At 72.0% G+C, this 43303-nt stretch carries 40 protein-coding genes (1 of these 40 cut by a window edge); 21 read left to right on the top strand and 19 right to left on the bottom strand.

The genetic code is table 11. The features are described 5' to 3' along the window. A partial coding sequence (glgB, locus tag ACN6LM_RS05995; protein WP_445064202.1) for a 1,4-alpha-glucan branching enzyme occupies positions 1–2499 on the top strand: 2499 nt, incomplete at its 5' end. 52 nt (positions 2500–2551) lie between these two features. On the opposite strand, the gene trxA is transcribed toward glgB, so the two are convergent. From trxA to ACN6LM_RS05980, 3 genes are read right to left on the bottom strand one after another with little or no spacing between them, the layout of a single operon-like run. Next, positions 2552–2884, bottom strand: coding sequence for a thioredoxin (gene trxA / locus ACN6LM_RS05990; protein ID WP_445064201.1), 333 nt, complete (start codon positions 2882–2884; stop codon positions 2552–2554). 3 nt (positions 2885–2887) lie between these two features. Then, positions 2888–3292, bottom strand: a complete 405-nt coding sequence (locus ACN6LM_RS05985) for a MerR family transcriptional regulator (RefSeq protein WP_445064199.1) — start codon at positions 3290–3292, stop codon at positions 2888–2890. 57 nt (positions 3293–3349) lie between these two features. After that, positions 3350–4726, bottom strand: coding sequence for a cation:dicarboxylate symporter family transporter (locus tag ACN6LM_RS05980; protein ID WP_445064207.1), 1377 nt, complete (start codon positions 4724–4726; stop codon positions 3350–3352). A gap of 135 nt (positions 4727–4861) precedes the next feature. Between ACN6LM_RS05980 and ACN6LM_RS05975 the strand changes: the two genes are divergently transcribed. The 3 genes from ACN6LM_RS05975 to ACN6LM_RS05965 all read left to right on the top strand — a co-directional run bounded on the left by ACN6LM_RS05975 (position 4862) and on the right by ACN6LM_RS05965 (position 7956). Further along, positions 4862–6481, top strand: a complete 1620-nt coding sequence (locus tag ACN6LM_RS05975) for a sensor histidine kinase (protein WP_445064198.1) — start codon at positions 4862–4864, stop codon at positions 6479–6481. Beyond that, positions 6478–7152 carry a response regulator gene (locus tag ACN6LM_RS05970; RefSeq protein ID WP_445064197.1) on the top strand — a complete coding sequence of 225 codons (675 nt, stop codon included), beginning with the start codon at positions 6478–6480 and terminating at the stop codon, positions 7150–7152. Before ACN6LM_RS05975 ends, ACN6LM_RS05970 begins: the two co-directional genes overlap by 4 nt. Positions 7153–7326: 174 nt before the next feature. Continuing rightward, positions 7327–7956, top strand: a complete 630-nt coding sequence (locus ACN6LM_RS05965; protein WP_445064206.1) for a helix-turn-helix domain-containing protein — start codon at positions 7327–7329, stop codon at positions 7954–7956. 49 nt (positions 7957–8005) lie between these two features. Here ACN6LM_RS05965 and ACN6LM_RS05960 read toward each other — a convergent pair whose 3' ends face one another. Then, positions 8006–9031: an ATP-dependent 6-phosphofructokinase gene (locus tag ACN6LM_RS05960; RefSeq protein ID WP_265541004.1), complete on the bottom strand. Its 1026-nt coding sequence runs from the start codon at positions 9029–9031 to the stop codon at positions 8006–8008. A gap of 265 nt (positions 9032–9296) precedes the next feature. Here ACN6LM_RS05960 and pta point away from each other — a divergent pair, with 265 nt between their 5' ends. The 3 genes from pta (at position 9297) to pyk (ending at position 14121) form a co-directional block, all read left to right on the top strand. After that, the gene (pta, locus tag ACN6LM_RS05955) at positions 9297–11369 is read left to right on the top strand and encodes a phosphate acetyltransferase (protein WP_445064196.1); all 2073 of its coding nucleotides are present in this window, start codon (positions 9297–9299) and stop codon (positions 11367–11369) included. Positions 11370–11374: 5 nt separating this feature from the next. Then, positions 11375–12616, top strand: coding sequence for an acetate kinase (locus ACN6LM_RS05950; protein WP_445064195.1), 1242 nt, complete (start codon positions 11375–11377; stop codon positions 12614–12616). Positions 12617–12690: 74 nt separating this feature from the next. After that, positions 12691–14121 (top strand): pyruvate kinase, encoded by a 1431-nt coding sequence (pyk, locus tag ACN6LM_RS05945; protein ID WP_164398542.1) that lies wholly within the window; start codon positions 12691–12693, stop codon positions 14119–14121. Positions 14122–14176: 55 nt separating this feature from the next. Here the strand turns inward: pyk and ACN6LM_RS05940 are convergent, their stop codons facing one another. The 6 genes from ACN6LM_RS05940 to ACN6LM_RS05915 form a co-directional block, all read right to left on the bottom strand. Next, positions 14177–14941 carry a hypothetical protein gene (locus ACN6LM_RS05940; protein WP_445064194.1) on the bottom strand — a complete coding sequence of 255 codons (765 nt, stop codon included), beginning with the start codon at positions 14939–14941 and terminating at the stop codon, positions 14177–14179. Then, positions 14925–15881: a hypothetical protein gene (locus ACN6LM_RS05935; RefSeq protein WP_445064205.1), complete on the bottom strand. Its 957-nt coding sequence runs from the start codon at positions 15879–15881 to the stop codon at positions 14925–14927. The genes ACN6LM_RS05940 and ACN6LM_RS05935 overlap by 17 nt, the downstream gene beginning before the upstream one ends. Positions 15882–15972: 91 nt before the next feature. Then, entirely contained in the window at positions 15973–17286 is a 1314-nt protein-coding gene (locus tag ACN6LM_RS05930) for a hypothetical protein (RefSeq protein ID WP_445064193.1), read from the bottom strand. Beyond that, on the bottom strand, positions 17276–17839 hold the full coding sequence (locus ACN6LM_RS05925) for a DUF6114 domain-containing protein (RefSeq protein ID WP_445064192.1): 564 nt from the start codon (positions 17837–17839) through the stop codon (positions 17276–17278). The genes ACN6LM_RS05930 and ACN6LM_RS05925 overlap by 11 nt, the downstream gene beginning before the upstream one ends. A gap of 96 nt (positions 17840–17935) precedes the next feature. Then, positions 17936–18607 carry a DUF6230 family protein gene (locus ACN6LM_RS05920; protein ID WP_445064191.1) on the bottom strand — a complete coding sequence of 224 codons (672 nt, stop codon included), beginning with the start codon at positions 18605–18607 and terminating at the stop codon, positions 17936–17938. A gap of 627 nt (positions 18608–19234) precedes the next feature. Continuing rightward, complete coding sequence (locus ACN6LM_RS05915; RefSeq protein WP_445064190.1) at positions 19235–20206, bottom strand: tetratricopeptide repeat protein; 972 nt, start codon at positions 20204–20206, stop codon at positions 19235–19237. A gap of 319 nt (positions 20207–20525) precedes the next feature. Between ACN6LM_RS05915 and ACN6LM_RS05910 the strand changes: the two genes are divergently transcribed. Then, on the top strand, positions 20526–21185 hold the full coding sequence (locus ACN6LM_RS05910; RefSeq protein WP_164400279.1) for a TetR/AcrR family transcriptional regulator: 660 nt from the start codon (positions 20526–20528) through the stop codon (positions 21183–21185). Here the strand turns inward: ACN6LM_RS05910 and ACN6LM_RS05905 are convergent. From ACN6LM_RS05905 to ACN6LM_RS05890, 4 genes are all read right to left on the bottom strand, one after another. After that, entirely contained in the window at positions 21161–22861 is a 1701-nt protein-coding gene (locus ACN6LM_RS05905; RefSeq protein ID WP_445064189.1) for an acyl-CoA mutase large subunit family protein, read from the bottom strand. The genes ACN6LM_RS05910 and ACN6LM_RS05905 overlap by 25 nt on opposite strands. 82 nt (positions 22862–22943) lie before the next feature. Further along, positions 22944–23279, bottom strand: coding sequence for a DUF3817 domain-containing protein (locus ACN6LM_RS05900; protein ID WP_445064188.1), 336 nt, complete (start codon positions 23277–23279; stop codon positions 22944–22946). A 65-nt stretch (positions 23280–23344) separates the two neighbouring features. Further along, a complete protein-coding gene (locus tag ACN6LM_RS05895; protein ID WP_026171455.1) occupies positions 23345–23854 on the bottom strand; it encodes a MarR family winged helix-turn-helix transcriptional regulator in 510 nt (169 codons plus the stop codon). Between the two features lie 10 nt (positions 23855–23864). After that, positions 23865–25280 (bottom strand): MFS transporter, encoded by a 1416-nt coding sequence (locus tag ACN6LM_RS05890; protein ID WP_445064187.1) that lies wholly within the window; start codon positions 25278–25280, stop codon positions 23865–23867. A 73-nt stretch (positions 25281–25353) separates the two neighbouring features. Between ACN6LM_RS05890 and ACN6LM_RS05885 the strand changes: the two genes are divergently transcribed. After that, positions 25354–26337, top strand: coding sequence for a DUF5937 family protein (locus tag ACN6LM_RS05885; RefSeq protein WP_445064186.1), 984 nt, complete (start codon positions 25354–25356; stop codon positions 26335–26337). Positions 26338–26383: 46 nt separating this feature from the next. Here ACN6LM_RS05885 and ACN6LM_RS05880 read toward each other — a convergent pair whose 3' ends face one another. Both ACN6LM_RS05880 and ACN6LM_RS05875 read right to left on the bottom strand, forming a co-directional pair. Then, positions 26384–26677 carry an MTH1187 family thiamine-binding protein gene (locus tag ACN6LM_RS05880; RefSeq protein WP_143619700.1) on the bottom strand — a complete coding sequence of 98 codons (294 nt, stop codon included), beginning with the start codon at positions 26675–26677 and terminating at the stop codon, positions 26384–26386. Next, positions 26674–27024 carry a DUF3817 domain-containing protein gene (locus ACN6LM_RS05875; RefSeq protein ID WP_445064185.1) on the bottom strand — a complete coding sequence of 117 codons (351 nt, stop codon included), beginning with the start codon at positions 27022–27024 and terminating at the stop codon, positions 26674–26676. The genes ACN6LM_RS05880 and ACN6LM_RS05875 overlap by 4 nt, the downstream gene beginning before the upstream one ends. A 257-nt stretch (positions 27025–27281) precedes the next feature. On the opposite strand from ACN6LM_RS05875, the gene ACN6LM_RS05870 reads away from it, so the two are divergent. From ACN6LM_RS05870 to ACN6LM_RS05855, 4 genes are all read left to right on the top strand, one after another. Beyond that, positions 27282–27914 carry an AIM24 family protein gene (locus ACN6LM_RS05870; protein WP_445064204.1) on the top strand — a complete coding sequence of 211 codons (633 nt, stop codon included), beginning with the start codon at positions 27282–27284 and terminating at the stop codon, positions 27912–27914. Then, positions 27914–28564, top strand: coding sequence for an AIM24 family protein (locus tag ACN6LM_RS05865; RefSeq protein WP_445064184.1), 651 nt, complete (start codon positions 27914–27916; stop codon positions 28562–28564). The genes ACN6LM_RS05870 and ACN6LM_RS05865 overlap by 1 nt, the downstream gene beginning before the upstream one ends. Next, positions 28561–29325 carry an AIM24 family protein gene (locus ACN6LM_RS05860; protein WP_445064183.1) on the top strand — a complete coding sequence of 255 codons (765 nt, stop codon included), beginning with the start codon at positions 28561–28563 and terminating at the stop codon, positions 29323–29325. The genes ACN6LM_RS05865 and ACN6LM_RS05860 overlap by 4 nt, the downstream gene beginning before the upstream one ends. A 129-nt stretch (positions 29326–29454) precedes the next feature. Beyond that, positions 29455–29922, top strand: coding sequence for a MarR family winged helix-turn-helix transcriptional regulator (locus ACN6LM_RS05855; RefSeq protein ID WP_445064182.1), 468 nt, complete (start codon positions 29455–29457; stop codon positions 29920–29922). Between the two features lie 233 nt (positions 29923–30155). Here the strand turns inward: ACN6LM_RS05855 and meaB are convergent, their stop codons facing one another. Together meaB and ACN6LM_RS05845 are read right to left on the bottom strand one after the other, a co-directional pair. Next, positions 30156–31115 carry a methylmalonyl Co-A mutase-associated GTPase MeaB gene (meaB, locus tag ACN6LM_RS05850; protein ID WP_445064181.1) on the bottom strand — a complete coding sequence of 320 codons (960 nt, stop codon included), beginning with the start codon at positions 31113–31115 and terminating at the stop codon, positions 30156–30158. 40 nt (positions 31116–31155) lie between these two features. Then, the gene (locus tag ACN6LM_RS05845) at positions 31156–32358 is read right to left on the bottom strand and encodes an acetyl-CoA C-acetyltransferase (protein WP_445064180.1); all 1203 of its coding nucleotides are present in this window, start codon (positions 32356–32358) and stop codon (positions 31156–31158) included. Between the two features lie 134 nt (positions 32359–32492). On the opposite strand from ACN6LM_RS05845, the gene mce reads away from it, so the two are divergent. The 7 genes from mce to ACN6LM_RS05810 all read left to right on the top strand — a co-directional run bounded on the left by mce (position 32493) and on the right by ACN6LM_RS05810 (position 42081). Continuing rightward, positions 32493–32921, top strand: a complete 429-nt coding sequence (gene mce, locus ACN6LM_RS05840; protein ID WP_445064179.1) for a methylmalonyl-CoA epimerase — start codon at positions 32493–32495, stop codon at positions 32919–32921. 132 nt (positions 32922–33053) lie between these two features. After that, on the top strand, positions 33054–36851 hold the full coding sequence (gene scy, locus ACN6LM_RS05835) for a polarized growth protein Scy (protein WP_445064178.1): 3798 nt from the start codon (positions 33054–33056) through the stop codon (positions 36849–36851). A gap of 186 nt (positions 36852–37037) precedes the next feature. Next, the gene (locus ACN6LM_RS05830) at positions 37038–37976 is read left to right on the top strand and encodes a cellulose-binding protein (RefSeq protein WP_445064176.1); all 939 of its coding nucleotides are present in this window, start codon (positions 37038–37040) and stop codon (positions 37974–37976) included. Positions 37977–38052: 76 nt separating this feature from the next. Continuing rightward, a complete protein-coding gene (locus tag ACN6LM_RS05825) occupies positions 38053–39042 on the top strand; it encodes an ATP-binding cassette domain-containing protein (protein WP_445064175.1) in 990 nt (329 codons plus the stop codon). A gap of 2 nt (positions 39043–39044) precedes the next feature. Further along, the gene (locus ACN6LM_RS05820; protein WP_445064174.1) at positions 39045–39824 is read left to right on the top strand and encodes an ABC transporter permease subunit; all 780 of its coding nucleotides are present in this window, start codon (positions 39045–39047) and stop codon (positions 39822–39824) included. Positions 39825–39970: 146 nt separating this feature from the next. Beyond that, positions 39971–41218, top strand: a complete 1248-nt coding sequence (locus tag ACN6LM_RS05815) for an ABC transporter ATP-binding protein (protein ID WP_445064173.1) — start codon at positions 39971–39973, stop codon at positions 41216–41218. After that, a complete protein-coding gene (locus ACN6LM_RS05810; RefSeq protein WP_445064172.1) occupies positions 41215–42081 on the top strand; it encodes an ABC transporter permease in 867 nt (288 codons plus the stop codon). The genes ACN6LM_RS05815 and ACN6LM_RS05810 overlap by 4 nt, the downstream gene beginning before the upstream one ends. A 9-nt stretch (positions 42082–42090) precedes the next feature. Here ACN6LM_RS05810 and ACN6LM_RS05805 read toward each other — a convergent pair whose 3' ends face one another. Continuing rightward, positions 42091–42420, bottom strand: coding sequence for an ATP/GTP-binding protein (locus ACN6LM_RS05805; protein WP_445064171.1), 330 nt, complete (start codon positions 42418–42420; stop codon positions 42091–42093). Between the two features lie 199 nt (positions 42421–42619). On the opposite strand from ACN6LM_RS05805, the gene ACN6LM_RS05800 reads away from it, so the two are divergent. Further along, positions 42620–43303 carry the 5' portion of an LLM class flavin-dependent oxidoreductase gene (locus tag ACN6LM_RS05800; protein ID WP_445064170.1) on the top strand. It continues 357 nt past the right edge of the window, so 684 of the gene's 1041 nt are visible here — the first part of the coding sequence; it begins with the start codon at positions 42620–42622; its stop codon lies beyond the right edge, outside the window.

Genomic DNA, 43303 nt, shown 5'->3' with positions numbered 1-43303 from the left:
GGAATCGAGAACATCGAAGAGGTCGAGGGCTGCATCACGCGCCTCCGCACCGAGGTCATCGACCCGAGCAAGGTCGACGAAGCCGCGCTCAAGGCCGCCACCCGCAAGTCCGAGCCCGCCGTGCCCGTCACGCCCGCCGCGTCCGCCGCCGAGCTCCCGCTCGCCGAGGAGCCGATCGCCGCCACCCTCTCCTCGCCGCCGGCCGGACCGCCCGCGAAGAAGAGGGCCCCGAAGAAGACCCCCGCGACGGGGGCCGCCGCCCCGGCGAAGCGCGCGAAGAAGGCCGCCGCGCCGCCCAAGCCCCGCAGCGCCGGCAGCCAGGAGCTGCGCCCGGCCGCCCCGCTGCACGACGCCGACCGGGGCCGGCTGCTGGCCGGCGAGCACCACGCCCCGCACGACCTGCTGGGCGCCCACCAGGTGGGCGACGGGGTGGAGATCCGGGTGCTGCGCCCGTTCGCCCGGTCGGTCACCGTCCTCGCGAAGGGCCTGCGGGCGCCGCTGCACAGCGACGGGGACGGGCTGTTCTCCGGGGTGCTGCCGCTGCCTTCGGTGCCGGAGTACCGGCTGCTGGTGGCGTACGACGACAACGAGATCGAGGTCCACGACCCGTACCGCTTCCTGCCCGCGCTCGGGGAGCTGGATCTGCATCTGATCCGGGAGGGCCGGCACGAGGAGCTGTGGACCGCGCTCGGGGCGCGGCCGATGGAGCACCAGGGGGTCGCCGGGACGCGGTTCACGGTGTGGGCGCCGAACGCCCGGGGCGTGCGGGTGTGCGGTGACTTCAACTACTGGGACGGCACGGGCTTCCCGATGCGGTCGCTGGGCTCGTCCGGGGTGTGGGAGCTGTTCCTGCCGGGGACCGGGGAGGGCGCGCTGTACAAGTTCGACATCTGCCGCCCCGACGGTTCGCACACGACGCGCTCGGACCCGATGGCCCGGCACACCGAGGTGCCGCCCGCCACCGCCTCGGTGGTGACGGCCGCGCACCACGTGTGGCAGGACCAGGAGTGGATGGCGAACCGCGGGAACGTGCCGGTGCACGAGGCGCCGTTCTCGGTGTACGAGGTGCACCTGCCGTCCTGGCGGCCCGGTCTCTCCTACCGGCAGCTGGCCGAGCAGCTGCCCGCGTACGTCAAGGACCTGGGCTTCACGCACGTCGAGCTGATGCCGGTGTCGGAGCACCCCTTCGGCGGCTCCTGGGGTTACCAGGTCACCGGGTTCTACGCCCCGACCTCCCGGATGGGCTCGCCGGACGACTTCCGCTTCCTGGTGGACGCGCTGCACCGGGCCGGGATCGGCGTGATCATGGACTGGGTGCCGGCGCACTTCCCGCGCGACGACTGGGCCCTCGCCGAGTTCGACGGCCGGCCGCTGTACGAGCACTCCGACCCGAGGCGGGCCGCGCATCCGGACTGGGGGACGCTGGAGTTCGACTACGGGCGTACCGAGGTCCGCAACTTCCTGGTCGCCAACGCCACGTACTGGTGCGAGCAGTTCCACATCGACGGGCTGCGGGTGGACGCGGTCGCCTCGATGCTCTACCTGGACTACTCGCGCGAGGACGGCCAGTGGTCGCCGAACGAGTTCGGCGGGCGGGAGAACCTGGACGCGGTCTCCTTCCTCCAGGAGATGAACGCCACGGTCTACCGGCGCAATCCGGGCGTGGTCACCATCGCCGAGGAGTCCACCGCCTGGGACGGCGTGACCCGGGCCACCGACCACGGCGGGCTCGGCTTCGGGCTGAAGTGGAACATGGGCTGGATGCACGACTCGCTGGTGTACGTCTCCAAGGAACCGGTGCACCGCAAGTACCACCACAACGAGATGACGTTCTCGATGGTGTACGCGTACAGCGAGAACTACGTGCTGCCGATCTCGCACGACGAGGTGGTGCACGGCAAGCAGGCGCTGGTCTCCAAGATGCCGGGCGACTGGTGGCAGCAGCGCGCCAACCACCGCGCGTACCTGGGCTTCATGTGGGCCCACCCGGGCAAGCAACTGCTGTTCATGGGCCAGGAGTTCGCGCAGGGCGCGGAGTGGTCGGAGGGCCACGGCCCGGACTGGTGGCTGCTGGACCCGTCGTACGAGGCGGCCGGTGACCACCGCGGGGTGCGGGAGCTGGTCGGCGACCTCAACCGGGTGTACGGGGCGACGCCCGCGCTCTGGCAGCGCGACACCCGCCCGGAGGGCTTCGCCTGGGTGGACGGGGGCGCGGCGGAGGACAACGTGTTCGCGTTCCTGCGCCACGACGCGAAGGGCGCGCCGCTGCTGGCGGTCTCCAACTTCTCGCCGGTGGTCCGGCACGACTACCGGCTCGGGGTGCCGGAGGGTCCCCGGCTGTGGGCGGAGGTCCTGAACACGGACGCGTCCCGGTACGGGGGCGGCGGTGTGGTGAACGAGGAGCCGCTGAAGCCGGAGGACGTGCCGTCGCACGGCAGGCCGTCGAGCGTGTCGCTGACGCTGCCGCCGCTGGCGACGGTGTGGTTCAAGCCGGCGTGACGCGGTGGGACGCCGAGGGGGCGGGGCCGGTGGCCCCCCCCCCTCGGGCGGCTCAGAGCACGTCCTCCAGCTCCTGGAGGAGCCGGCGCTTCGGGCGGGCGCCGACCATGGACTTCACCGGTTCGCCGTTCCGGAACACCATCAGGGTGGGCATCGAGAGGACGCCGTACCGGGTGCTGATCCCCGGATTGCGGTCGACGTCGATCTGGACGACGCGGAGCCGTTCGTGCTCCTCCTCGGCGACGGCGCCCAGGACCGGGGCGAGCTGGCGGCAGGGGCCGCACCAGTCGGCGGTGAACTCCACCAGGACGGGCCGGGTCTCCCCCCGCACCTCGGCGTCGAAGGTCTCGTCGGTGAGCTCGTCGACGCCCGTTACATGGATCATCTGTCATCCTCCCAGTTCGCAGCGTGGTTCGGGGCCGCCGGGCAGCCCGGCGGACGCCTCCAGCTCGGCGCGGGCCAGCTGGGCGCCCACCTCCGTGCGGACGGCCCGCAGCTGCTCGATGAGCCGGTCGAGCTCGCCGAGCTTGCGCCGGTAGACGGCGAGCGAGGCGGGGCAGGCGTCCCCGGCGGGGTGCCCGGCGCGCAGGCACTCCACGAAGGGCCGGGTCTCCTCCAGATCGAACCCGAAGTCCTGGAGGGTCCGGATCTGCTGGATCAGCCTGAGGTCGCCCTCGTCGTACGTGCGGTAGCCGTTCACCGCGCGTCGCGCGGGCAGCAGCCCGCGCGACTCGTAGTAGCGCAGCGTCCGCGTCGTCGTCCCGGCCCGTTCGGCCAGCTCCCCGATTCGCATACCGCGACCGTAATCCTTGACGCCGACGTCAAGGCAAGGAGGAATGCGGGGCCGCGGTCAGACCTTGGCGGGCGCGGGCGCCTGCTCCTGGCCGCCCTCGCGGGCCTCGGGGACGTACGCCTCGTCGGGGCCCTCGTCGGCGAGCATCTTCTCGTCGAAGGGCAGCGCGCCGGAGAGCACCTGGCCGACCCGTTCGCGGTCGATCTCCTTGGTCCAGGTGCCGACGAGGACCGTGGCGACCGCGTTGCCCGCGAAGTTGGTCAGGGCGCGGGCCTCGCTCATGAAGCGGTCGATGCCGACGATCAGGCCGACGCCGTCGACCAGCTCGGGGCGGTGCGACTGGAGGCCGCCGGCGAGGGTGGCGAGGCCGGCCCCGGTGACGCCCGCCGCGCCCTTGGAGGCGATGACCATGAAGACCAGCAGCGAGATCTGCTCACCGATGCTCAGCGGGTCGCCCGTCGCGTTGGCGATGAACAGCGAGGCCATCGTGAGGTAGATCGCGGTGCCGTCCAGGTTGAAGGAGTAGCCGGTCGGCACGGTGATGCCGACGACGGGCTTGCTGACGCCCATGTGCTCCATCTTCGCGATCAGCCGGGGCAGCGCCGACTCCGAGGAGGAGGTGGACAGGATCAGCAGGAACTCCCGGCCGAGGTACTTCAGCAGCTTGAAGATGTTGAGCCCCGCGACCAGGCGCAGGATCGCGCCGAGCACCACGAAGACGAAGAGCGCGCAGGTGATGTAGAAGCCGATCATGATGACCGCGAGGGACTTCAGCGCGTCCACGCCGGTCTCGCCGACCACCGCGGCCATCGCGCCGAACGCGCCGATGGGCGCCGCCCACATGATCATGGCGAGGATGCGGAAGACGAGGCGCTGGATGTGCCCGATGCCGCGCAGCACCGGCTCGCCGGCCGGGCCCAGGGCCTGGAGCGCGAAGCCCGCGAGCAGGGCGATCAGCAGGGTCTGGAGCACCTCCCCCTCGGTGAAGGCGGAGACCAGGGTGGTCGGGATGATGCCGAGCAGGAAGTCCGTGGTGGACTCGCCGGCCCCCTCCGCCTGCTTCTCCCCGGCGGCGCGGACCGCCTCGGTGATGTGGAGGCCGGAGCCGGGCTCCAGGATGTTGCCGACGACCAGGCCGATGGCCAGCGCGACCGTCGACATGACCAGGAAGTAGCCGAGGGCGAGGCCGCCGACGGCCCCGACCTTGGCGGCCTTGCGGACCGAGCCGACGCCCAGGACGATCGTGCAGAAGATGATCGGCGAGATCATCATCTTGATCAGGTTCACGAACCCGGTACCGATGGGCTTCAGTTCCACGGCGGCGTCCGGGGCGACGAAGCCCACGAGGATGCCGAGGCCGACGGCCACGATCACGGCGACGTACAGATATTTCGTACGGTCCGGCTTGGTGCGTTCCGGCTCGGCGGCGCTCACTGCCACGGGGTCTCCTCGGGTCGTCCTCGTCCCACCCCCGTGCCGGGGGCCCCGGCGACTATCCCGCCCGCTGTGACCCCGGTCACCCTTACGGTCATTTCGTTCATACGTTTTCGGCCAGGCACACTGGTCGGCATGCGTTTCCCCCGTACCCGACCGCGCAGCCTGGCCGGCCAGCTGTTCGCGTGGCAGGTGGTGCTGGTGGCGGCCGTCGTGGCGGGGTGCGCGTTCTTCGCGTACGCCTCCGGGCGCGGCCAGGCCGAGGAGACGGCGGCCCGGCAGGCGCGGGCGGTGGCCCTCTCGGTGGCCGGATCGCCGTCCGTCCGGGAGGCGATCCGCACCGACGACCCGTCCGCCGCGCTCCAGCCGTACGCGGAGCGGGTCCGCAAGGACACCGGGATCGCCTTCATCACGATCATGAGCCCGGCCCGGGTCCGCTGGACGCATCCGGACACCGACCGCATCGGCGAGACCTTCCTCGGGCACACCGCCCGGGCGCTGCGCGGGGAGACCTTCTCGGAGACGTACACCGGCACGCTCGGGCCCTCGATCCGGGTCGTCACCCCGGTCCGCGACGGCGGCCGGATCACCGGCCTGGTCAGCGCGGGCATCACCGTGGACCGGGTCTCCTCGCAGGTGCGGGCCCAGCTGGGCGCCCTGGCGCTGGCGGCCGGCGCGGCGCTGGTGCTCGGCGGGCTCGGCACGTACGTGATCAACGCCCGGCTGCGGCGGCACACGCACGGGATGAACGCGGCGGAGCTGAGCCGGATGCACGACTATCACGAGGCGACCCTGCACGCGGTGCGCGAGGGGCTGCTGATGCTGGACGGGCAGCGCCGGATCGCCCTGGTCAACGACGCGGGCCGGGAACTGCTCGGCCTGGCCCCGGGCATCGTCGGCCGCCGGGTCGCCGATCTCGATCTGCCGGCCCCGCTGACCGGGGCACTGCTCGCCTCCGAGGAGCGGGTGGACGAGGTGCATCTGACGGCGGACCGGGTCATCGTCGTGAACACCCGTCCGGTGGTCGGCGGCGAACGGCGCGGGACCGTGGTGACCCTGCGCGACCACACCGAGCTCCAGGCGCTGTCCGGGGAGCTGGACTCGGAGCGCGGCTTCACCCGGGCGCTGCGCTCCCAGGCGCACGAGGCGGCGAACCGGCTGCACACCGTGGTCTCGCTGATCGAGCTGGGCCGGGCGGACGAGGCGGTGGGCTTCGCCACGGCCGAGCTGGAGCTGGCCCAGGCGCTCACCGACCGGGTGGTGGGCGCGGTCGCCGAACCGGTGCTCGCGGCCCTGCTGCTCGGCAAGGCGGCCCAGGCGAACGAGCGGGGCGTGGAGCTGGTGCTCGCGGAGGACAGCCTCATCGACGACGGCGCCCTGCCCGCGTCGCTCCCCGCCCGTGACCTGGTGACCGTCCTCGGCAACCTGATCGACAACGCGGTGGACGCGGTGACCCGGGAGGCGGCCGTGTCCGGGCGGCGCGGCCGGGTCACGGTCACCGCGCTCGCCGAAGGGGGCGAACTGCTGCTGCGCGTCGCGGACAACGGGGCCGGGGTCGACCCGGCGGACGCGGCCGAGGTGTTCCGGGCCGGCTGGTCGACGCACGGCGCGGGGCGCGGCCTCGGCCTGGCCCTGGTCCGCCAGGCGGCGCACCGGGGCGGCGGGACGGTGGCGCTGGAGCGGGGCGCCGACGGGGGCGCGGAGTTCACCGTACGGCTGCCGCTGGCACGCGCGGCGAAGGAGAGCGTCTCGTGATCCGGGTCCTGGTCGTGGAGGACGACCCCGTGGCGGCCGACGCCCATCAGCTGTACGTGGGCAGGGTGCCGGGCTTCGCCGTGGCCGCCGTGGCGCACTCGCGCGCCGAGGCCGTGCGGGCGCTGGAGCGCACCCCGGTCGACCTGCTGCTCCTCGACCTCTACCTGCCCGACGGGCACGGGCTGCAGCTGCTGCGCTCGCTGCGGGCGGCCGGACACTCGGCGGACGTGATCGCGGTGACCTCCGCCCGCGACCTGGGCGTGGTCCGGGAGGGTGTCTCGCTCGGTGTCGTGCAGTACGTCCTGAAGCCGTTCACCTTCGCCACGCTGCGGGACCGGCTCGTGCGGTACGCGGAGTTCCGGGCGGCGGCCGGTGAGGCGAGCGGCCAGGACGAGGTGGACCGGGCGCTCGCCGCGCTGCGCGCCCCGGAGCCGGCCCGGCTGCCCAAGGGGCTGAGCGCGCCGACACTCGAAGCGGTCACCGGGGCGCTGCGGGCGGCCCCGGACGGGCTCAGCGCCTCGGCGGCGGCCCTGGGGCTGGGGATCTCGCGCATCACCGCACGCCGCTATCTGGAGCACCTGGTGACGGTGGGGCGGGCGGTGCGCAGTCCGCAGTACGGGCAGGTGGGGCGGCCCGAGCTGCACTACCGGTGGCGCCCGGAGGGACGCTGATCCAGGGCGACTGGTCCCGCTGTGCGGCTTTTGCGCCTAGGACCTTCCTATGAGGCGTGTTCTCGGGTGAACACACCGTAGTCAGCGGGGCCCCCGGCTCCTTACGGTGTCCTCGTGCACCCCTCTCCGCCTTTCAACGCCCCCGCCGCCCGAAGACTCCGCGAGGCCCTGGGTATGGCTCCCGGCCATGTCGCCTACGGCCTCGGCGCTCAGTACGGACTGCGGATCACCGCCGAGACGGTGGCCGCCTGGGAGCGCGGGCTCGCGTTCCCCTCGGACTACGAACTCACCGCACTGGCCGGGGTGCTGTGGTGCGCCCCGGGCGAGCTGCTGACGGCCGCGCGCAGTCTGCGCGAGCACCGGGTCTCCCGGGAGCTGTCGCCGGACGAGCTGGCCGCCCGGGTGGGGGTGGCCACCTCCGCGTATCTGCGGATGGAGGAGTCGGGGCGGTGGCGGGGCAACGAGCGCCAGTCCGCCGCGCTGAGCGAGGCGCTGGGCCTGACGCCCGCGGACTTCGTGACCGCGACAGGGCGCGAGGAGGAGCTGGCGGACCTGCTGCGCAGCGCGGTGACGACGCGGTGGCAGGCGTACACCCGCCCGGTGGGCAAGCTGGTGCCGGTGGACCGGCGCCGCCTCCAGGAGGTCCTGGAGCGGCTGCACGGCGACTACCAGGCGCTGATGGTCTCCACGCTGAGCTGGAGCAGCGCGGGCACGGACCGGACGGGCAACACCGGTGAGGAGGGCCGGGCCTTCCTCACCGGGATCGTGCCGCGGTTCTGGGAGACGGCCGGCCCTCCGGCGTAACGGGAGAGGGCCCCCGGCCCGAAGACCGAGGCCCTCCGGCGCAACGGGCTCAGAAAACCGATTCGGCCTCGTGCATCCGGTCCAGCGGGACCGTCTTGAGCTGGGTGACCGCCTCGGCGAGCGGGACCATCACGATGTCGTTGCCGCGCAGCGCGGTCATCCGGCCGAAGTCGCCGCGGTGGGCCGCCTCCACGGCGTGCCAGCCGAAGCGGGTGGCGAGGACGCGGTCGTACGCGGTCGGCGTACCGCCGCGCTGGACGTGGCCGAGGATGACCGGGCGGGCCTCCTTGCCGAGCCGCTTCTCCAGCTCGACGGCCAGGCGGTTGCCGATGCCCTGGAACCGCTCGTGCCCGAACTGGTCGATCTCGCCCTTGGCGTACGGCATGGAGCCCTCGGCCGGGTGCGCGCCCTCGGCGACGCAGATGACGGCGAACTTCTTGCCGCGCGCGAAGCGCTCCTCGACCATCTTGACCAGGTCGTCCACCTCGAACTTGCGCTCGGGGAGGCAGATGCCGTGCGCGCCGCCGGCCATGCCGGACTCCAGCGCGATCCAGCCCGCGTGGCGGCCCATCACCTCGACCACCATCACGCGCTGGTGGGACTCGGCGGTGGTCTTCAGACGGTCTATGGCCTCGGTCGCCACACCCACGGCGGTGTCGAAGCCGAACGTGCGGTCGGTGGAGGAGATGTCGTTGTCGATGGTCTTCGGGACGCCGACGACGGGCATTCCGGCGTCCGCGAGCATCCGGGCGGCGGTGAGCGTGCCCTCGCCGCCGATCGGGATCAGCGCGTCCATGCCGTAACGGCGGCTCAGCTCGGCGCAGTTCTCGGCGGCCTCGCGCAGCCGGGCGCGCTCCAGGCGGGCCGATCCGAGGATGGTGCCGCCGCGGGCGAGGATGCCGCTGACCGCGTTCAGGTCGAGGGGCCTGAAGTGGCCGTCGAGGAGGCCCTTGAAGCCGTCCTCGAAGCCGATGACCTCGTCGCCGTGGCCGACGACGGCCCGGTGCACGACCGAACGGATCACTGCGTTCAGGCCGGGGCAGTCGCCGCCTGCGGTGAGAACTCCGATGCGCATCCTGTTCCGTCTCCTGCTCGCTGGGCCCGTCCGTTTTGGCATCCGGAACGGGGGCTTCTTCCGCTTCCCCCGTACCGTGAGTCACGACGAGTGTCCCACGCCGGGCGCGCGGCTCGCGCTCCCGGCTGCTCGGGGGCGGCCTGGTGACGCCCTCGCGGGGCAGTTGTCCGGCGGGCGGCCCCTGCGCCCCCACGGGTATCGTCAAACGGGCGGTTACCACTCGAACCGGGCACCATACCGGACCAGAGACGACGGGAGAGCACGCGTGACGCGCAGCGTGTACGTGACCGGGATCGACCGGGGGGACGGCCGCCAGGTCGTGGACCTGGGCGTCATGGAGCTGCTGACCCGACAGGTGGACCGGGTCGGGGTGTTCCGCCCCCTGGTGCACGACGACCCCGACCGGCTGTTCGAACTGCTGCGGGCCCGCTACCGGCTCTCCCAGGACCCGGGCACGGTCTACGGGATGGACTATCACGAGGCGTCCGCGATCCAGGCCGAGCAGGGCACCGACGAACTCGTCTCCCGGCTGGTCGAGCGCTTCCACCGGGTCGCCGTCGACTACGAGGTGGTGCTCGTCCTCGGCACCGACTTCGCCGCGACCCAGCTCCCCGACGAGCTGGCGCTCAACGCCCGGCTGGCCAACGAGTTCGGCGCCTCGGTGATCGCGGTCGTCGGCGGCAAGGACCAGAACGCGGAGTCGGTGCGCGCCGAGACCCGCAACGCGTACCGGGCGTACTCGGGGCTCGGCTGCGACGTGCTCGCGATGATCGTGAACCGGGTGGCCCCCGCCGACCGGGACGTCGTCGCGGAACGCCTCACCGCCACCCTGCCCGTCCCCTGCTCGGTGCTGCCGGACGAGCCGGCCCTCGCGGCGCCGACGGTCGCCCAGATCACCGCGGCCCTGGGCGGCACGGTGCTCCTGGGCGACGACTCGGGGCTCGCCCGGGACGCGCTGGACTTCGTCTTCGGCGGCGCGATGCTGCCGAACCTGCTGAAGGCGCTGACCCCGGGGTGCATGGTGGTGACGCCCGGGGACCGCGCGGACCTGGTGATCGGCTCGCTCGCCGCGCACAGCGCCGGGACACCGCCGATCGCCGGGGTGCTGCTGACCCTGGACGAGCGGCCGGGCGAGGAGATACTCACGCTGGCCGCGCGGCTCGCACCGGGCACCCCGGTCGTCTCGGTGGCCGGAGGCTCCTTCCCCACCGCCGCGGAGCTCTTCGCCCTGGAGGGCAGGCTCAACGCGGCGACCCCGCGCAAGGCGGAGACCGCGCTCGGCCTCTTCGAGCGCCACGTCGACACCGCCGCCCTCCTCGACCGGGTCTCGGTCGCCCGCAGCGGCCGGGTCACGCCGATGATGTTCGAGCACGAGCTGCTGGAGCAGGCGCGCGCGGACCGGCGCCGGGTGGTGCTGCCGGAGGGCACCGAGGAGCGCGTGCTGCGCGCGGCGGACGTGCTGATGCGCCGGGACGTCTGCGACCTCACGCTGCTCGGCGACCCGGACGTCATCCGCAAGAAGGCCGCCGATCTCGGCATCGACCTGGCCGGGACCCAGCTCATCGACCCGCAGACCTCGGAGCTGCGGAAGCCGTTCGCCGAGCGGTACGCACAGCTGCGGGCGCACCGCGGGGTGACGGTCGAGCTGGCGTACGACGTGGTCTCGGACGTCAACTACTTCGGCACCCTGATGGTCCAGGAGGGGCTGGCCGACGGGATGGTCTCCGGGGCGGTGCACTCCACGGCGGCGACGATCCGGCCCGCCTTCGAGATCATCAAGACCAAGCCGGATGCCTCCATCGTGTCCTCGGTCTTCTTCATGTGCCTCGCCGACCGGGTGCTGGTGTACGGCGACTGCGCGGTCAACCCGGACCCGGACGCCGAGCAGCTCGCGGACATCGCCGTCCAGTCCGCCGCCACGGCCGCCCGCTTCGGCGTCGAACCCCGGATCGCGATGCTGTCGTACTCCACCGGGACCTCGGGCACCGGCGCCGACGTCGACAAGGTGCGCGAGGCGACGGACCGGGTGCGCGGGAGCCGCCCGGACCTGAGGATCGAGGGACCCATCCAGTACGACGCGGCGGTCGAGCCGAGCGTGGCCGCGACCAAGCTGCCGGGCTCCGAGGTGGCCGGGCAGGCGACGGTCCTGATCTTCCCGGACCTGAACACCGGCAACAACACGTACAAGGCCGTGCAGCGCTCGGCGGGCGCGGTGGCGGTCGGCCCGGTCCTCCAGGGGCTGCGCAAGCCGGTGAACGACCTGTCCCGGGGCGCGCTGGTGCAGGACATCGTCAACACCGTGGCCATCACGGCGATCCAGGCCCAGGGCGAGGAGTGACCCGCATGACCACCCCCAACACCGAAGACGCGACGGCGGCCGGGAAGCCGAACCGGGTGCTCGTCCTCAACTCCGGCTCGTCCTCCGTGAAGTACCAGCTGCTCGACATGGCCGACCGCTCCCGGCTGGCGTCCGGTCTGGTCGAGCGGATCGGCGAGGAGACCTCGCGGCTCGTCCACACCCCGCTGGCCGGGGGCGGCGGGCCCCGCGAGCGCGAGGGCCGGATCGCCGACCACGACGAGGCGCTGAGGGCGGCGGCCGAGGAGCTGGCGGCTGACGGGCTCGGCCTGGACTCCCCCGGTCTCGCGGCGATCGGGCACCGGGTGGTGCACGGCGGGCTGCGGTTCACCGAGCCGACCGTGATCACCGACGACGTGCTCAAGGAGATCGAGCGCCTGGTCCCCGTGGCCCCGCTGCACAACCCGGCCAACATCACGGGCATCCGCACCGCCCAGGCGCTGCGCCCGGACCTGCCGCAGGTGGCGGTGTTCGACACGGCGTTCCACACGACGATGCCGGAGTACGCGGCGCGGTACGCGATCGACGTGGAGACGGCCGACGCCCACCGCATCCGCCGCTACGGTTTCCACGGCACCTCGCACGCGTACGTCTCGCGCAGGGCGGCCGAGCTGCTGGGCAAGGAGCCGTCGGAGGTCAACGTCATCGTGCTGCACCTGGGCAACGGGGCGTCCGCCTCGGCGGTCGCGGGCGGGCGGTGCGTGGAGACGTCGATGGGGCTGACCCCCTTGGAGGGGCTGGTGATGGGTACCCGCTCCGGTGACATCGATCCGGCCGTCACCTTCCATCTGAAAAGGGTGGCGGGGATGTCGGCGGACGAGATCGACGTCCTGCTCAACAAGAAGAGCGGCCTGGTGGGGCTGTGCGGTGACAACGACATGCGGGAGATCCGGCGCCGGGTGGACGAGGGCGACGAGCGCGCGGCGCTCGCCTTCGACATCTACGTCCACCGGCTGAAGAAGTACATCGGCGCCTATTCGGCGGTCCTCGGCCGGGTGGACGCCGTGGTGTTCACGGCGGGGGTCGGCGAGAACTCCGCCCCGGTGCGGGAGGCTGCGATCGCCGGCCTGGAGGAGATGGGCCTCGCGGTGGACGCGGATCTCAACGCCGTACGGTCCGGCGTACCCCGGCTGATCTCGCCGGATTACGCGCGGGTCGCTGTCGCCGTGGTGCCGACCGACGAGGAGCTGGAGATCGCCACCCAGACCTTCGCACTGGTCGACAACTGAGCGGGCCTCCGCCCTTTTGTATCTTCCACCAGCCGGAATATTCCGCAGCGAAACAAACCGATAGGATCCGCCTCATGCGCCGTTCCAAAATCGTCTGCACCCTCGGCCCCGCCGTCGACTCCCACGAGCAGCTCGTCGCTCTGATCGAGGCCGGCATGAGCGTGGCCCGTTTCAACTTCAGTCACGGCTCCCACGCGGAACACCAGGGTCGTTACGACCGGGTCCGCAAGGCCGCCGCCGAGACCGGGCGGGCGGTCGGCGTGCTCGCCGACCTCCAGGGCCCGAAGATCCGTCTGGCGAAGTTCGCCGAGGGTCCGGTCGAGCTGGTCCGCGGGGACGAGTTCGTCATCACCGCCGAGGACGTCCCCGGGGACAAGTCGATCTGCGGCACGACCTACAAGGGTCTGCCCGGTGACGTCGCCAAGGGCGACCCGATCCTGATCAACGACGGCAACGTCGAGCTGAAGGTCGTCTCCGTCGAGGGCCCCCGGGTCCACACCATCGTCATCGAGGGCGGGGTGATCTCGGACCACAAGGGGATCAACCTGCCGGGTGCCGCGGTCAACGTCCCGGCCCTGTCCGAGAAGGACGTCGAGGACCTGCGCTTCGCCCTGCGGATGGGCTGCGACCTCGTCGCGCTCTCCTTCGTCCGCGACGCCAACGACATCAAGGACGTCCACAAGGTGATGGACGAGGAGGGCCGCCGGGTCCCCGTCATCGCCAAGGTGGAGAAGCCGCAGGCCGTCGAGCACATGGAGGGCATCGTCATGGCGTTCGACGGTGTGATGGTCGCCCGTGGCGACCTCGCCGTCGAATATCCGCTGGAGAAGGTCCCGATGGTGCAGAAGCGCCTGGTGGAGCTGTGCCGGCGCAACGCCAAGCCGGTGGTCGTGGCGACCCAGATGATGGAGTCGATGATCACCAACTCCCGTCCGACCCGCGCCGAGGCGTCCGACGTCGCCAACGCGATCCTGGACGGCGCGGACGCGGTCATGCTCTCCGCGGAGTCCTCGGTCGGCGCGTACCCGATCGAGACCGTCAAGACCATGTCGAAGATCGTCGTCGCCGCCGAGGAGGAGCTGCTCTCCAAGGGCCTCCAGCCGCTGGTGCCGGGCAAGAAGCCCCGCACCCAGGGCGGTTCGGTGGCCCGCGCGGCCTGCGAGATCGCGGACTTCCTGGGCGGCGAGGCCCTGGTCGCCTTCACCAAGTCCGGTGACACCGCCCGCCGTCTGTCCCGCTATCGCGCGGCCCAGCCGATCCTGGCCTTCACCACGGACGAGTCCACCCGCAACCAGCTGGCCCTCAGCTGGGGCGTCGAGGCCCATGTCGTCCCGCACGTGGACACCACGGACGCGATGGTCGACCTGGTCGACTCGGAGCTGCTGAAGCTCGGCCGCTACAACGAGGGCGACACGATGGTCATCACGGCCGGCTCGCCCCCCGGCGTCCCCGGCACCACCAACATGGTCCGCGTCCACCACGTGGGCGGCCAGGACCAGGGCTGACGCCCGGCATGACCACGGTGCCCCCGGTTCTCACGAACCGGGGGCACCGCCCTTTTCAGACCGGCGGCAGCAGATCGCTCGCGCTGACGGTGCAGTCCAGCGCGGGGTACACGAAGTCCGCCTCCTCGTTCTCGCGGCGCCGCAGCCCGTAGAACTCACGCCCCCGCGCCTCGTCCGCGAGCGTGAGCGGTACGCCCTGCGGGAGGTACGGGATGCCGTCGCGGAAGCGGACGACGGTCTTCGAGGTCCGGAACGTGATGCCCAGCCACTCGTTGTCCCCGGCCCCGCCCGCCGGGTCCGCGAGGATCCGGTGCCTCAGGCGCCGGTTCGCCGCCACGGAGAAGGCGACCACGCCGTTGTGGACGAGCGGGATCTCCAGCGTCCCGGCGTCCGGCCGCTCCTTCGACTCGAAGACCAGCTTCCGGCGCGGGTCCGCCCCCGGGTCCCGGTAGCAGGAGAAGACCGCGATGAACGTGCCATCGGCCAGGTCGAGCGCCTGGTCGCAGTGGCGGCCCATCGTCGTGTACGCGCTGGAGTAGCGCTCGGCCAGCGCGTTGTCGAAGGCGGCCGGGAGCCCCGCCCGCTCCCGCACCTCCCGGGCCAGCCGTGCGTGTACGTCCCGGAAGCGCAGCGCGGGACGCGCGTACCGCGTGGTCGTCCGTACGAGCGGCACGCCGCCGTCCGCGTCCGGCCCGGTGAGTACGGCGCCCTTCCGGCCCTTCCCGACGTCCTCCATGGGCGTCGCGGCACACAGCTCCGCGAAGCGGTCCGTCTCCGCCGGCAGCGAGCACCGGACGATGTCCTCAGAACCGGGGAGCACGGTAGTCCCCCGCGTTCATGCTGAAGCGGAACCGGTCGCCGTACTCGATGAACGACGTGGACCGGTTCTCCTCGGCGTACAGCGCGCGCAGCTCCGCCATGCCCTCCTCGGTGGGCCGCTCCAGCTCCACCGGCCCCGCGGCGCCCTTGAGGTACGTACGGCCGTCCCGGTGCACGGCCTCGGTGCTCGAACAGCGCACCACGTATCCCAGGCGGGTCGGCAGGTACTCGGCGTTCAGCGTGGAGGGCCGGACCTCGTGCGTGTACAGGCGGTTGGTGGACAGCGGCATGAGGAAGACGGAGCCGGGGTGGAGCGTCAGCGTGAACTGCGCGGGCCGGTCCTCGCGTTCGGCGGCCGGGTCCTTGAGCCGGAAGCGCAGCCGGGTGAGCGCGCTGGCCCGCCCCACGCCGTAGTCGTAGGGGTCGTCGGCCATGGGGCTCAGCCCGTCGAGCCGGTCGTAGAACGTGCAGAAGGCCATGATGCCGTTGCGGGGCATGTCCTTGGTCTTGTCCGCGTGCGACGAGATCCGGGCCTTGGTCTGCTTGCGCTCCGCGGTGGCGCGGGTGTTGTGGTACGTCTGCGCCAGCACGTGGTTCAGCGGCGCGTGGTCCCGGAAGACGGCGGCCGCCTCCCGGTTCAGCGCGTCGACGATCTCCGTGTCGGTGGCGCGGAAGTTCTCGGTCGGGCCGGAGAGGTTCGTGGAACACCGGAGCAGCCGGAAGTGCAGCGCGTCCCCTGCACGGGTGACGGGCGTGAGGTAGACCCCGGTGCGGTGGGCCGTCCCGGCCTTGGTGGACTCCGTCAGCGACTGGAACGCGTGCTCGGCACGGATGCGCCGGAAGTGGTCCTCGCCCGCCTCGAAGAAGCGCGGGTGATAGACCCCGCCGCCGAGCCCGCCCCCCGCCTCGGCACGCGCTTCCCCCGGCTGTGTCGCGTACAACGAACTCACGTGTCCCCCGCGGACGTCGACGAGCATGGCAACGGCCCGCACCCCGTGGGGCGGCGGGCCGTTGCCATGCTACCGAGGCGCCTCAGGCGCCGTCCTCGGTGAGGTAGTTGTGCAGTCCCGGGACGGTCAGCGTGCCGCCGAACTGGCCGGCCTGGGTGACCTTCACCTTGGTGAAGAACGCGAACGGGACGTTCAGCGGGGGCGGGGTCTCCGGGCTGAAGGTGATCGGGATGAGGCCGAAGAGGTTGCCCTTCAGCTCCTCCGTGTACATCGTCACCGTGCCGTTGCGGATCGTGGAGGTGGAGCCCTTCCGCGCCTGCACGTGGCCCGTGGTGCCCGGCATCGGGCCGGTCGTCAGCTGGTGCAGGTCCTTGATGTCGATCGAGGACGCGGTGAACTTCAGCACCTTCTTCGTGGCGCCGTCGCCCGTCCGCACCTCCACGATGCCCTTGTAGTCGAGCCCGTTCAGGGTGAGCAGCGAGCTCTCCAGGATCCACGGGTCGGTGGGCAGGTTCGGGATGCCCGGCTCCAGCTTCGCGTTGGCCAGGGCCTCCGGGTCCGCGGTGGGGCACGGGAACGGCTCCTTGGCGCCGTCCGGGATGTCCTCGTCCTTCTTGGCGTCGGTGCCCTTGACGTCCTCGTCCAGCTCCTCGACCGTCCGGCCCGCCTTGCCGGCCGCCTCGCGGATGACGTCGGCGGTCTTGTCGGCCGTGTCCTTCGCCCCGTCGGTGGCCTTCGTCCCCGCGGTCTCGTCCTTGGAGTCCTCGGTGGCGGACGCGGACGGCTTCGGGGACGCCGTGGTGGGGCTCGGGGACGGGCTCGCCGTCTCCTTGTCGGGGCCGTCGAAGAGGTCCTTGAGCGCGTCGCCGAGGCCCAGCGGGTCGAGCGGGTTCGTCGTCTTCGTGGGCGACGGCGTGGCGGCCGGGGTCTCGGCCGGGGCGGCGTCGGTGCTCTTCTTCGCGGTCTCGGTGCTCTGGTCCGCGGTGTCGGTGCCCTTGTCCGCGGTGTCGTCCGCCGGACCCGTGGCCGTGGGCTTCGGGGTCGCCCCGTCGCTCGTCCCCGGCGTCGGCTTCGCGCTCTCGCTCGTGGAGGGGGACGGCGTCTTCGAAGCGGAGGGCGTCGGGTCCGCCGACTCGCTCGGCTCGTCGGAGCGCGTGACGCAGGGGCCGGGCGCGAACGGGATGTCCGTGGTGTCGTCGGCCATCGCCAGCCGGGGCGTAAGACCCATCCCGACGAAGACCGCCGTCGGCATCGCGGCGAGCGCGAACGCCTTCTTGCCCGCGGGCATGTGGAGCTTCGTCAGCAGCGACTTCCTGGGGGCGGCGTGGCGGGGGCCTCTGCGTTCCCGGGTCCCGCTCTCGTCCGCGCCGTTCACCTGCTCGTCGTCACCCCGCACGGTGCCTCCCGCCCTCGACCGTGGTGTCGTACGGGGCCTGCTGCTCGGGAACACCGGCCCCGTGGAACGCGCCCTCGGGGAGCGGCTCGTCCTTCGCGAACGAAACGGTCTCCGGGGCCTCCTCGGCGGCGGGTACGGGCTCCGCCTCCGGGCGGGCCTCGCCCGGGGCCCAGGACACGGAGAGCGCGCCGCCGAGCAGGGCGAAGATGAAGCCGATGAGGAAGCCGCCGATGTTGGCGACGGGTATGGAGATGAGGGCCAGCAGAATCGCCGCGACACCGGCGAACACGCGGACGATGCTGTGGAACCACATCGTCAGGCCCAGCGTGACGAGCAGGACACCGATGATCAGCGAACCGGCACCGGCCGTGGTGGACATCGCCAGCGTCACGTTGCCGAGGTGCATGTTCGCGTACGGGAAGTACATGATGGGCACGCCGCCCAGCATGGTGAACAGTCCGGCCCAGAACGGCCGGTCACCCCGCCAGGTGCGGAAGCCTCGCCGGGCGACGGAGAGGTAGTGCTCGTTCTGCCCTTGGGATTCGGGGCTCATGGAAAACAGCTCCCTGGGAACCGGTACTGCTGTGAGAAAGAGAAGGGTGGGCGGTCGAGGGCTCGTTGCGCACCCCCGGCCGCCCGGGCTAGTGCCCTAGTAGCACTCGTCGACGCCCTTGGACAGCGACAGGTGCAGACCCGGCAGCTTGAACGTTCCTGCCGTGGTGGCCCACGCCCTCTGCTTGACGTTCTTCAGGTTGGCGTGCTCGGCGCGCTGTGCGAAGCCGTTCGGGTTGACCTTCGTCTCGGTCCCGGGCTGGATGCCCGGACCCTTGAGGTCGCCCGCGCGCACACCGATGTCGATGTTCCTGAACTCGGCGTCGGCGTCGAGGTCCGAGACGTCGAGGTAGAGGCCGGTCGCGTGGACCAGCTTCTCCTCGCGCTCGTCACCCGTGGCCTTCCCCGGGTCGCCCGCCTTGAGCTTCAGCGTGATGCTGCCCAGCCCGAACGGCAGGTTGGGCGTGACGACCGACTGGCACATCTTCGTGATCTTGGCGCTGCTGAACCCGGAGACGGCAACGGCGTGCGCCTTGCCCTCCTTCGTGGCTACGGCGCCGTCCTCGGTCGCGATGCTGCCGTACTGGACGAAGTTGTCACCGTCCAGCTCCTCGGCCGTGACCTTGAACTCCTGGCCCGACACGCTGAAGGACGCGGCGAGCGCGCCCTGGGCCAGACCGACGCCGACGGCGGCGGTGGCTATGACGCTCGGCACCATGACGACAGCGAAACGCTTCCATCTCGTGCCACCGCGAACCTGGGAACTCATACTTTTCCTCCTTCTCGGACGTACATCTCCGGTCAGGCATCCTGCCCGACCTGGGATGGGAGAAGTGCTACGTCCTCGGAAAGGAGAGCGCCCGGATACGGAGGCTGTACCGCGTCCGCATCACCGGCGATCACCCCCGAGCGACAACCACTGGTCACGCGTGTGCGCGACCTGATCGGACAGGCCCTGCCGGCCGGCAGGAACCCCCCTGTCCGGAGCCGGCGCCACTGCCGCCGGCCCGCTCGGTGGGGACCCAAAGGAGCCGCCGCTCCCGACTGGCAGCCGGACTGGCGTTATTGGACCGAGCGTGGCCGATCGTGGTCCATTCCCGGCCGGGACACAAGGGGGTTCGTTACTCGCTGGTAACGCCCCCATAACCGGGCCACGACCTGCTGGCACCGAGCGGCCACACAGGGTGGCCCCGGACCAACGGACGAAAGGGAGGAAGAGCGAGCGAAACGGGATGGATCGCAAAGATCGATTTACTGCGAGTAACAGGGCGTGCTTTTATCAAGATTTGGTAAAGCAGGGCCCGCTCTTATCGCCTGATCGCGAAAACGGCCGCGGCGCCATGAGGACGCCGCGGCCGTGTTGTCAGTTCAGAACAACCGGATCGGACAGACCGGATCAGAACAGGACGCGCGCGAGCGCGGTGCGCGCCGCACCGACCCTCGGGTCCTCCGGGCCGATCACCTCGAAGAGGTCGAGCAGCCGCAGCCGCACCCGGTCGCGGTCCTCGCCGAACGTCCGGCGCACGGTCTCGACCAACCGCCCGAAGGCGTCCTCGACATGGCCCCCGACGAGGTCGAGGTCGGCCGCCGCCATCTGCGCGTCCGCGTCGGCCGGCTTCTCCGCCGCCTCCGTGCGCACCTTCTGCGGGTCGGTCGCCTGGACCCGGCCCAGCAGCTCGGCCTGGGCGAGGCCCAGCTTCGCCTCGCTGTTGGCCGGGTCGTCGGCCAGCACGTTCTTGTACGCCTGGACGGCGCCCGCGAAGTCACTGGCGTCGAGCGCCCGCGCGGCCGCCTCCAGGAGCGAGTCGTACGGGCCGGGCGGAACCGGGGCCGCCGCCTGCGGCTCACCGGCCGCCGAGGGGTCGACCGCGATACCGGTCAGGCCGAAGCGCTCCTCGCCGACCTGGATCAGCTGGTCCAGGGTCTGCCGGATCTGGGCCTCGGGGGCCGCCCCCTGGAAGAGCGGCAGCGCCTGTCCGGCGACGACCGCGAAGACCGCGGGGATGCCCTGGATGCCGAACTGCTGCATCAGCATCTGGTTGGCGTCGACATCGACCTTGGCCAGCAGGAAGCGGCCGTTGTACTCATGGGCCAGGCGCTCCAGGAGCGGGCCCAGCTGCTTGCACGGCTCGCACCACTCGGCCCAGAAGTCGATGACGACGGGCACTTCGGCGGAGCGCTGGAGGACGTCGTTCTCGAAGCCCGCCTCGTTGACGTCGATCACGAGGGAGGACGCGGGGACGGCCGCGGGGCCGCCCTGACGCGCGGACTCGGCGCGCGCCTGCTCCGCCTTCGCCTTGGCCTCTCCGGCCGCCTTCACCGCGGCGAGGTCGACGACGCCGCTCATGGACATGTTTCTGGGCTGCATGCGTACATCCTCCCCCTTCGGTGCGCCGTTCCGGAAAGCGATACGGGAAACCGCGCCCGTCCGCGACCCCCGCCGGTGTGCGGGGTGGACGGACAGACACGGCCGCAGGGTCCCTGAAAGACCCGGTTCGGCGCCCGGTCCCCACCCGGCGCCTGTGGCTGTCGTTCGTTCGTGGCGTCCACGACGGTCCGGACCGTCGCCTTACGCTACGACCCGTAGCGTAACTGGCCACGCCCCCTGGCGCACAAGAGTGTTCGGTGATCTGTCTCACGGCTTCCGAGGCCGGTCGGATTTACCTACTGACGGGTATGGTCGCCGCATGCTCAGCCGCAGCCACCCCAAACCCGCACGATCGGGACGCCCGCGCAGCGCCGAGGCCGACGAGGCGATTCTGGAGGCGACCAGAGCCTCGCTCGTGGACCTCGGGTGGTCGAAGCTGACCATGGGGGACGTGGCGACGCGGGCCGGAGTCGCCAAGACGACCCTGTACCGGCGCTGGGCGGGCAAGAACGAGCTGGTCGTGGACGCGGTCGCGGTCCTCTTCGACGAGCTGGAGATGCCGGACCTGGGCAGCCTGGCCGCCGATGTCGAGGCGGTCGTGCTCCAGTTCGCGGCGCTGCTCGACCGGCCGGAGACCCGGACCGCGCTGATGGCGGTGGTCGCCGAGTCCACGCGGGACGAGGCGCTGCGGGCCCGGATCCGCGACTCGATCGTCAACCGGCAGAAGCGGCTCGTGCTCCAGGGGCGGCGGCGGGCGCAGGAGCGCGGCGAGCTGCCCGTGGAGCCGGACGAGGCCACGGCGGACCTGACGGCGGACCTGATCTTCGATGTGATCGCCGGTGCGGTGGTGCACCGGACACTGGTGAGCGCCGAGCCCGTCGATGCCGACTGGGCCCGGCGCTTCACCCTGCTGCTGCTGGCGGGGCTGGGCGCGGCCGCCGGACAGCCGGTGCGTCAGAAGCCCGCGGGCTCCGTGTAGACGCCCCACTCGTCGCGCAGGACGCCGCAGATCTCGCCGAGGGTCGCCTCCGCGCGGACCGCGTCGAGCATCGGCGCGATCATGTTGGAGCCGTCGCGGGCGGCGGCCAGCATCGCGTCCAGGGCGCTCCTGACCCGGGCGTCGTCGCGGGCCTCCTTGCGGCCGGCGAGGACGCGGACCTGCTCGCGCTCGACCTCGTGGCTGACGCGCAGGATCTCCAGGTCGCCGGTGACCGAGCCGTGCGCCACGTTGACGCCGACGACCTTCTTCTCGCCCTTCTCCAGGGCCTGCTGGTAGCGGAACGCGGACTCCGCGATCTCGCCGGTGAACCAGCCGTCCTCGATGCCGCGCAGGATGCCGGAGGTGATCGGGCCGACCGGGTGCCGGCCGTCGGGGTGGGCGCGGGTGCCGCGCTCCTTGATCTGCTCGAAGATCTTCTCTGCGTCGGCCTCGATGCGGTCGGTGAGCTGCTCCACGTACCAGGAACCGCCCAGCGGGTCGGCCACGTTGGCGACGCCGGTCTCTTCCATCAGGACCTGCTGGGTGCGCAGCGCGATCTCGGCGGCCTGCTCGGAGGGGAGCGCCAGGGTCTCGTCGAGGGCGTTGGTGTGCAGCGAGTTGGTACCGCCGAGGACGGCGGACAGGGCCTCCACCGCGGTGCGTACGACGTTGTTGTACGGCTGCTGCGCGGTGAGGGAGACCCCGGCGGTCTGGGTGTGGAAGCGCAGCCACTGCGCCTTGTCGGTCTTCGCGCCGTACGTCTCCTTCATCCAGCGGGCCCAGATGCGGCGGGCGGCGCGGAACTTGGCGATCTCCTCGAAGAAGTCGAGGTGCGCGTCGAAGAAGAAGGACAGGCCGGGCGCGAAGGTGTCGACGTCGAGCCCGCGCGAGAGGCCGAGCTCCACGTAGCCGAAGCCGTCGGCGAGGGTGTACGCCAGCTCCTGCGCGGCCGTCGCCCCGGCCTCGCGGATGTGGTAGCCGGAGACGGAGAGCGGCTTGTACGCGGGGATGGAGCTCGCGCAGTGCTCCATCAGGTCGCCGATGAGGCGCAGATGGGGCTCGGGCTGGAACAGCCACTCCTTCTGCGCGATGTACTCCTTGAAGATGTCCGTCTGGAGCGTGCCGTTGAGGACGGCCGGGTCGACGCCCTGGCGCTCCGCGGCGACCAGGTACATGCAGAAGACCGGGACGGCCGGGCCGCTGATCGTCATCGACGTCGTGACGTCACCGAGCGGGATGTCCTGGAACAGGACCTCCATGTCGGCGGCGGAGTCGATGGCGACACCGCAGTGGCCGACCTCGCCGAGGGCGCGCGGGTCGTCGGAGTCGCGGCCCATCAGGGTCGGCATGTCGAAGGCCACGCTGAGTCCGCCGCCGCCGGCGGCCAGGATCATCTTGTAGCGCTCGTTCGTCTGCTCGGCGTTGCCGAAGCCGGCGAACTGGCGGATGGTCCAGGTGCGGCCCCGGTAGCCGGTCGGGTGGAGCCCCCGGGTGAAGGGGTACTCGCCGGGCCAGCCGATCCGCTCGAAGCCCTCGTACGCGTCCCCGGGGCGGGGGCCGTAGACCGGCTCCACCGGATCCCCGGACAGCGTGGTGAAGTCCGCGTCACGCTTGCGGGCCTTGTCGTAACGGGCCTGCCAGCGGCGGCGGCCTTCCTCGATCGCGTCAGCGTCCATGCCGTCCAATTTACTAGGACGTCCTAGTAAATGTCGATGACAAACCGCCCGGTGCTTCGCGCGGGGCGGTTCGGAGGTCTGCTCAGGCGTTCGCGGGGGCCGCCGGCGCCGGGCCCGCGAGCAGCGGCTCGACCTCGCGGACGACCTTGCGCTCCACGAAGAACGCGGCCGTCGGGATCGTGCCCGCGATCAGCACCCAGAGCAGCTTGCCCATCGGCCACTTCGCCTTGGAGCCCAGGTCGAAGGCGAAGATCAGGTAGATGATGTACAGCACGCCGTGGACCTGGGAGACGACGAGCGTCAGACCCTCGCCCTTGTCGAAACCGTATTTGAAGATCATGCACACGCAGAGGATCAGCAACATGACGGCGGTGACGTAAGCCATCACCCGGTATCGGGTCAGCACACTGCGTTTCATGCCAACGAGCGTAACCGGACGTCCGGGGCGATCTTGCAGCGGGCCGGGCACCGGAACCGCGCCTCTCAGATCTCCTCGAAGTCCTGCGCGGCGATGCGCAGCGGCCGCAGCAGAGCGAAGATCTCGGCGCACTCCTCGGCGTCGTACACCCCGAGTCCGAACTCCATCGCGACCAGGTCCCGGGTGGCCGACTCCACGACCTCGCGCCCCTTGTCCGTGATCGAGGCCAGCGTGCCCCGCCCGTCGTTGGGGTTCGGGCGCTTGTCGACCAGGCCGGAGCGCACCAGCCGGTCCACCGTGTTCGTCACGGACGTCGGGTGGACCATCAGCCGCTCGCCGATCTTGGACATCGGCAGCTCGCCCGCCTTGGAGAAGGTGAGCAGCACCAGCGCCTCGTACCGCGCAAAGGTCAGTCCGTACGGCTTGACCACCGCGTCGACCTCGGCGAGCAGGATCTGCTGCGCCCGCATGATCGAGGTGATCGCTCCCATGGACGGGACCGGGCCCCAGCGCTGCTGCCAGAGCTCGTCGGCGCGGGCGATGGGATCGAAGGGGAGACTGAGCGGCTTCGGCACGGCCACGACCTTACCCATGGGGAACTTGGCGGTCCTCCCCGTCTCGCACTTCGGTCCGGGCCTCGCCCCCGGGTGCGGTCGCGCGGACCTCGACGGCGAGAGCGAGCAGGCAGAGCGTGCCGAGGACGGCCGCCCCGGCGACGACCCGGTGCACCGGGAAGAACTCGGCCGCCAGCCCGGTGAGCGCCATCCCGACCCCCTGGAGCGTCATGAGCCCGGCGGTGAGCAGGGTCATCGCCCGCCCGCGCAGCTCCTCCGGGACGGCCGCCACGAACCACTGGTCCAGGCCGATGACGTACGCGGAGGAGGCACCGGTCACCACGAGCGCGGCGGCCGCCCCCGCGACGCCCGGCGTCAGCGCGTACACCGCGAGCGGCAGCAGACCCGCGGCGGCCAGCGGCAGCACGATCCGCTCGCGGGTGCGCGGTTGGAGCGCGGAGCCCGCGTACAGCTCGGAGGCGATGTGACCGACGGGCATCGCGCACATCAGCAGCCCGAGCGCGGCCGGCCCGACGCCGATCTCGTCCGCGTACGGCGCGGCGACCGCCTCCGGGGCGACGACGAACATCGGCGGCAGCCAGAACAGCAGCAGCAGCGCCCGGACGCGGCGGTGGCCGAGGACCAGCCGGGCACCGGACAGGGACTCCCGCAGCAGCGAGGAACCGCCACCGTCCCTCGCACGGGCGGGGCGGTCGCGGGTGCCGAGGCGCAGCAGCGCGGCCGAGCAGAGGAAGGTGGCGACGGTGGTCGTGATCGCGCCGCGCGGGGAGACCACGGTCAGCAGCATCCCGCCGACACCGAAACCGGCGAGCAGCGACCCCTGCGAGACGATCCGCAGCAGCGAGCGCCCCAGCACGAACAGCTCGCCCTCGCCGAGGATGTCGGTGAGCGCGGCCATCCGCGTCCCGGTGAAGACCGGCGAGACGGCGGCGACCAGGCAGCGCAGCACCAGCAGCCCGGCGACCGGGGTGCCCGGCACCACCATCACGGCGACGCAGACCGCGCAGACCAGATCGCAGGTGACCAGGACCCGGCGGGCCGGGTAGCGGTCGGCGATGCCGGCGAGCAGGGTCCCGCCGACGAGGTACGGGAGCATGCCGAGCGCGAAGGTGAGGGCGCTGAGCAGGGGCGACGAGGTGAGGTCGTAGACGAGGACGGTGAGCGCGAGTTCGCTGACGATCACGCCGAGCAGCGAGAGCAGGTGCGCGGCGAAGACCGCGCGGAACTCGCGTACGGCGAAGACGGCGCCGTAGCCGCGGGGGCCCGTCCCAGGAGCCCGCTCCCGGGGCGCGGCCGGTCCGCTCGGGTCAGGGGGGCCGGCGCGCTCCGGGGGCGGGGCCGGGAGAGGGACCGGTCCGGCGGTGGCGGGGTCCGGGGTGTCGGGGGTGGGGCGGCCCGCCCGGGGATCGGTGGTGTCTCTCGGCATGGGCCAAGCCTGTGGGACCGGCCGCCGGGACCGTAGACTTTCGGTCCCAGCCGAATCTTCCCGGGGTGCGCCCGTGTCCTCCCAGTTGCATTTCGACGGGAGCGACCTGCTGCGCTGCCGCTTCGCCCTCTCGCCGCTCTGGGAGACGCAGGCCGCCGTAAGGGTGCTGGCGCGGCCGGAACAGCAGGGCTACCACCTGCCGTGGCTGCGCCGGATCCGGGACGCGGCGGCCGGGCTCGAACTGGAGCCGCTGTGGCTGCTGATGCCGGACGGCGGGCACTGTCCGGACTTCTTCTCGCCGCCGCCCGTGGGGCCGCTCGCCTCGTTCGAGGAGGAGATCGCGGCGGTGCGGGCGGTCGAGCCGGAGCTGGTCCGCCAGGACATCGCGGCCTCGCTGCGGAACCGGCCCGGGGCGCTGGGCTCGCCGGCCGGGCAGGCGCTGCTGGCCGACCCGGCGCGGAGCCTGCGGGAGCTGGCGGACCTGCTGGAGCGGGCCTGGGAGGTGCTGGTCGCGCCGCACTGGCCCCGGCTGCGCGCACTCCTGGAGGCGGATGTGGCGTACCACTCGCGGCGGCTGGCGGCGGTCGGTTTCGAGCGGCTGCTCGGCGAGCTGAGCCCCCGGCTGCGCTGGTCGGGCTCCACGCTGACCATCACCGACACGAAGAGCCCGCACTCCCGGGTGCTGGGCGGCCAGGGGCTGGTGCTGATGCCGTCCGTGTTCGTCTGGCCGGCCACGATCGGCGGGTTCGAGGCCCCCTGGCTGCCGGCCGTCGTCTACCCGGCGCGCGGCATCGGGGGCCTGTGGACGGAACCGGGCACGAGCGCCCCGGAGGCGCTGGCGCGGCTGCTCGGGCGGGCGCGGGCGGACGTCCTGTGCGCGCTGGACGAGCCGGCGGGGACGAGTGCGCTCGCGCACCGGCTGGGCCTGGCGCCGTCGTCGGTGTCGGAGCACCTGTCGGTGCTGCGGGCTGCGGGGCTGCTGACCTCCCGCCGCTACGGGCACCAGGTGCTGTACGAGCGGACGCCGCTGGGGATCGCGCTCGCGGTGCCGGAATGAGGAGAGCCCCCGCCGGGACCGGCAGGGGCTCGTCGGAGGCGCGGGGTCACTCCGCGAGGTACCGCTCGACGGTCTCCACCTTGGAGGTGAGCCCGTCGGTGACCCCGGGGCGGATGTCCGCCTTCAGGACCAGGGAGACCCGCCCGGCCCGCGCCTCGACGGCGGCCACGGCACGCTTCACCACGTCCATGACCTCGTCCCACTCCCCCTCGACGGAGGTGAACATGGCGTCCGTGCGGTTGGGCAGGCCGGACTCGCGGACGACCCGGACGGCGTCGGCGACGTACTCGCCGACGTCCTCGCCCACCCCGAGCGGGCTGACGGAGAAGGCGACGATCATGCGCTGACCGTGCCTTCGCGGCGGGCCCGGGCGGCGATGACGCTGTCCGCCTCGTAGCGCTTGAGCACCTTGTCGCCGTACAGACCGCCGAACGGCAGCACGCACAGCAGGAAGAAGAACGCGACGCGCTTCAGCGGCCACTTGGTCTTCGCCCACACGTCGAGCAGCAGGACGACGTAGATCACGAAGAGCACGCCGTGCAGCATGCCCAGCGGCATCATCAGGTAGTCGATGCCGGAGACCCGGCTCAGCACCGAGCCGAAGAGGATCAGCGCCGGGAAGGACAGCGCCTCGGGAATCGAGATGAGGCGCAGCCGGTGCAGGGCGGTGGCGGTCTTGATGTCCACGGGGGCACCTTCGGTGGGAGGGGCGTGACAGCTTGTGAACGCACGCACAAGCGGCACCCATTGTGACATCGCGGGCGGGCCCGCCCGGCAGGGGGTCCGGCGGGGAGCGGTACGCGCCCGCGGGGTTCCGTACGACATACGTCCCGATCGCGTCCGCGTCCCGTACCGGATGCGTATCAGGGGCGGTCACGGGCGCCCGATGGCACGACTGCCCCTGTTCCGGCGGCGGTGGCTGCGGCTATTTTCGCAGGGTGGCAATGTTCCGGCTCCAGGGAAGCAAGACGCTCGCCGTCGATCTGGCAGGCGATGCCGTCAAGGCGAAGAACGGCTCGATGGTCGCGTACGAGGGCCAGATGGCGTTCAAGAAGATGACGGGCGGCGGTGAGGGACTGCGCGGGATGGTGACCCGCAGGCTGACCGGTGAGTCGATGGCCGTGATGCAGGTCACCGGACAGGGCACCTGCTACTTCGCGGACCGGGCGAGCGAGATCAACCTCGTCTCGCTGCACGGCGACAAGCTGTACGTCGAGGCGAGCAATCTGCTCTGCACGGACGCGGGGCTGCGCACCGGCACCACGTTCACCGGGCTGCGCGGCGGGGCGACGGGCAACGGCCTGTTCACCACCACCGTGGAGGGGACCGGCCAGGCGGCGATCATGTCGGACGGCACGGCCGTGGTGCTGCGGGTCTCCCCCCAGTACCCGCTGTTCGTCGACCCGGGCGCGTACATCGCCCACCAGGGCAGCCTCCAGCAGCACTTCCAGTCCGGGGTGAACTTCCGGACGCTGATGGGCGAGGGCTCCGGCGAGTCCTTCCAGATCCGTTTCGAGGGCGACGGCCTCGTCTACGTGCAGCCCAGCGAGCGGAACACGATCGGGGGCAACGTCTGATGCCGTTCCGTGAGATCAACTCGAAGATGGTCGAGGCGACGGTGATCCCCGGCCAGAAGATGTTCAGCCAGCGCGGGGCGATGCTCGCGTACCGGGGTGAGGTGGCGTTCACACCGAACATCCAGGGCGGGCAGGGCGGCATGATGTCGATGATCGGCCGCCGGCTGGCGAACGAGGCGACCCCGCTGATGACGGTCGAGGGCAACGGCACGGTGATGTTCGGCCACGGCGGCCACCACATCCACGTGATCAACCTCTCCGGGGACACCCTCTACGTGGAGGCGGACCGGCTGCTCGCCTTCGACGGGACGCTCCAGCAGGGCACGATGTTCATGGGCTCGCAGGGCGGGGTGATGGGCATGGTGCGCGGCCAGGTGACCGGGCAGGGCCTGTTCACCACGACGCTCCAGGGGCACGGCGCGGTGGCCGTGATGGCGCACGGCGGGGTGATCGAGCTGCCGATCACCCCGGGGCGCGACGTGCACGTCGACCCGCAGGCGTACGTCGCCCACCACGGCGATGTGCGCAACAAGCTCTCCACCGCGCTCGGCTGGCGCGAGATGGTGGGACGCGGCTCGGGCGAGGGCTTCCAGCTGGAGCTGAGCGGCAGTGGTGCGGTGTACGTCCAGGCGTCGGAGGAGAAGCTGTGAACGGGCCCGTGGTCTTCGACCCGATGACGCTGCCGGCGGACGACAACGTCAACGCGTACACCTTCTGCGTGGAGCTCAAGGGGAGCCAGTGGTTCCTCCAGAAGGGCAAGATGATCGCCTACTACGGGCAGATCAACTTCGACGGCATCGGGCACGGCCGCTTCGAGCGGCTGGTCCGGTCGAGCTTCCACTCGCCGCTGCACGCGAGCGACTGGGTGGTGGCCGAGGGCAGCGGCAAGATGCTGCTCGCCGACCGGGCGTTCGACGTGAACTCCTTCGACCTGGACGACGGGAACCTGACGATCCGGTCCGGCAACCTGCTCGCGTACCAGCCGTCGCTGGCGCTGAAGCAGTCGATCGTGCCCGGCTTCCTGACGCTGATCGGCACGGGCAAGTTCGTCGCCGCGTCCAACGGTCCGGTGGTCTTCATGGAGCCCCCGCTGCGGGTGGACCCGCAGGCGCTGGTCGGCTGGGCGGACTGCCCGTCCCCCTGCCACCACTACGACCACGGCTACATGACCGGCCTCCTGGGCGGGCTGCGCGGGCTGACCGGGATCGGCGGCGCCTCGGGCGAGGAGCACCAGTTCGAGTTCGTCGGCGCCGGCACGGTGCTGCTCCAGTCCTCCGAGGCGCTGATGGCCGAACAGCCTTCCGGGGCGGTGCCGCAGCAGGCGGGGGTGCCGGGTGGCGGTGCCCGGCCGGGCCAGACACCCCGGGCACCGGGTCAGCTGGGGGACCTCCAGCGTCGCTTCGGTTTGTGAGCGGTAGTCTGCGGAGTGTGACGTCGAACGTCTGCGCCCCGGTGCGGTCCGCCCACGCGGACGGTGCGGTGCCGGGTGTCACACCCTCACACTTCGTCCGGCTTTCAACTTCTTAGGTAGAATCCATACATGGAGACCGAGACGGCCACCCGCTGGCTGAGCGATGCAGAGCAGTGCACCTGGCGCACCCACCTGGACGTCAGCAGGCTGCTGACCTACCAGCTGGAAAAGGACCTCCAGCCGTTCGGGCTGACCATGAACGACTACGAGATCCTCGTCAACCTCTCGGAGTCCGAGGACCGGCGGATGCGGATGAGCGACCTCGCGGGCGCGACCCTGCAGTCCAAGAGCCGGCTCTCGCACCAGATCACCCGCATGGAGAGCGCGGGTCTCGTCCGCCGGGAGAACTGCGAGTCGGACCGGCGGGGGTTGTACGCGGTGCTGACGGAGGACGGCGCGGACACGATGCGGCGGGTGGCGCCGCATCATGTGGCGTCCGTGCGGCGGCACTTCATGGATCTGCTGTCCACGGAGGCGCTGGCGGAGTTGCGGGCGGCGTTGACGCCGGTGGCGGAGCACCTGCGGGGGCAGCGGTAGGGATGCGGTGGGAGGGGCGGCGCGCGTGCGTCGCGCCCGCGGCGGTCCTGTTCCCCGCCCCTCCCCTCCCCTGAACCGGCGCGCCGCCCCGGACCCCGCGCCTCAAACGCCGGCGGGGCTGCATGTCGCTCCTGCCGCCGCGGATCCGTGACCGGACCCCGCTCCTCAATCGCCGGAGGGGCTTGATCGTGACCGCAGCGGTGCGAGCGCGGCCCGCGCGCCGGGAGAGACCCTCAGCCCTCGCCCGTCAGCCCCGCCACCAGCTCGTCGGCCGCCGCGTACGGGTCGAGGCGGCCGGCCACGATGCGTTCGGCGAGGGCGTCCAGGCGGCGGTCGCCGTGCAGGGTGCCGATGCGTTCGCGGAGGCGGGTGACCGCGATCGCCTCGACCTCGCGGGCGGCGCGGGCCGCCCTCCGTTCGCCGAGGACGCCGCGCTCCTCCATCCACGCCCGGTGCTTCTCCAGGGCCTCGACCACCTCGTCGACGCCCTCGCCCCGGGCGGCGACCGTCTTCACGATCGGCGGCCGCCAGTCGCCGGGGCCCCGGGACTCCCCGAGGCCCAGCATGTGGTTGAGCTCGCGGGCGGTGGCGTCGGCGCCGTCCCGGTCCGCCTTGTTCACGACGTAGACGTCGCCGATCTCCAGGATCCCCGCCTTCGCGGCCTGGATGCCGTCACCCATGCCGGGGGCGAGGAGGACGACCGAGGTGTCGGCCTGCGAGGCGATCTCCACCTCGGACTGGCCGACGCCCACCGTCTCCACCAGGATCACGTCGAAGCCCGACGCGTCCAGCACCCGGATCGCCTGCGGGGCCGCCCAGGCGAGGCCGCCGAGGTGGCCGCGGGTCGCCATGGAGCGGATGTAGACGCCCGGGTCGGACGCGTGGTCCGACATCCGGACCCGGTCGCCGAGCAGCGCCCCGCCGGAGAACGGCGAGGACGGGTCGACGGCGAGCACCGCGACCCGCCTGCCCTGCTTCCGGTACGCGGAGACGAGCGCCGACGTCGACGTGGACTTGCCGACGCCGGGCGAACCGGTCAGGCCGACCACGTACGCGTTGCCCGCCAGCGGCGCCAGGGCCGCCATCACCTCGCGCAGCTGCGGCGAGGCACCCTCCACCAGGGAGATGAGCCGGGCCACCGCCCGCGGTCCGCCCGCGCGGGCCTGCTCCACCAGGGTGGGGACGTCCACCATCACCGCTCCGCTCCGCTCGCCGCTTCTTTCCCGTACCGCTCTACTTGCCCGGCACGCGCAGGATCAGCGCGTCGCCCTGGCCGCCGCCGCCGCACAGCGCCGCCGCACCGGTGCCGCCGCCGCGCCGCTTGAGCTCCAGCGCCAGGTGCAGCACCACGCGGGCGCCGGACATGCCGATGGGGTGGCCGAGCGCGATGGCGCCGCCGTTGACGTTGACCTTGTCCGAGGTGACGCCGAGGTCCTTCATGGACTGGACGGCGACGGCCGCGAAGGCCTCGTTGATCTCGATGAGGTCCAGGTCCTCGACGCCGATGCCCTCCTTCTTCAGGGCGTGCCGGATGGCGTTGGACGGCTGCGACTGGAGCGAGTTGTCCGGGCCCGCCACATTGCCGTGGGCGCCGATCTCGGCGATCCACTCCAGGCCCAGCTCCTCAGCCTTGGCCTTGCTCATGACGACGACCGCGGCGGCGCCGTCGGAGATCTGCGAGGAGGTGCCCGCGGTGATCGTGCCGTCCTTGGCGAAGGCCGGGCGCAGCTTGCCCAGGGACTCCACCGTGGTCTCGGGGCGGATGCCCTCGTCCTTGGCGAAGAGGACCGGGTCGCCCTTGCGCTGCGGGATCTCCACCGGAGTGATCTCGGCCTCGAACAGGCCGTTCTTCTGGGCGGCGGCGGCGCGCTGGTGGGACTGGGCGCCGATCTCGTCCTGCGCGGCGCGGTCGAGGCCGAGGCGGGTGTTGTGCTTCTCGGTGGACTCGCCCATCGGGATGCTCTCGTAGGCGTCGGTGAGACCGTCGTACGCCATGGAGTCCAGCATCTCGATCGCGCCGTACTTGTGGCCCTCGCGGGACTTCGGGAGCAGGTGCGGGGCGTTCGTCATGGACTCCTGGCCGCCGGCCACGACGACGTCGAACTCACCGGCGCGGATGAGCTGGTCGGCCAGGGCGATGGCGTCGAGCCCGGAGAGGCACACCTTGTTGACGGTGAGCGCGGGGACGTTCATCGGGATGCCGGCCTTGACCGCGGCCTGGCGGGCGGGGATCTGGCCCGCGCCGGCCTGGAGCACCTGGCCCATGATCACGTACTCGACCTGGTCGCCGCCGATGCCGGCCCGGTCCAGCGCCGCCTTGATGGCGAAGCCGCCGAGGTCGGCCGCCGAGAAGCTCTTCAGGGAGCCGAGGAGCCGGCCCATGGGCGTCCGGGCGCCCGCGACGATCACGGAGGTGGTTCCGGTCGTTCCTGACATGAGGCACAGCCCCTTGGGTTGGATGTGAACGAGGGTTTACTTGAATGTACTGAGCGGTACCGCCCGCGTCATCCGGCAGCGGGTGTGATCGCGCGCACGTTGCGTAACCATCCGGAGCGCGCTGCACTGGTACCATGCTGACGCGAATCGACCACATCGGAATCGCCTGTACCGACCTCGACGCGACCGTCGAGTTCTACCGCTCGACCTACGGGTTCGAGGTCTTCCACACCGAGGTCAACGAGGAGCAGGGCGTACGCGAGGCCATGCTCAAGATCAACGATACGTCCGACGGCGGCGCCTCGTACCTCCAGCTCCTGGAGCCCATCCGGGAGGACTCCGCCGTGGGCAAATGGCTGGCCAAGAACGGCGAGGGCGTCCACCACATCGCGTTCGGCACGGCCGACGTCGACGGGGACGCCGCGGACATCCGGGGGAAGGGGGTCAGGGTGCTGTACGACGAGCCCAGGACGGGTTCGATGGGGTCCAGGATCACCTTCCTCCACCCCAAGGACTGCCACGGCGTCCTCACCGAACTGGTCACGGCGAAGACGGAGCACTGACCCCAGCCATACCCGCCCGGTAGAGTGGGCTCTTCCGGGCCGGGGCCGGGTCGGGGGCGCGCCGCGTCCCCAGCCGTTGATCTGTCACCATTCCCCGAACGTTGAGAGCTCGGGGAAGGATGGGACCGCGCAGTGCGGGGCTACGAACGCCAGGAGAGCCACCGAGCTGAAGACGACCATCTCTCGCGGTTCGAGGCCGAGATGGACCGGCTCAGGACCGACCGGGAGAAGGCCGTCCAGCACGCCGAGGACCTCGGCTACCAGGTCGAGGTCCTGCGGGCCAAGCTGCACGAGGCACGGCGCAGTCTGGCGATGCGTCCCGCCTACGACAGCGCGGACATCGGCTACCAGGCGGAGCAGCTGCTCCGGAACGCCCAGATCCAGGCCGAGCAGCTGCGCAGCGACGCCGAGCGCGAGCTGCGCGACGCCCGCGCCCAGACGCAGCGCATCCTCCAGGAGCACGCCGAGCACCAGGCCCGCCTCCAGGCCGAGCTGCACAACGAGGCGGTGCAGCGCCGCCAGCAGCTCGACCAGGAGCTGGCGGAGCGCCGCCAGACCGTCGAGTCCCACGTCAACGAGAACGTCGCCTGGGCCGAGCAGCTGCGGGCCCGGACGGAGTCGCAGGCCCGCCGCCTGATGGAGGAGTCCCGGGCCGAGGCCGAGCAGGCGCTCGCCGCCGCCCGGGCCGAGGCCGCCCGGCTGGCCGAGGAGACGCGTCAGCGCATCGGCTCCGAGGCGGAGTCCGCCCGGACCGAGGCGGAGTCGATCCTGTCGCGCGCCCGCAAGGACGCCGAGCGGATGCTCGCCGCCGCCGCCGGCCAGGCCCAGGAGGCCACCAGCCACGCGGAGCAGCTGCGGCTGACGACGACCGCGGAGACCGAGCAGACCCGGCAGCGGACGACCGAGCTGAACCGGGCCGCCGAGCAGCGCATGCAGGAGGCCGAGACCGGGCTGCGCGAGGCGCGTCTGGAGGCCGAGAAGGTCCTCGCCGAGGCCAAGGAGGCCGCGGTCAAGCGGCTGGCGTCCGCCGAGTCGCAGAACGAGCAGCGCACCCGGACCGCCAAGACGGAGATCGCCCGGCTGGTCGGCGAGGCGACCAAGGAGTCCGAGACCCTCAAGGCGGAGGCCGAGCAGGCGCTCGCGGACGCCCGTGCCGAGGCCGAGCGGCTGCGCGCCGAGGCGGCCGAGGCCGCGCGCACCGCCGCCGCCGAGGACGCGGCGGCCCAGCTCGCGAAGGCGGCCCGGTCCGCCGAGGAGATCCTGACCAAGGCGTCCGAGGACGCGAAGGCGGCCACCCGGGCGGCGGGCGAGGAGGCCGAGCGCATCCGCCGCGAGGCCGAGGCCGAGGCGGACCGGCTGCGCGGCGAGGCGGCCGAGCAGGCCGACCAGCTCAAGGGCGCGGCCAAGGACGACACCAAGGAGTACCGGGCCAAGACGGTCGAGCTCCAGGAGGAGGCGCGCCGGCTGCGCGGCGAGGCCGAGCAACTGCGGGCCGAGGCGGTCGCGGAGGGCGAGCGGATCCGGGGCGAGGCCCGCCGCGAGGCCCTCCAGCAGATCGAGGAGGGCGCGAAGACCGCCGAGGAGCTGCTCGCGAAGGCCAAGGCCGACGCGGAGGAGCTGCGCGGCACCGCGACCGCCGAGGGCGAGCGGGTCCGGACCGAGGCCACGGAGCGGGCCGCCGTGCTGCGCAAGCAGGCGGAGGAGGCGCTCGACCGGGCCCGCGCCGAGGCGGAGCAGCTGCGCACGGAGGCCGAGGAGCAGGCCGAGGCGGCGCGGACCGCGGCGGACCGGGCGGCCTCGGCGCTGCGCGAGGAGACGGAGCTCGCGGTCGCGGCCCGGCAGTCGGAGGCGGCCGACGAGCTGGCCCGGCTGAAGGACGAGGCCGGGGCCCGGGTCGCCGCGGCCGAGCAGGCGCTCGGCGAGGCGCGTACGGAGGCGGAGCGCATCCGGCGCGAGGCCGCCGAGGAGTCCGAGCGGCTGCGCGCGGAGTCCGCCGAGCGGCTGCGGACGCTTCAGGAGCAGGTGGAGGCCGAGGCCCAGCGGCTGCGCGACGAGGCCGCGGCGGACGCCTCGCAGTCGCGTGCCGAGAGTGAGGCCGTCGCCATACGGCTGCGCACCGAGGCCGCCACCGAGGCGGAGCGGCTGCGGACCGAGGCGCAGGAGAGCGCCCACCGGATGCGGTCGGAGGCCGCCGCGGCGGCGGAGCGGGTGGGCACGGAGGCCGCCGAGGCGCTGGCCGCCGCCCAGGAGGAGGCGAACCGGCGCCGGCGCGAGGCCGAGGAGACGCTGGACGCGGCCCGTTCCGAGGCGAGCCAGGAGCGCGAGCGCGCCCGTGAGCAGAGCGAGGAGCTGCTGGCCTCCGCGCGCAAGCGGGTCGAGGAGGCGCAGGCCGAGGCGCAGCGTATGACCGGCGAGGCGGAGAGCCGGGCGGCCGAGCTGGTCGCGGCGGCCGAGCAGACCGCCCAGCAGGTGCGGGACGCGGTCAGCGGGCTCCAAGAGCAGGCCGAGGCGGAGATCGCCGGGCTGCGCTCGACGGCGGAGCATGTCGCGGAGCGGACGAAGTCGGAGGCCCAGGAGGAGGCCGACCGGCTGCGGGCCGACGCGCACGCCGAGCGGGAGCGGGCGGGCGAGGACGCCTCGCGCATCCGCCAGGTGGCCAAGGAGGAGACGGACGCCGCGAAGGCGATGGCGGAGCGTACGGTCTCCGAGGCGATCGCGGAGTCCGAGCGGATGCGGGCCGACACCTCCGAGTACAGCCAGCGGATGCGCACCGAGGCCTCGGACGCGCTGGCGTCCGCCGAGCAGGACGCGGCGCGCAGCCGGGCGGAGGCCCGCGAGGACGCCAACCGGATGCGGACCGAGGCGGCGGCCCAGGCCGACCTGCTGGTGTCCGAGGCGACCGCCGAGGCCGAACGGCTGCGCACGGAGGCGGAGCGCCAGGCGGCCCGGACCGTGGACGAGGCGGCGGGCGACGCGGAGCGGATGCGGGCGGAGGCTTCGGCCACCGTGGGCTCCGCCCAGGAGCACGCGGCGCGCACCCGGGAGGAGTCGGAGCGGCTGCGGGCGGACGCGGAGGCGGCCGCCGAGCAGATGCGGGCCGAGGCGCGCCAGGAGGCGGACCGGCTGCTCGACGAGGCGCGCGAGGCGGCTTCGAAGCGCCGGGCGGACGCGGCGGAGCAGGCGGACCAGCTCATCGCCAAGGCCCAGGAGGAGGCGCTGCGCGCGGCCACGGAGGCCGAGGAGCAGGCCGACGCGATGGTCGGCGCGGCGCGCAAGGAGGCCGTGCGGATCACCTCCGAGGCGACGGTCGAGGGCAATGCGATGGTGGAGCGGGCCCGGACGGACGCGGACGAGCTGCTGGTCGGCGCACGCCGGGACGCCACGCAGATCCGGGAGCGGGCCGAGGAGCTGAAGACCCGCGCGGAGACCGAGGTCCAGGAGCTGCACGACCGGGCGCGCCGGGAGACGGCCGAGCAGGTCAAGACGGTCGGCGAGCGCGTCGACAAGCTGATGAAGGCCGCCACCGAGCAGCGCGAGGAGGCCGCGGAGAAGTCCAAGGAGCTGCTGGCGGACGCCAACTCGGAGGCGAGCAAGGTCAGGATCGCCGCCGTGAAGCGGGCCGAGTCGCTGCTGAAGGAGGCCGAGCAGAAGAAGGCCAGTCTGGTGCGCGAGGCCGAGAAGCTGCGGGCGGACGCCGAGGCCGAGGCCAAGCGGATGGTGGACGAGGGCCGGCGCGAGCTGGAGGTCCTGGTGCGCCGGCGCGAGGACATCAACACGGAGATCTCCCGTGTCCAGGATGTGCTGGAGGCGTTGGAGTCTTTCGAGACCCCCGCTGCGGGCGGTAAGGGCGGGGGCTCCGCACCGGCCGGCGGTGTCAAGGCCGGTGCCGCGGCGGGCACTCGATCGAGTGGCAAGCAGTCCGATGGGTAGCCGACGGGCCGTCGCCCGTGGTTGCCCATGGACCGTCCTCCCTCCGAGTGGCAAGGGGTAGAGGGTGTTCGCCACTCAAAAGGGGTGTCATTCTCCAGATCAAACCGGCATCTACTCGATGACACGCCGTTTCGGCCCCTAGGATTCCCTCTATCACCTCACCGGTCTCACTTCGACAGGAACCCCATGAGTGACCCTTCCTCCCCCTTCGGCTTCGAACTCGTGCGGCGTGGTTACGACCGCGGTCAGGTGGATGACCGCATTACCAAGCTCGTCGCCGACCGTGATAGTGCTCTCGCCCGCATCACATCGCTGGAAAAGCGCATCGAGGAACTGCACCTCGAAACGCAGAACGCCCAGGCCCAGGTGAACGACGCGGAGCCGTCGTACGCGGGTCTCGGCGCGCGTGTGGAGAAGATCCTCCGCCTGGCCGAGGAGGAGGCGAAGGACCTGCGCGAGGAGGCCCGTCGCGCCGCCGAGCAGCACCGCGAGCTCGCCGAGTCCGCCGCCCAGCAGGTGCGCAACGACGCCGAGACGTTCGCCGCCGAGCGCAAGGCCAAGGCCGAGGACGACGGCGTCCGCATCGTCGACAAGGCCAAGGGTGAGGCCACCGCGCTGCGCACCGACGCGCAGAAGGACGCGGCGCAGAAGCGGGAGGAGGCCGACGCCCTCTTCGAGGAGACCCGCGCCAAGGCCGCCCAGGCCGCCGCGGACTTCGAGACCAACCTCGCCAAGCGCCGCGACCAGTCGGAGCGCGACCTCGCGTCCCGCCAGGCCAAGGCCGAGAAGCGCCTCGCCGAGATCGAGCACCGCGCCGAGCAGCTTCGTCTGGAGGCCGAGAAGCTGCGTACGGACGCCGAGCGCCGGGCCCGCCAGACGGTGGAGACCGCGCAGCGCCAGTCCGAGGACATCGTGGCGGACGCCAACGCGAAGGCCGACCGCATCCGCAGCGAGTCGGAGCGCGAGCTCGCGGCCCTCACCAACCGCCGCGACTCGATCAACGCGCAGCTGACCAACGTCCGCGAGATGCTGGCGACGCTGACCGGTGCGGCGGTGGCCGCCGCCGGCACCCCCGCCGACGAGGAGCCCGCCTCGCGCGGTGTCCCGGCCCAGCAGACGCGCTGATTCCGCTTGCCGTACCCGCGTGCCCGGTTCCGCCCTTGTGGTGGCGCCGGGCACGCGGCCGTTCTAGCGTGAACGCATGATCGAGCTCGATGGCCTCACGAAGCGGTACGGGAACAAGGTCGCCGTCGACCAGTTGTCGTGCGTGATCAAACCGGGAATGGTGACGGGTTTTCTGGGCCCCAACGGGGCGGGCAAGTCCACCACGATGCGGATGATGCTCGATCTCGACAACCCGACCAGCGGTTCCGTGCGGATCGACGGCAAGCACTACCGCGAACTCGAGGAGCCGCTGAAGTACATCGGGGCTCTCCTGGACGCCAAGGCGATGCACGGCGGGCGCAGCGCGTACAACAACCTGCTCTGTCTGGCGCAGAGCAACCGCATTCCCGAACAGCGGGTGGCGGAGGTGCTGGAGACCGTGGGCCTGACCGCGGTGGCGAGGAAGAAGTCCAAGGGGTTCTCGCTCGGCATGGGCCAGCGCCTGGGCATCGCGTCGGCGCTGCTCGGTGATCCCCGGATCCTGATGTTCGACGAGCCGGTCAACGGCCTCGACCCCGAGGGCATCCACTGGATCCGCAACCTGATGAAGACGCTCGCCGCGCAGGGCCGGACGATCTTCGTCTCCTCGCACCTGATGAGCGAGATGGCGCTGACCGCCGACCATCTGATCGTGATCGGCCAGGGCAGGCTGCTCGCGGACACGTCGATGGCCGGCTTCATCCAGGAGAACTCCCGCAGTTACGTCCGGCTGCGCTCCCCGCAGCAGGAGCGGCTGCGCGATGTGCTGCACCAGGAGGGCGTCGTCGCCGTCGAGGCGGAGGGCGGTGTGCTGGAGGTGGACGGCGCCACCACCGAGGACCTGGGCGAGCTGGCCGCCCGGCACGCGATCACGCTGCACGAGCTGAGCGCCCAGCGGGCGTCGCTGGAGGAGGCGTTCATGCAGATGACGGCGGGCGCGGTCGAGTACCACGCGCACTCGGGGCCGGGCGGCGGCGCACCACCGCCCGAGGGCCAGGGGTGGGGCGAGGGCTGGGTCCAGCGGCCCGGCGGCGGAGAGGGGGCGTGACGATGGCTTCGGTCCCCGCGGTCCTGACCTCCGAATGGACCAAGATCCGCACGGTCTCCTCCACCACCTGGACGCTGATCGCGGCGTTCGTGGTCACCGTGGCGATGGGCGCGGCCCTGTGCGCGGTGATGAACGCGCAGTTCGACGACCTCAAGCCGGAGGAGCGGATCACCTTCGACCCCACGTTCATCAGCTTCTCCGGGATGATCCTCGGCCAGCTGGCGATGGTGGTGTTCGGGGTGCTCGTCGTCGGTACGGAGTACAGCTCCGGCATGATCCGCACCTCGCTGGCGGCCGTGCCGCGGCGGGCGACGTTCCTGTTCAGCAAGATGCTGGTGGCCGGGGTCCTCGCGCTGGTGGTCGGTCTGGTCACCAGCTTCGTCACGTTCTTCCTGGGCCAGGCGCTGCTGGGCGACCACGGGACGGACATCGGCGCGGACAACGTGCTGCGCGCGGTCGTCGGCGGCGGCCTCTACATGGGCCTGATCGCGCTGTTCTCCATGGGGGTGGCGGCGATGCTGCGCAGCTCCATGCTGTCGCTGGGCATCCTGATGCCGTTCTTCTTCCTGGTCTCGCAGATCCTCTCGGCGGTGCCGGGCGCCAAGAAGGTCGCCCAGTACTTCCCGGACCAGGCCGGCCGCAAGATCATGCAGGTGGTGCCGGACGCGATGAACAGCGACCCGGCGCCGTACGGGCCCTGGGCCGGCCTGCTGATCATGGTGGGCTGGGTGGCGGCCGCGGTGCTCGGCGGCTTCCTCGTACTCAAGAAGCGGGACGCCTGAGAGCCAGTGCGCAGGGGCGGCCCGGGACTCACCCCCGTAACGGCTTGGGCGGAACCGTCAAGGCGTGGATATCCTCCTAACTCTTACGGGGGCGTACGGCCGGACGGCGTGTGCCCCGACGACAGATAAGTCGATGGGGCTGGAGCATGATCGAGGCAGTCGGCCTGACCAAGCGCTATGGCGCGAAGACGGCCGTGTACAACCTTTCCTTCCAGGTGCGGCCGGGTGCCGTCACCGGGTTCCTCGGTCCCAACGGGTCCGGCAAGTCGACCACCATGCGCATGATCCTCGGCCTGGACCGGCCGACGGCCGGCCGGGTCACCATCGGCGGCCACGAGTTCCGGAACCTGCCGAACGCGCCCCGCCAGGTCGGCGCCCTGCTCGACGCCAAGGCGGTGCACGGCGGGCGCAGCGCCCACAACCACCTGCTCTCGCTCGCCCAGCTGGCCGGCATCCCGGAGGCCCGGGTGGACGAGGTGCTGGGCGTCGTCGGCCTCCGGGAAGTGGCCCGTAAACGCTCCAAGGGTTTCTCGCTGGGCATGGGGCAGCGTCTGGGCATCGCGGCGGCGCTGCTCGGTGACCCGCAGGTGCTGCTGTTCGACGAGCCGGTCAACGGCCTCGACCCGGAGGGCATCCTCTGGGTCCGCAATCTGATGAAGATGCTGGCGTCCGAGGGCCGCACGGTCTTCGTCTCCTCGCACCTGATGAGCGAGATGGCCCTCACCGCCGACCACCTGATCGTGATCGGGCGCGGCCAGCTGATGGCCGACATGAGCGTGAAGGACTTCATCTCGGCCAACTCGGCCGACTTCGCCCGGGTCCGCGTCCCGGACGAGACGCCGGAGCAGCGGGAGAAGCTGACCACCACACTCACCGAGGCGGGCGGCCGGGTCCTGTCGGAGCCGGACGGCGCTCTGCGCGTCACCGGTCTGGCGCTCCCCCGGATCAGCGACCTGGCCCATGAGTCGGACGTCCGGCTGTGGGAGCTCTCGCCGCACCAGGCGTCGCTGGAGGAGGCGTACATGCGGATGACGCAGGGCGCCGTGGACTACCGTTCGACGGTCGACCAGCGGGCCCACCTCCAGCAGCAGCCGCCGCATCCCGGCTACGGGCAGCAGCCGGGGTACGCCCCGCCGCCGCAGCAGCCCGCGCCGGACGTGCCGCAGCAGGGCTGGTACGCCCCGCCGCCGCCCGGACAGAACCCGTACGCGGCCGTCGCGCCGGCCCAGACGCCCGCGCCCGCGGCCCAGGCGCCGGCGCCCCCGGCCCAGACGCCCGCGCCCCCGGCCCAGGCCCCGGCGCCCGCCGCCCCCGCTCCCGCCCCGGCGGCGCCCGCCGAGGCCCCCGCCCCCGCAGACCTGACCAAGCGCGAGACCAGCGAGGACCCCCGATGACCACGCCGCCGACGCCGCAGGCGCCGTACCAGCAGCCCGCGCCGCAGCAGGCGTACCCGCAGCCGCAGGGGTACTACACCTCGCCGATCCCGCAGCGCCCCGCGACGCTCGGGGACGCGATCGCCTCGGAGTGGACCAAGATCCGGTCCGTCCGCTCGACCATGTGGACGCTCGGCGTCATGACCGCGCTGCTGCTGGTCATCGGGGTGCTCGCGGCCGTCGCCGTCTCCGCGTCCGACGCGGAGCTGAACGACACCCCGGTCCTGAGCCTCGGCTTCTTCGGGGTGCTGCTCGGCACGATCTGCGTGATCACGCTCGGCGTGATGACGATCGCGTCGGAGTACGGCACCGGCATGATCCGTACGACGCTGACGGCCTGCCCGAGCCGGGGCCGGGTGCTCGGCGCCAAGGCGCTCGTCTTCTTCCTGCTCACCTTCGTCCTCACCACGGTGATGACGTCCGTGGTCGCCCTGATCCAGTCGTCCATGCTGGACGGGGCGTCGCCGAGCGGCGAGGAGTGGCTGCGCGCCACGGTCGGCGTCGGGCTCTACGTGGCGACGCTGGGGCTGCTGGCGCTCGCGGTCGGCGCGCTGATCCGGCACTCGGCCGGGGCGATCACGCTGATGATCGGCGTGGTGCTGCTGCCGCTCGTGCTGGCCATCTTCATGTTCGCGTCGTCGCTTTCGACGCTCCAGGAGAAGCTGCTGGAGTACTCGATCCCCAACCAGCTGAGCGTCTTCTACGACAACTCGGTCACGTCGTCCGGAGGCCCGTCCGGCTGGGAGCCGCTGTGGATCATCCTCGGTGTGACGGCGGTCGCCATGGGCGGGGCGTACCTGTCGATGAACCAGCGCGACGTCTGAGGCCGCGCTCTAATAACGCGGCGCGTTCCGGGACCGCTGCACCTTCGTGGTGCGGCGGTCCCTCGCGTTCCAGCAGGCTTTGTGCCAGTGCCTGCGGTCGTCGACCCCGCTGTACTCGGACCAGGCCACCAGATGCGGCACTCCGGACGGGATCTCCTGGTCGCAGCCGGGGCAGCGGTAGCGCTTTCCGGCCGCGCTCGCGCCGCTGACCGGGCGCACCGACCACTCCTCGCCCCGCCACTCCTCCGTACGCCCTCCCCCGCCGTACCGGTCGCCCGACTCGCTCGCGCTGTCGTTGCGGCTCTCGCCGCCTCGGGGGCGGTTGCGGCGCGGGGACACGTTTTCACCTCACGGAACGGGCTGGGCAGGTGTCATCCAGCCTAGGGCCAATCGGGCGGGGTACCCGCCGTTCATGGCCCGGGGCGCGACGGGTTACCGGAAAATCGCAACAACTCCGTGCCGGACCGTGCCTTTGGCACGTGTCAGACGTTGTTGCCAGTAGGGGAGAGCCGCGTCGGCCGCAAGGAGGCAATTGGCGATGCGTGTCGGAACGTTCGTACTGGCGGCCCAGTTTCCGGGCCAGGGACCGGGGGAAGCGCTGCACCGCGCCATCCGGTCCGCCGAGGTCGCCGAGGAGTCCGGGCTCGACTCGGTCTGGCTGGCCGAACATCACTTCGTGCCGTACGGGGTGTGCCCGTCCGCCGTCACCCTGGCCGCGCAGCTGCTCGGCCGGACCCGCCGCATCCGCGTCGGTACGGCGGTGAGCGTGCTGCCCACGCAGCACCCGGTGGCACTCGGCGAGCAGGCCGCGCTGCTCCATCTGACCAGCGGCGGCCGGTTCAGCCTCGGGGTCGGCCGGGGCGGGCCGTGGGTGGACCTGGAGGTGTTCGGCGGCGGCCTGGAGGCGTACGAGAAGGGGTTCCCGGAGTCCCTGGGGCTCCTGCTCGACTGGCTGCGCGAGCCGCGCGTGGCGGGCCGGGGCGAGCGGTACGGCTTCCGCGAGGTCGCGGTCGTCCCCCGGGCCGACGAGCTGATCGGCGCGGACGGCGCCGAGGGGGCCGGTCCGGAGGTGATCGTCGCCTGCACCTCGCGCCGGACCGTGGAGCTCGCCGCCGACCGGGGCCTGCCGATGCTGCTCGGCATGCACTGCGGTGACCAGGACAAGGCGGAGATGGTGGCGCTCTGGCGGTCCCGCGCGCTGGCGGCCGGCCATGCGCCGGAG

Source organism: Streptomyces sp. SAS_281 (assembly GCF_052542855.1).
The sequence above is the reverse complement of the archived record's forward strand: the minus strand, read 5'-3'. Positions and strand labels throughout refer to the sequence as shown.

Excerpts from the sequence above, each read along its gene's own strand:
- trxA (WP_445064201.1), bottom strand. The coding sequence starts at position 2,884 with ATGATCCATGTAACGGGCGTCGACGAGCTCACCGACGAGACCTTCGAC.
- ACN6LM_RS05985 (WP_445064199.1), bottom strand. The coding sequence starts at position 3,292 with ATGCGAATCGGGGAGCTGGCCGAACGGGCCGGGACGACGACGCGGACG.
- ACN6LM_RS05975 (WP_445064198.1), top strand. The coding sequence starts at position 4,862 with ATGCGTTTCCCCCGTACCCGACCGCGCAGCCTGGCCGGCCAGCTGTTC.
- ACN6LM_RS05965 (WP_445064206.1), top strand. The coding sequence starts at position 7,327 with ATGGCTCCCGGCCATGTCGCCTACGGCCTCGGCGCTCAGTACGGACTG.
- ACN6LM_RS05960 (WP_265541004.1), bottom strand. The coding sequence starts at position 9,031 with ATGCGCATCGGAGTTCTCACCGCAGGCGGCGACTGCCCCGGCCTGAAC.
- ACN6LM_RS05950 (WP_445064195.1), top strand. The coding sequence starts at position 11,375 with ATGACCACCCCCAACACCGAAGACGCGACGGCGGCCGGGAAGCCGAAC.
- pyk (WP_164398542.1), top strand. The coding sequence starts at position 12,691 with ATGCGCCGTTCCAAAATCGTCTGCACCCTCGGCCCCGCCGTCGACTCC.
- ACN6LM_RS05925 (WP_445064192.1), bottom strand. The coding sequence starts at position 17,839 with ATGAGCCCCGAATCCCAAGGGCAGAACGAGCACTACCTCTCCGTCGCC.
- ACN6LM_RS05920 (WP_445064191.1), bottom strand. The coding sequence starts at position 18,607 with ATGAGTTCCCAGGTTCGCGGTGGCACGAGATGGAAGCGTTTCGCTGTC.
- ACN6LM_RS05915 (WP_445064190.1), bottom strand. The coding sequence starts at position 20,206 with ATGCAGCCCAGAAACATGTCCATGAGCGGCGTCGTCGACCTCGCCGCG.
- ACN6LM_RS05910 (WP_164400279.1), top strand. The coding sequence starts at position 20,526 with ATGCTCAGCCGCAGCCACCCCAAACCCGCACGATCGGGACGCCCGCGC.
- ACN6LM_RS05905 (WP_445064189.1), bottom strand. The coding sequence starts at position 22,861 with ATGGACGCTGACGCGATCGAGGAAGGCCGCCGCCGCTGGCAGGCCCGT.
- ACN6LM_RS05900 (WP_445064188.1), bottom strand. The coding sequence starts at position 23,279 with ATGAAACGCAGTGTGCTGACCCGATACCGGGTGATGGCTTACGTCACC.
- ACN6LM_RS05890 (WP_445064187.1), bottom strand. The coding sequence starts at position 25,280 with ATGCCGAGAGACACCACCGATCCCCGGGCGGGCCGCCCCACCCCCGAC.
- ACN6LM_RS05880 (WP_143619700.1), bottom strand. The coding sequence starts at position 26,677 with ATGATCGTCGCCTTCTCCGTCAGCCCGCTCGGGGTGGGCGAGGACGTC.
- ACN6LM_RS05870 (WP_445064204.1), top strand. The coding sequence starts at position 27,282 with ATGTTCCGGCTCCAGGGAAGCAAGACGCTCGCCGTCGATCTGGCAGGC.
- ACN6LM_RS05865 (WP_445064184.1), top strand. The coding sequence starts at position 27,914 with ATGCCGTTCCGTGAGATCAACTCGAAGATGGTCGAGGCGACGGTGATC.
- ACN6LM_RS05855 (WP_445064182.1), top strand. The coding sequence starts at position 29,455 with ATGGAGACCGAGACGGCCACCCGCTGGCTGAGCGATGCAGAGCAGTGC.
- meaB (WP_445064181.1), bottom strand. The coding sequence starts at position 31,115 with ATGGTGGACGTCCCCACCCTGGTGGAGCAGGCCCGCGCGGGCGGACCG.
- ACN6LM_RS05845 (WP_445064180.1), bottom strand. The coding sequence starts at position 32,358 with ATGTCAGGAACGACCGGAACCACCTCCGTGATCGTCGCGGGCGCCCGG.
- mce (WP_445064179.1), top strand. The coding sequence starts at position 32,493 with ATGCTGACGCGAATCGACCACATCGGAATCGCCTGTACCGACCTCGAC.
- ACN6LM_RS05830 (WP_445064176.1), top strand. The coding sequence starts at position 37,038 with ATGAGTGACCCTTCCTCCCCCTTCGGCTTCGAACTCGTGCGGCGTGGT.
- ACN6LM_RS05825 (WP_445064175.1), top strand. The coding sequence starts at position 38,053 with ATGATCGAGCTCGATGGCCTCACGAAGCGGTACGGGAACAAGGTCGCC.
- ACN6LM_RS05820 (WP_445064174.1), top strand. The coding sequence starts at position 39,045 with ATGGCTTCGGTCCCCGCGGTCCTGACCTCCGAATGGACCAAGATCCGC.
- ACN6LM_RS05815 (WP_445064173.1), top strand. The coding sequence starts at position 39,971 with ATGATCGAGGCAGTCGGCCTGACCAAGCGCTATGGCGCGAAGACGGCC.
- ACN6LM_RS05810 (WP_445064172.1), top strand. The coding sequence starts at position 41,215 with ATGACCACGCCGCCGACGCCGCAGGCGCCGTACCAGCAGCCCGCGCCG.